Here is a 57,671-nt window from a genome sequence, read left to right as displayed (position 1 = left end):
CGCGCCCGCTGCCCGCTCAAAAAAAAAACAAAAAAAGTAAAAAGGAAAACGAATTCAGTGAATGAATTCGTTTTTGATTTAAATCTAAAATTAAGAAGTGATGTCGTCCAACTGGTTTTGTTTGACGGCATTTTTAATTTCCCGGGCAATGCGTCGTCCGGTGGATAAGTTTTCTTCCACCAAATCCGAGTACGGAGAACCGGAAACATAAAGGTTTGTTCCGGCAACGATTCTGGCCGAAATTTCGAACACTTTAATTTGCAGGTCGTCGGTGAACACCGTTTCCAAACAGAAGGAACCAATCATGCCGCCGAACAGGTCAATCGACTCTTCAACGACGCGGGCGCCGAGCTCAAAAATGAGCGGCAGAAGCGACTCGCGGGCAACCAGGGGTGCGTTTCCGGTCACGACGTAAGTCGGAATGATGCCGGCTTCGAGAAGCTCTTTGGGAGATCCCAGACGGAAAATTTCGTCGGCGTTGGACTCGACGCGGCGGTCCATGCTGAGCATTTCCAAACTGCCTTTGCTGAGTTTGTAGCCGGTTTCTTTGATCGGAGAATAGAAGTAGTGCAAATAGTAGCGGGTTCCGACGATGAATCTTTGGATCGTGAACGTTTTGGTCGTGTCGATGTGTTCCATGAAATCTTCGTAGGTTTTGGCGATGAAGAATCCTTTGCCGCCGTGAGCGCCGTCGTATTTGACCATGACGGGGCCGTCGATGTCGCGCGGGTCTTCGATGACGTCAGGCATGTGAATGCCGGCGCCGATGAGCCATTCTCTTTCTTTTTTGCGGACGGATTCCCATTCGAGAACGAGCCGGTTGCCGAACGTTGGCAAATCCATTTCCTCAAAAATCTCGGGACCCATGTAGGCCACGAAAGATCCGTGCGGGATAATGATGGTGTTTTTGGCCTTCAGCGCGTCGATGTGGTCGAGAAGGTCGGTGTATTTGTTGAGAACCAAAAATTCGTCGGGTTTTCCGAGCGGGAAAGCGTCGTAATATTTCGGCGGTTCCCGGAGGCAAATACCGAGGGTTTTGAAGCCTTCCTTTCGAGCGCCGTCGAAAATTTGAAGGCTTGAGTGTGAACAAATCGTTGCAATGGTGATGTTTTCAAGGTCGTATGACTTCACAACATCCGAAATGTGCTCTTTTGTAATAACCATAAAAATGTGTCCTTGAACTTTTGAATCTAAAAGAAGTTATCATATTTAAGGCTATTTTTTAAAAGAAGAAGCAAGGTCAAATTCAGTCCTTTTTTTGATGGTTCAAACCATTTTCAAATTGTTTTCAAATTGTTTTCAAATTGTTTTCAAATTGTTTTCAAATTGTTTTCAAACAGTAATTTAAATGAAGTTATCTGAATCGCATATTTGAATACTCTTGTTAGAATATAGACTGCAAAGATTATATATGTTCATCCACATTTCAGAAAAGGACCGCAGACTACGCATTTCAAAAAATGTGTCTTTGTGGTTCACAGCAATAAATTTCCACAGATTGTTGTTTTTGTTATTTTTGTAAAACGCCACATTAGAAATTGAATTATTTCACATAAATCTATCACACACAAAGATTTTGGAGAATCTAAATGGATATCATGGATATTAAAAAATATGCGGCAGAGCTTATCGGCACAGCCGTTTTAGTTCTTTTCGGTTGCGGCAGCGCCGCAATCTTTGGATCGCAGTTGGGCATCCTCGGCATTGCGATGGCTTTTGGTCTTTCCATCGTCGCGATGGCTTACGTCATCGGCGGAATTTCCGGCTGCCACATCAACCCGGCCGTTTCAATCGCGATGTTTATTGACAAACGCTTGTCCGCCAAAGACTTCGTTCTCTACGTTGTCTTCCAAGTGATCGGCGCGCTCGTCGGCATCGCTCTTTTGGCGCTCATCATCAGCATGACCAGCCTCGGCGGCATCGAAACCACCGGTCTCGGCGCCAACGGATTTGATTCCGCGTCCCTCGTCGGTTTGAACATGACCGGCGCGCTCATCGTTGAAATCATTTTGACCTTCGTCTTCGTCTTCACCATCCTCGGCGTGACCGAAAGCGAAAAATACGGCTCCGTCGCCGGCATTGTCATCGGCCTTGTCTTGGTTTTCGTCCACATCATGGGCATTCCGCTCACCGGAACCTCCGTGAACCCGGCCAGAAGCTTGGCGCCGGCCATCTTTATGGGCGGCATTGCCCTTCAGCAAGTTTGGGTCTTCATCGTCGCACCGCTCGTCGGCGGCGCTCTTGCGGCTCTTGTCTACCGCTTCTTTAAAGTGGCGGACGACGCGAAGAAGTCCAAGAAAGCTTAATTTTGGACATAATTTATATTGAGACGGATCTGCTTTTGCAGTTCTGTTTCGATTCTTTTTCTTTTTTGTATTTTTGGACGGGCGGCGACGCGCGCGTTATGGCAATCACTTTCCGTTGATTTTCAAAAAACGGACGGCGTTTAAGGAGAACTTTTTATATCTTCGGTTTTGTTTTACTGTCCATGTTGTACGCGTTTGAACTTTCCGGAGAACACCAAAGTTTGCCGGCGGCGGAAGTTTTGGGTACTTTAGCGTCCCGAAATTTGAATTATGCCGTTTTTGCCGAATACAAGCAATGTTTGGTCGTCGACATTTCCTCGGAAACGCTGTCAAACGATGATATTCTTTTGATTCTCAAAGACGACGTCTCCCGCGTTTTGGCGATGTCGCACACGATTTCCCGAGTCATCGATATTGTTGACGTGTCGGAAGAATCTGTTTTATCGATGGCGGAAAACTTTCCGTTGGATGATTTAAAACCCGGACAAACTTTTGTCGTCCGCGCCAAAAGAATGGGCGACGGCACGCTTCTCAAATCCGTGGACATCGAAGGCCGAATCGGCGGCCGCATTTTCCGCCGCGGATTTCGGGCGGACCTCAAAAATCCGGACGTCACATTTCGCCTGACGCTGACCGACAAAGCCGTTTTCGGGGTTTTGGTTGCCGCCGTCGACCGCGGCTCGTATGAGCACCGGTCGCCTCAGCGAAAACCGTTCTTTTATCCCGGCGTTTTGATGCCGCGGGTGGCCCGCGCGCTTGTCAACATGGCCGGCGTCAAAGAAGACGCGGTGGTCGTCGACCCGTTTTGCGGAACGGCCGGCATTTTATTGGAAGCCGGTTTGCTCGGCGCAAAAGTCTTCGGCGTCGACGCTCAGGAAAAAATCATTGAAGGCGCCGATTTGAATATGTCCGGTTATTCCATTGCCGGAGAACTGCTGTCCAAAGAAGAGCGGGAAAGAAATCAAAATGAAACGGACCGCCCGAACGGACGGATGGATTACGAATTGCTGGCCGGAGACGCTTGCCGGCTGCCGTTTAAAAATGAAGTTGCCGACGCAATCATTACGGACCCGCCATACGGACGCTCAGCAGCGATTAAAGCGGAATCGCTGGAACTCTTATACGAAAAGTCATTTTTGGAAACGTACCGGATTTTGAAAAGAAACAGAAAAGCGGTTGTCGTTTCCGAAATAGAGGTGGAGGCGTTTGCCAAAAACGCCGGGTTTGACATTCAAAAAGTATACAAGCAGCGTGTTCACCGGAGTTTGACGCGCACCATTACGGTTCTTGAAAAAAAGTAATTTTTAATAATAAAAACAAAAAATAAAATAAAACAAAACAAAAAATAAAACAAAACAAAAAATAAAAAAACGAAAAGAAAAACAATTAAAATATGAATTGATTTTTAAAAACAATCCACTGTTTCGTTTTTATTCCGGTTTTTTCTCGTGAATGATGAATTGTTCCATGACGGTCGAAATAACTTTGTGGCGCTCGGCTTCTTTTGTGTAATGTTCGTTGACGTGCCGGACCGCATAGCCGTCCATTATCCATTCCGGTTCCGGATCGTACCAAATGTCCATGAAAACCAAACCGACTGCCGGAGCGGGTTCAATTCCTTCTTCATAGTTGTCCGCATCCAGCATCTGCTCAATCCAGTCCACCGGACGAAGGCCGCTGCCGACCAGCGTCAGCGCGGTGACGATTTTTCGGATCATGTTCCACAAATACGCGTTGGCTTCAATATCGACCCGGATGATTCCGGTACCGACCCGAATATCTAATTTTTCAATCCGGCGAACCGTCGACCGGGGATTCTTTTTGTCTTTTTTCGCAAAATTGGCGAAGTCGTGTTCGCCCAAAATGAGTTTGGCCGCTTCACGCATCTTAGAAATGTCGTAGTCGCCGCTCAAAATGTAACGGTATTTCCGGCGCACGGCGTGCCGCCGCGGATCAAAATCGTCGGGAACTTCCGCGTACGCCCACGCCCAAACGTCGCGCGGGAGTTTGGAATTAATAACGCGGGGAATGGCAAGCCCGGGATTGACCGTATAAAAAGAAACGATTTGAGAAAAAGCGTGAACGCCGGTGTCGGTTCGCCCGGCGGAGGAAAGGTCCGCAGATTCGACATCTTCAATCGCGCCGGCTTCTTTGAGCGCTTTTAAGAGTTCCCCTTCCACCGTCCTCAATTCCGGCTGGATTTGGGAGCCAAAAAACGCCGTGCCTTCATAGCCGATTTTTAAAGCGATTTTCATAATCTCACACCGATTTAATAAATTAGAAACATAAAACTGAAAAGTTTAAAAATATAAAAAGTTTTCACTTTTGATTTTCTTTGAACAAAATAAAAATAAAAAAGATAAGGAAAGTAAAAAAACGGAAAAGATGAAAAGAAAAAATAAAAAGAAAATAGAAAAACCAAAAATAGAAAAACCAAAAATTAAAACAAAATTGCTTCAACCGTTTGATTATTTCTGTTTTTGAACGTGATCATTTGTGTTTTTGTTTTTGGAGACGGAAACGTATTCCACGACCCAAATGACGACGCAGACGAAAAGCGCGCCCAGAATGAACCAGAACGCTTGGTAGCCGACCGAATCATAAATCCAATTGGCGGCGGCGGCCAAACTTTCATGAATTCCGCCGGGAGCGGCGTTCACGCCGGCGTCGGCGGCAACGGTTGCGTTGTAAGCGGCGTCGCTGACATAAGTGTACGTGCTTTCATTGAGAAGATAATTCGGGTCCGCGTAACTGACCGGAACCTCGGTATACGGCGCATACAGATTGCGGACATCGGAAATGACCGACAAATCAATATCGTTCGCATACGGCGCAATGTTGGTGTCGTAAATTTGACCGACGTCCGCCATGACGGCTTCCGGCATGGCCGATGGTGCCGGAACGGGCGCGTCGCCGGCGACCGTTGCGTTGGCCGGTGTTGTATTGGCAGACTGAACGATGTAATCTCCGGCAGCCGAATTTGTGTTATAATCATAATAACGCCCGGACTCGACCATTATTTTAGCGTCCGACGCCATGCTGGTGTTTTCGACAACGCTGCGGTGCGACCGGAAAAGATAACTGAGACCGAATCCTGCAAAAACAGCACAGGTAAACGCGAACGCATATTTTTGAAGCATGGTGATAATGGAGATGCGGCTGATTTTTTCGGGCGCGAAGACGATCACTTTTTCGGGCGCCTCGTAAATTTTAACTTGCCGGCCCTTCTCGCTGTATTTTATTTTTTTGACGTTCACGAGATTGTTTTCAACCAAAATATCGACGTTGTACTTGATGGTCGTCAGCGGCAGGCCTAATTTCTCGGAAAGCTGGCTGGAAGACATGCTTTCCTTTTTGAGAGCGTCCAAGATTTTCATAGACGTTTCGTTGGACAAGATTTGACGGATTTTTTTAGAATCGTCGTTCACCGGAATAATAATTAAATTGTCGGCGTCAAACTCTTCAAAAGATTCGTCGTCGGACGTATCCGTAACGATCGGTTCTTTTGATTTCGGTTTTTGAATCCCGTTGCTTTCTTCGACTGAGTTCATACGCTTCATCCTTTTTTATTCGATTTGATCGAATATTATTTTTTGGACCGGAAATGCTCCCGGCGATAAATATTTAGAAAATCTGTTTTATATGACGATTCTATGATTCATAAGCAATTCATTTGAATATTCCGATAACTTCAAGTTCATTCGCAGTTAACATTTTGATGAAAAACAACATCAGAATCAGTGATTGTTTGTTTGAGTCCGTGGTTTCCCGAGTCAGTCAAATAAATTGGCTTGATTCCTGTATATATAAACCGCTCAATATTTAGTATATTTCGGTCTTTGATTCAGACAAATTAATATGAAAAAAGATTGTTTGAATGACTGATTACTTTCACCGTAAGTTTTAGTTTTTTAAACTTGAACGTCTAAATCAGATCCGATTTTCATTTTCAATTTTGTTGGTGACCCGATGACCGTTTATTCCCACACGCGCTTGGCCCTTTATGAAAAATGTCCGCTGGCCTACAAATACCGCTACATTGACAAGATCAAGCCGGCCGAAGCCTTCACGAGCATTGAAATGTTCATGGGGTCCCGGGTGCACGATACGCTGGAATACGTGTACAAGCAGCGCAAAAAATCGCCGATGGAAAAGATTACGCTGTCCGAAATGCTCAGTTACTACGATTTTGTCTGGAAAAAGAACTGGGCGGACGACGTGAAGGTCATCAAAGAAAACATGACGGCCAATGATTATTTGGATCAAGGAAAATTAATTTTGTCGGAATATTATCAGACCTACCAACCGTTTGACCGCGACGAAACGCTGTCGGTGGAAGAACGAATCGACATTTCGATTGAAGGATTCAAACTGATGGGCTTCATCGACCGTTTGTCCGTCAACAAAGAAAGCGGGCACGTCGAAATTCATGATTACAAAACGTCGAGTCATTTGCCGGACGTGACCGATCTTCAAAACGACCGGCAGCTGGCGCTTTACCAAATCGGTATTCAAAAGAAATACAATTTTTATGACAAAGAATTTGATATTATTTACCATTATTTAAGATTCCGAAAAGAAATCCGGCTTCAAAAGTCGGAAGACGAATTGGAAAACTTGAAAAAGAATATTGTGACCCTCATCCAAACGATTGAGCTGGCGTCCTGGGAAAACGATTTTCCGGCCTGCGTTGGGAGTGCTTGCCGCTGGTGCGAATTTTCACCGGTTTGTCCGGCTTTTAACAAATGAAAAAAATCTTTTTGTTTTTGAGCGGCGGCGCGCGCGTTATGGCGATCGTTTTTGACGATTCATCCAAAAGCAAGGGGCGGTTTCTTTTTTATTTCATATTTTATCTCATTTTTTATCTTTCAAGCAAACCACCCCGCTTAAACAGACGCTTTGCGTCTGTTTAAGCGGATACCGCATACAATTGGGATTGGAATAGCTGACAGCAGATGCAAATTGGAACAAGTGAAACGTGTATTGTCAGGAAACAGAAGATGGAAAACGGTACCAATAAACCCCTGTATTGTTCAAAACAGTTGATACAAAACGGTTCCAAGAAAAACCTGTATTGTTGGAAACAGATGACACTGATTTCAAAATAAAAACAGCCGACTCAATCTGAAATGAATACTTGTTTCTTAAAATATCTTCCGATAAACGTGGCAGTAAGGCGTCCCGTTCTTTTTGGAATAATACTGTTGATGATAATCTTCCGCTTTCCAAAACGGTTCCGCCGGCAAGATTTCGGTGGCGACATCGTATCCGAGATTCGTCAGAATCTGAACATATTTTTCCGCCATTTGTTTTTGTGAATCGTCCGTGTAATAGATCCGGGACAAATACTGAGACCCGATGTCGGGACCTTGTCCGTTTTTTTGCGTAAAATCATGTGTTTCAAAGAACAAGCGGACCAGATCTTCATAAGAGACGAGATTTTCATCATAAACGACTTCACCCGCTTCCACATGTCCGGTTTTTCCGGTGCAGACCAACGGATAAGACGGTGACGAAACACAGCCGCCGGTATAGCCGACTGTCGTGGAAACGATGCCCGGCTTTTTTTGAAAATGATATTCAGTTCCCCAGAAACATCCGGAAGCGAAGTAAGCGGTTTTAAGGGTTTGAGATGATGAAGATGAAAATGAAAATGACATTTGAATCACAAATTAAAGAATTGAATCAAATTATATAAAAATATTCTAATAAATATAACTGACCTTAATAGGAATAATTATTAATAAAGGCAAGTCTTATAGATATGTTTGTTCACATCATTTTAAAAAACGAAAAAACCAATAACGAAACATAACGAAAACAAAAACAATAAGAACGAGGAAAAACAATTTGAATAAATTGTTTTTTCACGGTTTTTGTCTCATTGACATTATTTTACATCATCTATAATTGATTTACACCAAGAGGGGAAGATTATGGACAAATCAGTATTTCGAACACTCACTTACGGCATGTATGTCTTAGCAACCCGAAACGGCGACAATTATTCCGGGTGCATCGTCAACACCGTTTTTCAATTGACGTCAGAACCGCCGATCATCGGCGTCAGCGTCAGCAAAGACAATTACACGCATGACCTCATCATGAAAGAAAAAACGTTCACGGCATCGATCATTTCCGAAAACACGCCGGTTGCCGTCATCAACACGTTCGGCTTCCGTTCCGGACGCAAAATCAACAAGTTTGAGAATTTCCAATACAAAATGCTGCCGTCGAATTTGCCGTACGTCACCGAAAAAACATGCGGCTGGCTGGAGTGCGAGGTCATGGAAACCGTTGAACTTCCGACACATACTGTTTTCATTTCAAAGGTATTGGATTCCGGCGTTTTGGACCGGGAAACGCCGATGACTTACGCATACTACCATCATGTGATCAAAGGAAACGCTCCCAAAAACGCTCCGACGCACCTCACAGAAGATGTCCCCGACCCGACGAAACCAGCGGACGAAAACGACGCAGGAGACAAAACAAACGCAACGGCCGGCGCCGCCAAAGAAAAGAGAATGGCTTACGTTTGCAGCGTTTGCGGACATATTTACGACGGCGACATTCCGTTTGAACAGCTGCCGGAAGACTGGATGTGTCCGACTTGCGGCGAAGGAAAGGAAAATTTCATCCTAAAAGAAATTTAATTTTTAAAAATTTTTAAAAGAAAATTAAATATATTTAGAATATAAACAAGGTTTCAGTAAGAAAAATAAAAGGAGATTGTGAAAAATATGGCGATTCAATACGTTTGCACAGTTTGCGGCTACATTTACGATGAAGAGACACCGTTTGAAGACTTGCCGGACGACTGGTGCTGCCCGATTTGCGGCGAAGGAAAAGAAATGTTTGAAGCGGAAGAAGTCTGATTGACTTCTTTTGATTCTTTTTTTATTATTTTGCTCATTTTATTGACTGTTTTGTTTCTGCTTTTTAAATTTTGTTTTTATTTTGTTTTTATTTTGTTTTTATTTCAGTTTATTCTATTTTTTCTATTTTCATATTATCTAAAACAGATTCTATCTAATTCATTAGTATCTTTTTTACTCTATAAAATTAAATAGAAAGACGTAAATAACATCAGGTTTTACAGAGTAAATACTGCATCCAAAATAGTTTAGATCCGGAGGATGACCTGATGTTTGAAAGATTTTTGTCGGCAACACTATTGAATTTCTATTATCTGGGGAATTTTCTGATTTCCATGACGATGGGAACGATTTGTGTTTTATTTCTGCTGGCGGCAACGGCTCTGATCATGCGGGTTTCAACGGAACTCGGCCTTGAAAACGATTATTGGTCGATCGTCTTGAAAAACATCGCCGGATTTTCATCCGTGGCTTTACTGATCTTTTTCACGGGAATCGGCATTGCTTTTGTCCTCAAAGACTTTCGCAAAGACTTGAAAAAAGAAACGATCTATTGAAATAAAAATTTGAAAAAAGGAGGAGAAGAGATGAAAAATGATATTTCCGCAACAAGCGTCTTTAAACAAATGGCAGTCAGCATGGTTGTTTTGACCGGATACTTCATGACGCTGTTTTTGATCGGATACATGGCAACGTTGTGCTTATCTTGGCCGCTGGTTCATTTGTTTGAATCGACCGATCCCATCAAAATCATCACATGGACCGGATTGGCCGTCATATCAACGCTGGCTTTAACGGACATGACCATGGTTTTTTCCAAAAAAGTGTCTCTGGGAATTGTTGTGATGTACATTCCATACATTTTGTTTTTGCTGGCGAAATCCGCTGCCAATCAAACGTCAAAATCCGCCATCGTTTCCGCCAAAGAAATTGCGAGATCCGTCGTTTATAATGACGCCCGTTCAAAATATGACATCCGTTCAAGCACGGATGCAATCACCGGTTTGTTTCTGAACCGGCGTCATGAAATGTGAACAGGTTTCAAAGTAAACAATAAATTCATATCGGATGAAAGGAATGGAATTTGAAATCATTCCGATCTTCCCCTATTTTTTCATAATTTTATGAACCATATTCTTTATATACGAAAAAAGACTTTTCACCTCGCCAATCCAAATTTTATTCTTATTTATCCCGATTCCGTTTTTCGGAATCACAGCGGCTCTTGAAAATTCGAGAGACAACAGTCTGCACTTTTGATTTGAATCATCATGATGGCGGCGTTGTCCAAAGGCAAACCGAATTTTAAAGCCAACCGATTCTTAAATCGATTATAATAATTTTGACAATTCATTATAACGTTTTTAACAATCTTTGCTTTATTCATTCATCCTTTATTGAGTCGTGTCTCAAAAATGAAAAATTAAGAAATAAATTAAAAATTAAAATAAATTAAAATAAAGTTTAATCTCACAATCGGAGGAACCAATTATGGCAAGAAAACAACAAAAGAAAGTGGACAGCTGGAAAGAGAAGAAATGGTACAACATCGTCGCCCCGGAATTCTTAAACAGAACCGTCGTCGGACAAACCGTTGCTTCCGACCCGGCTTTGATGATTGACAGAATCATCGAAACCACCGTCGGCGAAATGACCAACGACATGTCCAAAAACAACATGAAAATGAGATTCAGAGTCGTCCGCGTCAACGGCGATGTCGCTGAAACCGCCTTTTTGGGCCACATGCTCACCAACGACTACCTCCGCTCCATCGTGAAGCGCCAAACGTCCAAGATCGACGCGATGCTGACCGTCAGAACCGCAGACGGATACATCGTTTCCATCAAACCGACCTGCTTCACCGTCAAGAGAGCCAGAACCAGCCAGATCAAAGCCATCCGCAACTTGATGACCAGAATCGTGGTTCGCCGCGCCGTCAAATCCAACTTCGAAGACTTGATCCAAGAAATCGTCACCGGAAAGATGTCCTCCGCGATCTACAAGCAAACCAAAAACATCTACCCGCTCAGACGTGTCGAAGTCCGCAAGACCGAAGTCATCAAAACACCGAGCCAGAGAAGAGTTCCGCAACAAGCAACCGTTGTTGAAGAAGTCATCGTCGTCGAAGAAGTCGATGCGGCCGGCAACGAGACAATCGAAGTCGTTGAAATTGAAGAAGTTATTGAAAACTAACTTCTCATTTCTGATTCAACAAAATGAAAAATTGAGAAATCAATTTTTCAACAATTTTCCTTTTTTCAAGTTATCTGTTTCAGTTTGCATTTTCTGTTTTTTAAATTTCAGTTGCACCTACAGGTGACTGTTTTCAGATTGCATCTGCAGGTGACTGTTTTTTAGATTGCAGTTTGTATCTGTTGTTTCCAAAAATACAGGTCTTTCTTGGTACCGTTTTACATCAGCGTTTCTAAAAATACAGTTGTTTTCTTGGTACCGTTTTGCATCTACTGTTTCTAACAATACACATGTTTCCTAATCCGTTTTGCATCAACTGTTTCTAACAATACACATGTTTCCTAATCCGTTTTGCATCAACTGTTTCTAACAATACACATATTTCCTAATCCGATTTGCACCAGCCGCTTCTAATAATATACATGATTCTTGTTCCGGTTTGTAACAATTTTTTGTGCTGTGCTGCATCTGATTGCATACGGTACCCGCTTAAACAGACGCTTTGCGTCTGTTTAAGCGGGACGGTTTTCTTGGGAGTAAATTGGGAAAAAGCAACCCCAAATTAAAAGAAAAACAAACAAAAAACTGCCAACAGGTTTTGAAATACAAAAGAAAAAGTATCGCCATAACGCGCGCGCATGCCGCTCGCCAAAAAAGATGAAATTGCAAAGGTTTATAGTCAAACTTAGACTTTTCACATCATGGAATCTTTTAAACAAAAAGCGGTCGTTTTTGACTGTGCGGGAACGCTGGTCGAAATGTACCGCGTCACCAAAGAAATGGAATCGGGAACGGTGCTTTCCGAAGCCGACAATTTACAGCTCGTTTCCAAAACGGAACGTTGCGGACTGGTGATTTTAGACGCGCCGGTCGATCTCATCAAAGACCAAGACCCGGAATTGCTGCTGTCCGACTTTTTACGGACGGAACAAATCCCGTTCGGCGTCGCCTACGCCACCAAAGGTTTTGAAACCGGCGACATTTCCCGAATCCTTTTGTCGGACGAAACGCAAATCGCCCATTTCCATGAAACAAACCAAAAAGCCGTCGACTTTTTTGACGACATCATTTACGAAGTTTCCGGATTCGTCGCCGACGCCCGCGTCGATAAAATTTCCTACGTGATGAGCACGGGCGGAAAATTGTTCGACAACGCGCGCCACGTCATGGACGCGCTTCGGAACGAATACGACATCTTTATCGCGTCGGGCGACAATTTCGATAATCTGTACCGCGTGTCCGAAAAGCTGGGCATTCCGGACGAAAACGTCTTTGGACTGCGCAACGACCAACGCAAACTCGAAATTATTCTGGACCTCGAAAACCATTATCCGTTTGTCGCCATGGTCGGCGACGGCCTCAACGATATGTTGGCGCTGGAAGCCGCCGACTGCGGCATACTCATCAGCCGGCACAATTACCACACGCCGGACGAACTGAAAGAATCGGCTGATTTCGTCGTCGATGATTTGGGACAATGCGTCGATATTCTCAAAGATTTCTGAAATGCAGACCAATTAAAAATATTAAAAGTATTAAAAATAAAAAACGAAATAAATCTAAAAACCATTAAATAGGAATAATTCCTATTTAGTGAAAACTCTTTTTCTCATATTATTATTAAAAAATGAAGATATAAATAGAGGCAATTTAATATAAATCGGCAAGATGATATTGTCGTAGATATTTCAGTCACAGATTATTAATAGAATCTCATAAAATAGAAATCACATTTCATTACATTACATATGAATGATGAAGCCACCCCAAATTAAGATAAAATCGACATCGATTCAATGAAAATGATTACGGAGGAAAATTTTAATGTCAGCATTTATTGAGGTCAAAAATCTGTCCGTGGATTTTGACGGCAAATTTGTCCTCAAAAACGTTAATTTAACGGTTGAAGAAGGCGAAGTCATCGGCATCCTCGGAAAAAGCGGCGCCGGAAAAACAATTTTAATGCACGTCTTAAGAGGAACGGAACACGTCGGACACATCACCGGCGAAGTATTATACCACATTTCCAAATGCGACGGCTGTCACCGCGTTGAATTTTCAAGCATGGCCGGACAAACTTGCAGCTGCGGATGCGGCGAAAAATTAAAACCTTACACCGTTGACTTTGTCGCGTCCGGACTTTACGACGAAGAAAGAAAAGACGTGACGAAACGCATTTCCATTATGATTCAGCGCACGTTCGCCCTTTACGGCGACGACAGCGTTCTCACCAACATTTTAAACGCGCTCACAGAAGTCGGTTACCAGGGAACGGACACAATTAAAAAAGCGGCCGACCTTCTCGAAGAAGTCAACATGTCCCACCGGATGCTTCACATCGCCCGCGAACTCTCCGGCGGCGAAAAGCAGCGCGTCGTTCTCGCCCGCCAGCTCGTGAAAGAGCCGCTCATTCTGCTCGCCGACGAACCGACCGGAACACTGGACCCGATGAATGCGGAACTCGTGCACCAAGTGATCATGAACGCCGTCGAAACCCGAAAAATGTCCATGATTATCACATCCCACTGGCCGGATGTGATTTTAGAACTCGCCCACAAAGCCGTGCTGCTCGACAACGGCGAAGTCGTCGACATCGGCGACCCGAAAGAAATCGTCAGCCGGTTCATGCGCAGCCACGCCGAAATCGACGTCAAAAAACCGGACAGCTTCGGCGAACCCATCATTAAAGTCGAACACCTGACCAAAAAATTCGTGTCGGTCGACCGCGGCGTCGTCCGTGCCGTCGACGACATCTCTTTTGACGTCTACGAAAAAGAAATTTTCGGCCTCATCGGTCTTTCCGGCGCCGGAAAAACATCCACGTCCAAAATGCTCATCGGCGTTTTACCGCCGACCTCCGGCGCAATCAACGTCCGCATCGGCGAAGAATGGGTCGACATGACCATTCCCGGCGTGAATCAAAAAGGCCGCGCCTCCAAATATATGGGCATCCTCTATCAGGAATACAGCTTGTACCCGCACAGCTGCATCATTGAAAATTTAACCGAATCCATCAGCTTGGACCTCCCGTACGAACTCGGCGTCCGAAAAGCGATTCAAGCGCTCAAAGTCGCCGGATTTACGGAAACAGCCGCCAAAAGCATTCTGGAAAAACATGCGTCCGAACTCAGCGAAGGCGAACGCCACCGCGTCGCGATGGCGCAAGTGTTGATGAAAGAGCCGTTGATTGTGATTATGGACGAGCCGACCGGCACCATGGACCCGCTGACCCGGGCGTCCGTGACCAATTCCATTTTAAACGCCCGCGAAAAGCTGGGTGAAACGTTTATTATCGTGTCCCACGACATGGATTTCGTTCAAGAAGTTTGCGACCGCGTCGCCTTCATGAAGGACGGAAAAATTGTCGCCACGGGCGAGCCCAAAGACATCGTCGCGCATCTGATGGGTGAAAAAGACGCCGTGAAAAAGTGCAAACCCGGCGAAAAAGACAAAGACGACGCCGACAAAAACAAAAAAGGAAAAGGACCAGGCAAAGCTGAATTGGATGAATTCGCCGAAAAGGACGAATCAAAAGGCGACGTTAATACGGACAGCGGATACTGCGTCTGACAACATCAATCGAATCATCACGAATCATCGTAATCGTCATCGTAAAATCATCTTTGAGGGAGATTTGAAATTATGGCAGAAATAAATGTTGAAATTGACGGCGCCGCAAAAACGGTCAAAGCCGGCGCAACACTCGCCGACGCCGTGCCGCATTTCGGCCACCCTTATGCGCCCGGCGCGTCGGTTTGCATTGTCAAAAAGACAGCCAAAGAAGACGCAGCGCCGACCAAAGAATTCACGATTAAAACGTCCAAAGGCGTTTTGATCATTGAGCTCAAGGATCCGGCATCTGTTTCGGCGAAAATATGGCTGGAAAAATACAAAGATTTGAAGCATCCGGTTCTTCTGGAGAATCAAAATGCCGTTTCATTCGGCCCGTTTGACTGCGATTACGACGTATCCAAAGGGATCAAACGCTACCGGAAATACGATGTGTTCCTCGGCGCCGGCGGATTTGATCCGTCCCAAACCACACTGATTATTTGTAAAAAAGAACATTACGCCGAATACGGAACGCCTTCCGACGGCGTCTTTGCGACACTGATCGCCGGCCGGACCAATTTGGAAAAGCTGCAGCGCGGCGACGTCATCGAATCGGTGGAACCTTACGTCAAAGAAGAATCCGCCCTTCAAGGCTTCTGCACATCCGATTTATCCACAAAATTGGAAGACGGCGACCGTTTGATTACGTTTGCCGAAATTGAACTGTCCCCGCATTCCCCGAGCGGCGCCGAAACGTTTTACGCGCTCACAAAAGACGGAACGTTCCAAATCAACTCAACCGCTTTTGCTTTCCGCTCCGACGACACACTCAAAGGCGAACCGTGCGACTACGAAAACTTCGAACCGCGCAAAATCGGCGCCGTGTCGCTGCGGACCGCCGGCACCGGACGCGGACGCATTTACATTTCCACCGCCAACCGGGCGTCCAGCCTCCTGCACTCCGTGATCGGCCATGTGATTTACGGGATGGAACTGCCTTATTTTACGGCACCGGGCGACAAATTCTCCGTGGAAACGTCTCCGCCATACATTATGCTTCTCGGACACACGATTGAAGAGTCCAAAGCGTTGCTTGATTCCATCGACGTGAAATTTACCCATGACGGATACGACGGTCCCGACAATGTGATTGTTCAGCAAACACCGGGAACATCATTGGAAGTGCTTCAGCAGGGCGAAGTCAAAGTCACCGCCGTTGCGCGGTCCAAATTGATTGAAGTGGAATTTTATTACGACCTGGCGCCCAAAACCATTGAGTTTTTCAGGCACGCGATCGAACTGAAAACAAAACCGATCGGCGCGCTGCCGTCGTCAATGATTTACGACGACACTTACATTTTCAAAGCCGAAAAACAGGCGGAAAAATACAAAGAAATCATGCCGGAAAACGTACCCACCGACATGGTGAAAGCCTGCGACTTGGGCATTACCAACCAATCCGCCAAAAGAATGGGTTATGTCGGCGTCCGCTTGGTCGATGAAACCATGTTCGGCCCGACCGGCGAAAAATTCGGCGCGACCAACATCATCGGAAAAGTGCTCAACCCCGAGAATTTGAAAAATTTGCAAGAGGGCGACCGCATTTACATCAAAGAAGTTTATGGCGAAAGCGCCAAACGCCTGCTCCTCGGCCTGAAAGACGACGATGAAGCGGACATGGAAGAACCGGGCGCAGACGGACCGGAATCAATACAACCGGAGGAAAAGAAATGACGAGCCAAACGGAAAATCCGGCAGCAACCGATGCGCCGGAAACGGAAAACGAATCCAAATCCAACGAAATTACCAAAATTATCGCCGTCAGTTCCGACAAAGTTCTGCCCGCCGACGCCGCCCAAGCGGCTTACGCCGCCGGTTATCCGGTGTCTCTCAAAGAAACCTGTTACGGGCTCGTGATCACGGGCAAAGAGGAGAATGTGAACGCCGTCGTGAAAGCGGTTCAAGCTTTGGATTACAACCATATTTTCGTCAAAGACCGCGGCTTCCCGGCCGGCGACAAGCGGCGCTGCCGCGCGACTCGAAACGGTGGACAACGTCCCGGATTCTATACGCTGCACGCCGAAATTTCACGCATGGGCGAAGTCGGCGAAGCGCTTGACGATTACGACGAAGGCGTCCAAAAGGCGCCGGCGAACTGGCCGAAAAAACCGTCGTCCTTTAAGATGGAAGATTTCATCAACGAGACATTGAATGAAGATGATTCAAGTAAAAAAGAATAACACATACAGGAGTTAAATTATGGGATGGATAAAAAATCCACCGAATAGATTAGAAGATGATAGGCCAAATACAAAATTAAACCTATTATTCAATAGGGGGAATATATATGTAATGGATAACCACCTCGCTGCTGCCTATGTGTGGCTTCAAAAGTTAGACGCTTCCAAAGATTATAACTATTTTCACATTGACCAGCATTATGATTTGGGAGGACCATTTCCAAAAGATCTATTGGGAAATTATCCTAAATTAATATCAGATAATCAAAAAATGGATCTAGACTCATTTATAGATCTAAAATTTGAGGGTAATCCACTGCATAGATGCCAATTATTCCAATGGGATAATTACATTTCATTGGTTTATCAAGTATTTCCCCAGTGGTTTAAAAGACGTATTTTTTCATGTCATGGTTATAGAGATAGACATTTAGCTTCATATGCATATCCTTAGTATTTGGAGAAACGTTCAAACCCTAGTTTAGACCTTAACCAGGAGCGCTTTAGCATTGATACTTTATCCGTAACAGAACTATGTCAATTCATAGAAGACTTAGAATTTAATTCAACTAGAGATAAAAACCGTTGGATTGTTAACATTGATATTGATTATTTTTTTATAAAAGATGAAGAGAGCGAACAACAAAAAATAATTCAATTTATCAATGATGAGTTTATCGAAATGCTTTGCGATAAACTAATAGAAAATATGGAATTTATTGAAATGATTACAATCGCTTTAAGTCCATCCTGTTGTGGAGGTTGGACCCCATCTGTAAGAATTGCCAAACTAATGTGTATGAAATTTGGCTTTGAATTTCCTCTATCAGAAGACACTTATGAACGTTAATTAAAATTAAAAAAGTAATATTTTCAATATGAGGTGGATGTTTTGGCAAAAATTTTCGTCTATCCGACAAACAGTTTTATTTTAGCGGATCTGGTCACCCGTTCCGGTCACGAGCCGTTGGTTATCATGAACCAAGTTCGTGAAAAAGTGACAAAACTCAGTGTGGATTCCCCGCCGCTCAACATTACGGCGGAAGACCCGAAAGCCGGTCTGAAATACGCGGCGATTGAAGTGCCGGCCGGCGTTCGCGGACGCATGGCGCTTCTCGGACCGCTCGCAGAAAAATCCGAAGCGGCGATTATCGTTGAAGGCGCACCGGCGGATTTCGGCTGCTCCGGCTGCAACCGGACAAACGAACTGTCCAAATACCAGGTGCGGACGCTTCTGGACCGCAAAGCGATTCTGGAAATCAAATATCCGCAAAATGAAGAGCAAATGCATGAATTTGTGTACACCGTAATGGATTTCTTGAAAACGATTCCCAAAGACAGCGTCAACGCCCAAGGCGGTGAATAAAATGAGCGACAAGAGCAAAATTGCACCGCTGAAGATGGCAAATGCCGGCGAAGAAAAATTATGTTTGGATTCGGAACCGCCGAAAAACTTCGAAAAAGGACCGGAGACCGTTGCGCCGAAAAAGGAAAAGAAGGAGGCAAAAGTGAAGATTGCGCTCGTTTCCTGCGGCACCGAATACGGCGGCGTTCAGCCGGCTTTTGAAGCGGCGGCGGCGAAAGTGAATGCGGAATTCATTTATCCGGAAATTGAAATAGAAAGCCTTGACACGATCGGAAAGGATTTCGGTATTGACGCGGCCAGCGGCGATCTGCGACTCATGATGGCGCGCGCGCAAGCGGTCGTTCGCGGCGAAACCATGGCGGACGGCGTTTTTATTACAACCTGTTTCCGGTGCGCGGAAGCGGCCATCGTCAGAAACGAGGTTCGACGCTACATTCACAAGTATTCCGACATTCCGGTGATCAGTTATTCGTTTACGGAACAGACGGACGCTGCGACGCTTTACACCCGTTTTGAAGCGCTGACGACGATTGCCAAGCGCCGCCACTTGCTGGCTCGCGAAACGCAGCACGGCATTACGGCCGGCATTGATTCCGGATCGACGACCACGAAAGCGGTTGTGATGAAGGACAACCAGATCGTCGGGTTCGGCTGGGTGCCGACCAACGAAGTGATTGCCAGCGCGGAAGCGGCTTATTCGGCGGCATTGGAAATGGCCGGCATCAAACGCGAAGATGTTCAGGCGCTCGGGACCACCGGTTACGGCCGATACTTGGTCGGCGAAGGCTTTAACGCGGATTTAGTTCAGGAAGAAATCACGGTGAACTCGAAGGGCGCCGTTTATTTGGCAGACTGTCAGAAAGGTCCGGCAACCGTCATTGATATCGGCGGCATGGACAACAAAGCCATTTCCGTGGAAGACGGTATTCCCGGCATGTTCACGATGGGCGGCATTTGCGCCGGCGCTTCGGGGCGTTTCTTTGAAACGGTGGCCAAGCGTTTGAATGTCGACATTACGGAACTGGGCGACTTGGCGATGCAAGGCGACCAGAAGAAAGTCAACATGAACAGTTACTGTATCGTTTTCGGAACGCAGTCGTTAGTCAATTCGCTGGCAAAGGGTTCGCTGCCCAAAGACGTCGCTGCAGCGGCTTGCCGCAGTGTGGTCGAACAGATTTTCCAGCAGCAATTGCAGGAAGTAGACGTGAGAGAGCCGGTCATTTTGGTCGGCGGTTCGTCTTTGATTAAGGGCGTCCCGCGGGAGCTGGGCGACCTTCTCAATGTGAAAGTTGTGGTTCCGAAAAATTCGCAATATATCGGCGCGGTTGGCGCTGCACTTTTGTCATCCGGATTTGTGGAGGATTGAGCGCATGGCCGTTATGGAACCGCTGGAGTATTTTGTCGTGGATTCGGAAGTGCCGAGCGAAGCGCTTGTGTACCACGACATTATCGCCGACGTGATGTCGGATTTGCGTCTCGCGTCCGCAATCGGCCGGATCCGGGTGGAAGTCGTTCCGAAAAAAGCGCTTTTTATTATGGCGATTCTTTTGCGCGACGTCGAAATTCCGATACGGGTTTCGGATATGTCCAAGGTGGAGACGGCTTACGAAGGCGGAAAAGGTTTTGTGAGCCTGTCGATTGAGCGGGAAAAATATATGCCGGAGCTGACACAGTTTTTATGGAACACGTACACGCCGGCCAATGTGAACCAGGCGGACCGCTGGACGATTTTGGTTTCAACGGACGATCCGGTGGCGGAAGTGAGCAAGATTCAAAATGAAATCATTGCGAATCCGTCCCAGAGTTTACATTCCAATTTGATTGAATTTGCGATTCGGGCCGTTCCGGAAGGATTCCGTGTTCGCTACCACACGTTTGAGAACAATGAGTTTTTGTTTGTCGCGTCGGAAGACATTTTGGAAAAGGAATGGCTGGCGCGCGGCGAACAAATGGTGGAAGAACTGAAAACCGTCAAGGTCGGTTCGGAAGCGGCGGAAAGCGGACAGGTGGCCAAGCAGCCGGGTTCCCGGGAATCGAGACTGACGGAAGGAAAAGAGAAACGTGAACGCGTGAACAGAGAGGAGGAAGCGTCATGACGGTTTTTGAGCCTTATGTGTTTAACGGCGGCGTTTACAAGCACGGTCTTGTGATCGAATTATTGGAAGACGTCGGCGGTTATTTGGTGTCCAAGATGGTTTCCGTTGCGGAAGTCACGATGGACATGATGGTGCCGCGCGAGGACGTGCCTCTGCTTGAGGAACTCGCGAAAAAGCTGCTCGGATCACTGACAAAATCACCACTGACCGGCGTTGAGATTGCCGTTGTGTCGCCGACCTTGGCGTCTCACCACTTGCCGCACTCCGCGTGCGACATTGCAGAATATTTACGCCACCCGGGCGCGAAAACGACGATGATCGGTTTGGCCCGCGGCATGGGAAAGCGCGTGTCCTTGAATGACGATTATGAACGGCGCCTGATCAACGAGCATGACATTTCCGTTTTTTGTCTCGGCTCGTTTAAGGATTGTATTATGTACCACAAGCCCCGCCTTTTTGAAGGCATTGAGATTCCGATTGTCGCCACCGGCGGTCCGACGGACATTAATGTGGAAGACATTGACGGCGCAGACGTTTATGTCGGGCGCCTCGGGCGCTTGTCTCACCGCTTGCGCGGCGCGGATGAAATTGATTCCTTGGACGTTTTGAATGAAAAAGTGTCGGAACTTGCCGATAAAATGCGCGACGAGATTGCACGCGATCCGCCGGCCGTGCTTCCGGCGCGGGCGATGAAAGAAATTGAAAACCAGGTTCCTGAAATCGGACTCAGTTTGGCGCCGGCGCCGTTGTCGCTGAAATTGTCCGGCATTCGTGTGAAGCTGCCGTACGATTTGTTCCACGAGAAAGTGGAAAATGTGGAATTCGACGAAGGGCCGAAGCTTTGCGATATTGCCGACATTACAAAATCAAAGTTGAACGACTACATTTTGGTTCAAATTAAACCGAGATCGGAAGTTGGGTTTGAGATTTGATTGTCTCAAATCTTCTTTTTTCTTTTTTGGGCGGCGCTGCGTGCGCGCGCGTTATGGTGATGGTTCTTCTTTTGGATTTCAAAACCTTGGGGTTGATTTTTTCAACGTTCGTTGTTGACGGATTCGATTTTTATTTAATTTTATAGTTTCAGGTCCGCTTTTTTTGTAATCCCAAGAAAATCATCACGCTTAAACAGACGCAAAGCGTCTGTTTAAGCGGATACCGCGTACATTTTGGATTGGAATAGTTGGCAGTAGATTCAAATTGGAACAAGTAAACATGTGTATTGTTGGAAAACAAAAGATGCAAAACGGGAGCAAGAAAAAACTGTATTGTTAGAAACACAAAGGTGCAAAACGGGAACAAGAAAAACCTGTATTGTTAGAAACGCAAAGGTGCAAAACCGGAACAGGAAAAACCTGTATTGTTAGAAACACAAAGATGCAAAACGGGAACAGGAAAAACCTGTATTGTTAGAAACGCAAAGGTGCAAAACCGGAACAGGAAAAACCTGTATTGTTAGAAACGCAAAGGTGCAAAACGGGAACAAGAAAAAACCAAACTTAGAGCGATCAGGGGCCATTCGAGAAGCGACTTTACGGATTCAGACTCCCACCGCCCATGGAAAATTTCGAGCGCAGCGAGGAATTTTCTTTTAGAAAAAGCGTTATATACTCCTTCTTCTGTTTAAACGTAATCAATTACACAGATTATTATTGAGAGTTCCATTTTTTTGAAATTCGATTAAAATCTATTCTATTTATCACGTTAATCCCGTTTTTGAGAGGAATATTACATGAAAGAACAAGTTGAAGTGAAGGAATTAAAAGAAGGCAGATACGTTATCATTGACGACGAAGCCTGCATTATCAAAAGCATCGCCAAATCCAAACCCGGAAAGCACGGCGCCGCCAAAGCAAGAATTGACGCCATCGGCATCTTTGACAACCAGAAACGCTCCACCGTGAGTTCAGTTTCGACCAAAGTTTACGTCCCGATCGTCGAGAGAAAAAGCGCTCAAGTCTTGTCCATCTCCGGCAACATGGCGCAAATCATGGACCTCGCCGACTTCACCACCTTTGAAATTCCGATTCCGGAAGAATATATGGGAAAAGTCAAGGAAGGCGAAGAAATTCAGTACTTGTCCGCTCTTGAAAAGATGAAAATCGATATGAGAGTTTAATTTTTTGAATTTGGGTTCAGATTTAAACCTGAATCATCTTTTCTAATTATTTGATTTAAAAAAGAAAAAGGCGCTTTGGCGCCTTTTTTTATCGAGGAGATAACAGTTGAATTTAATTTATGTGGTTTGGAGGTTTATCAGCAATTAAATTTTTCACAAAATATATATCCAAATTTATTAAAATTTTTAGAAAGACCCCTCATTTATTATAATAGTACATTCATTCTACTTTTTATTGTTAAATTTATTTTAGAGGGTGGTGTGTCAGATTGGATAAAAACTCAAAATTGATAGCGATTGTTTTACTTTGTGCTTTTGTACTTGTTCTTTTGGCCGGAATTTATCTGGAATTTCACGGATGGACGGTAACTGAAAAAGAAAGGGTATGTGACGCCAATGAACAGGAAAAGATGATGTTATATACATGGTCCGAAGGATCACAAGTTTTTGACAGACAGGCCCACTCCGACAATACGATTTCATTTTACGGAGCTTTTCCTGTTTTTGAACAAGATCCGATTTATGTCAATGAACCTGATGTTGCATTTAGGTCAATGATTCTGGAAGATGCTGCTGATTGGTGGACATCTATTCAAAATGTGACAAAAGCATTGAAAGAAGACCCCGACCTTGCCGTTCTTCTTGAAAAGAACAATGGATATGTTTTCAATCATACGAGTTATATTCGTGGTTTTATCACCATTCGCGTGAATCCGGAAACGACAACGGAAGATTTGGGAAAGATGGTTCAAATCATTGAAACACATGCTCAAGAGGAAGGGCTTTCAAATGTGCCAATTGTTTTTGTTCAAAAAACAGGGACGCCGCTTATTACAGACGAAAAGATTTGTTTTACCAACGAATATGAAAAACATTACACGCTAAGCAGTTATTTTGGATTTGATACAAATAAATCTCAAGAGATTCCGACTTATTACACAAATGCAACGTATGTGATCAACGTTTCTGATCCCAAAGAACTTGCCGGCAGTGCTGATTATGTTTTTGTCGGCAAAGTCGATAAAATCGCTGGCACGGAATATAAGTTTCCGGTTATGATTGAGGTTGAAGAAAATGGTAAAATAAAAGAAGTTGAAGTCGGAGACCCGTATACAAACTACTACATCACCGTTGTTGAAAATATTAAGGGAGAATTGGTTCAAAATCAATCCATTCCTGTTTTAAAAGAAGGCGGAATTACCAAGGATAGAAAATATTACATCTTACCGGAAGACGATTTCTTACCGGAAGAAGGTAAAATTTACATCTTTTACGCCTATGCCCAACCGGATGGTTCGCTTTTAATTACCGGTCCGAATTCCAATGTTGAAATCAAAACAGACTCCGTTAAATCTGAAAATATTGAAAAAACATCGGAATATCAAGAAACCTTAAAAGCATTTGAAAATCAAAAAATCCAAGAACGAGAACGATTTGTTTCAACTTACGACGTTCGTGAAAATTAATGGATTGGGGGAAGTAATGCTTCCCTTTTCTTTTTTTATTCCAGAAGGGGTAAAATGAGCGGTCTCTCCAATCAAAATTCCAATCAAAATGAAAAATTGAACAACATCCTGTTTGTTCTTATTTTAGGATTGAGCATCATTACCGGTGTGTTATTTACATTAGAATCAACATTCTACAGTGGAATCGTTTACTTTCTTCTCATATTAACAATAATCCCAACCGGAATCATTTACGGATTCATTTCAAAAAACCCAAAAAAATCTTTTGCGCTTGGATTTTTGACCGTTCTTTTATGTTTAGGAATAGCAACATGGCGACCGGATATAATCACACAAATAATAATTTTGACGGCCTCTTTATGTCTGGGGATTTTGAACGGTTTGGCCGGATATTTTATGGCAAAAAATGATTCTGATTCAAAGAAAAATACATTTTACAAATCTCTTTCACTCATGTTTTTTTTGGCAAATCTCTTGACATTTATTTTGATAAATTTGGACTAAGATAAAATGACAGGAATATTTAACCAAAGTGAAAAAACAAACAATTTCGCCTTGATCGGAACGATTCTTTTATCAGTGATTTTGTTTTTTTTGATGGGACTTGACAATATGGCTTATTCCTATTTTGGTCTTCCAAACTTGATCGGACGCGCATGCGGCGCATTTTTAGTTTCTCTTTTTGTCTTTAGTCCGGCCTTATATGGACTGTTTTCTCAAAATTTTAAAAAATCGGTATTATTGACAACAGTCCTGTTTGTTGTGATATTCATCCTTTTTATTTCAGGCGGATGGGACAATCCGGCAAATTATCTGTTGCTCCTTCCAGTGCACGTTTTCATTTCCTTATTTGGGCTGTTTTCATTTCAAATCGGAATGATTTGGCTGGGTTCAACGGATTATTTAAAGACAGATAACTCCAAGAAAAAAATTCGCCCATATATCTTTATGAGCGGATTTTTTGGATTCTTTATTTTACTTCTGGCATTCATCACTCATTATTTTTAAATTTCATTTCCTTTTTTCTCAAAAACAAAAAACATATTACTGATCCCGCCAATGGTTGTCTCGCCAATCGATTTGGCGCCAAACGACTTGTAATAGGCGTGATCATTTTTTGTCACGGTGCTTTCAAAGTAAATCATATTGTCTTGCGTGTACGTGTCAATCACTTGGGTGAGCAAAGCCCGGCCGGCTCCTTTTTCGACAGACGAAAGCATGTAAAGATAGCAATGCGGTTCATGGATATGATTGGCGTCAAGGATGTCGGCGGCCTTCAGCGTTCTTTGCACGTCCGACGGACCGACTTTGAAAATCAGGCCGATGAAATCCAAAAGCATGCCGTTTTTAATCACGCTGCCGAGAGAGACCGGTTCGATGTCCGGCATGCCGAGCGCACAGACAGCAACTATTTTTCCGGATTCGTTTTTACAAACAATAATGTCGCCGAGGCGCATGTAATATTCGATTGTCGTTTGAATAAAAGCATAAACCTTTTTTTCATTTTGGCGGAAAAAATAGTCGCCGACAAGCGGATTTTTCATAAAAGATTCCGTCATGACCTGAAAAATTTCGTTTTTCGTTTCAACTGTAAAATTCTCTTCTTGATAGATGGTGTAGTTGGACATAATTCGTTTCCTGAGTCAGGGATTTTTTTCATTTAATATATTATATCGAATATATATTTGTTTCCAAATCGGAAAAGCCCTTGAATTCAGAATTTAAATGTTTCGATTTTGTCAAAATCCGAATTATTATATACTGTTAAGTAATTTCACCTGTTACCCGAAAAAGAGGTGATCGCATGTCTTCTTATGTTTCAAAAATCTCAAAAACATTCAACTTGGAAAATATGTTTCGGCGATTCAAGCTTTGGAGAACACCCAAAATCGATTTGATTTTGGAACAGTTGGAACAAACCGGATTGTATCATGCAAGAGACGCTGTTGAAATACGAAACCGATTCAAAAAAACGCCGAAGGTCTGTGATGTTTTGCTTTACGTTACGTCTGAGTTGGAAAGAATGCACGGATCTGAACGCAACGGAAAAATCATTTTGTGTTACAGCGACGAGTTCGACTGTATCTACATTACATTTCCGGTCAAAAAATATCGTTCAGCCATGGATGACGAAATTTTTGAACTGGAACTTCGGACAGAGAAAAAGTTCGGCCCGATTTCGGATTATGTTTTTGTGATGAGGTGAAAGAATGGGACTGACGGAGGAGTATTTAGATATTTCCAAATAGTTGAATCAGAAAGCATGCCAAGCGGAATGCACATGTTCTGAATCAGCCTGCCGGTGCGCAATCAGCCGAGCTTATTATGCCGCGTTTCATTTTGCAAAAAAGTATGCGCAAACAAATATGGGTCACCGGTTTTCTAAAAGTAAAAATGTTCACATTGAAGTCGCAAACATCTATAAGAAATCAGAAGATGAAGAATTCCATAAAATAGGAGATGCTTTGCATTTTTTAAAACTTATGAGAAACGAAAGCGATTATGAAGAACCGTTAAACTTCAAACTTCCCATATTTGAACAAACAAATAATGCCATCAAAGAAGCTGAACACATCATTGAAGAATTAAACCAAAAAAACAAATCAAAATGAATTGAAAATAATTTTCAATTCATCCAACTCATTTCCAACACATTTCCAACTCAAAACGGCAAAAAACTCATCACAGAAATGCCGGAAATAAAAATCCCGATCAAAAATCCCGCCATGGCTCCCGTGTTCAAAAACGGAAGCCCGGCCTGCGGGTTTCCTTTCGACACAAGATACATAAGCGCCGCATACCCGACGAATGTGCCGGCCATTGTTAAAAGCGCGGGCGTTGAAATGATTCCCGTGTGCGGAATAAAATAATTCGCGGAAACGACGAGAAGCGTCGGAATGACGGCGTCGCCGAGACCCATGAAAAGGGCGCCGCGTTCTTTCTTTTCGTCTTCGATTTCTTCTTTGTTTTCAGCGTTATTTTCCGCAGCTGCTTCATTCTCTTCTTTTTTCTCACCGTCTTTGCTGTCCTTCTGAATGTCTTTGTCCGAAAAATCGTCTTTGATGTAAGAATAACCCAAATATTTCGGAACGACAAAGAGAATCGGGAGCTTCATGTCCATCATGCCGCCGGCAAGCGTCAACATGTGTTTGGTTTTGTAAACGGAAATGAAATCATAGATTAAAAGCGCCAGAAGGAGGACAAAAATCGGCAGAATCGAGAGAGAAACGCCGATGATCGCGCAGGCGCCGATTGAAATAATCACGCCGGCAATGTCAATCACATACCATTCCGGATATTTGTACAAAACGACGGCCAACGCCAAAGCGAGGAGGGCGGAAAGGAGCGACAACAATCCGGTCAGGACGGTCATTTCCGCAATGATGGAACTGATGACATAAAAAAACGTAATCGCAATCGACAGGTAAACAACGCCGCGAATGAATCCGGTTTTGTTTTTCTTGACGGCGTAAACGACAATCGCGGAAAACACCAGCAAAATCACAATGTAATAAACAGCGTTGCCGACGCTTTCGGGGTTTTCAAAAACCGGCTGTTCCGTGATGTATTCGTGGGACGACAGCCAAAGAGAACCGAGCTGAACGGCTAAAATCAAAAGCCCCATGAAAATCATCGGCATGACGTCTTTGATTATAGAAAAGACGGAAGATTGTTTTTTGTCCAAATGAAATCCTCAACCTTGTGAATTGAAATCGTTTTTAAAATAAATTGTAATAAATAAAATAAATTGCAAATTGTTATGCCATTAAAATGACTCAAAATGAATGAAATAAAATCGAAAAATCAGAATCGAATTATTGAATACATGAAATAACATGTGAGTCAATATTTATATAGTTTCGCGGGATTTATTCATTATTTTATGTTATCCTATAATATTATTGAATTCAACTCATGGATTCGTTTTTAAATTTCACACAATTCAATATCAACATCAAACCCGATGGAGAAAACACCATGGAAACAAGAGATATCATTGCCTTTGTTTTAATCGAGGTTGCCACACTCGTTATGGCTTACGCCTGGTTCCAAAGATTCGTCTACAACCCGTTCAACTGGGTCATCATGTTATGCCTTCTCATCGTCGTCGGCATTCTGTCGCTGATGATTTTGTCAATCAACAACCGCTTCAAAGAACTGGAAGCCCGCATGGAAGCGCGGGACAAATCCATCCGCGTCAGCATCATGACCGTCGAAGCCGATCTTGAGAACAACATCAACCGTCTGAACGACAACGTCGAACGCGCGGTTTCCGAAATCAGCAAAAAGAGATTTGTTTAAAAGAAAATTTCGTCGCAAAAAATTCCGTCGCTTCGCTAGGAATTTTTCAAAGGGCGGTGGGAGTCTGTTTTCGTAAGTTCGCTTCGCGAACGGCTCCCTTCGGTCGCTTCAAATTTGTATTTTTTGGAACCGTTTTGCACCTTCTGTTTTCCAAAAATACACATTATTCTTGGTACCGATTTGCACCTTCTGTTTTCCAAAAATACACTCTTTTCTTGGTACCGTTTTGCATCATCAGTTTCCAAAAATACACATTTTTCTTGGTACCGATTTGCACCTTCTGTTTTCCAAAAATACACTCTTTTCTTGGTACCGTTTTGCACCTACAGTTTCCAAAAATACACTTGTTTCTGAGTACCGTTTTGAACATTCGGTTCCCAAAAATACAGTCGTTACTTTGCTCAGTTTGTAACAACGATCACAGCACTCGTTTCAACAGGCGCAATGCGCCTGTTGAAACGGAACGGTTTTCATGATTCAAAAATAAAAACGGAATCATCGATTTGAATAATTCAAAAAAATAAATGGAATCACATGTTTGCTTGATTCAAAAAAATGAGCCATTCTTTTCGATTGACGCCAAATGAAAAACCATCGCGATAACGCGCGCGGTGTCGCTCGCCAAAAAAACAAAACAAAAAAAAGAAAAAGAAAAACGCTTTAAGAAGCGTCTTTCGTCATATTGACAATATTTGCGATTTCCGCTTTCAAATCTTCCGGGATGCCTTCGATGCCGGCGCTCAAAAATCCGCGGACAATCAAACCGACCGCTTCGTTTTCTTCAAGACCGCGCGACATCAAATATTCCACTTGATCACGTGCAATCCGGCCGATGGCGGCTTCGTGCGTCATTTCAACGTCCATCGCGTTGGCTTCAAGCGCCGGAATGGCGCGCTGAGATCCTTTTTCGTTCAAAACCAAACCGTTGCATTCCAAGTGGCCGTAAACGCCGGTCGCGTTGCCGATGATGTCGCCGCGGGAAATCATTTCGCCGCCCAACGTAATCGTTCTGGAAATAATTTCGGTCTTGGTTCTCGGCGCGTCCAAAAAGACGCGGCTGCCCATGTCGAGAACGGAATTCGGATGCGCGACGGCAATCGTGTTGAAAAACGCTTTCGCGCCTTCGCCGACCAAACGGGCCGTCGGGTTCGTTTGAATTGAACGGGCCGGTTTCAGACAAACGTAATTGTTGATCAGCTGACCGTCTTCTTCAATCCGGATGCCCGTGCGCGGGCGGACTTCAACCTCTTCTTCCCAGTTGTGAATCATCGAAAACGTCAGCTTGGCACCTTTTTTGATGTACATTTCAGAAACGCCGATGTGCAGCGCGCGCTTAATGTCCTCGTGTGTCACACAGCCCGTAATCACTTCCAGCTCGGCGTCCTCTTCCACAATGATGATGTTGTGAACCGTCTGCATGGACTTTTCCGAACCGATCATCAAACAAGACTGCACCGGCGACGTCACTTTTTTGCCCGGCAAAACCCGGATAAAGTAACCGTCGGAGTCTTCCAAATAACTGGTCGCCGTGTATTTGTCGGTTTCCGGATCCACCAATTTCCAGGAATATTCTTCCAGCCAATCATACTTTTTGAAAGCTTCAGACAGCGGCATCAATTCCAAACCGTCGGCCGTTGTGTCGTGATGCGAAACCTTGTTGTTGTACATCAAAAAGCTGCCGCTTTTGTTTTTGCCGTCCGCCGTAATCCCGACGTTTGCCAGCGATTTTTTGACCACGTCGTCCAAATCCGTCAGCTTGTCGACGCGAATCGAATCGTCCGGGATTTGAAACGTTTTCATGTCCACAAAAGGACCATACATGGCTTCCTTGTTCAAAGAACCGCGAACAACAGTCTCTTCTTTGCTGTCCGCTTCATTCTTTTGTTTTTTTATTGAAGATTTGTCAGCTTGCATCTGATACACTCCTCATATCCTTTGGATTTAATTTCATTCAACAAACGGTTCGGGTTGCCGGAACACATCACGGTTCCGTTGCACAAAATAAACGCTTTGTCCGCGTCGACATAATTGAGAATTTCACCGGTGTGGGTAATAATCAGCGACGAACTCCGCTTCGCGGATTTTTTCGCATGGCAGTCGCCGCCGCACAACATATTTTGAATGGTGTTGCCGACCTGCGCCATGTTCACCGGATCGACGCCCGATTCCGGTTCGTCCAGCAAATAAAAGTCCGGCTTTTGAACGCTGAGCTGCAAAAGCTCCGACCGCTTGATTTCGCCGCCGGAAAAGCCGACGTTGATGTCGCGCCCCAAAAACCGCTTCATGTCAATGGATTCGGCCATTTGGTCCAAATTCAACGTCTTGCTGCCGGTTTCAATTTCCAGAAGCTCCCGGAGTTTGACGCCGACAATATTCGGCGGGCGCTGAGACATAATCCCGAGACCCAATTTGGCGCGCTCGTTCACCGGCGCGTCCGTGATATCTTTTCCTTTGAAATAGATTTTTCCGGCCGTCACTTTGTAATTGGAAAATCCCATAATCGTGCTGAGAAGCGCGGATTTTCCGGCGCCGTTGGGACCGAATAAAATGGTTGTGTCCCCTTTTTCCACCGCCAAATTTACATTTTTGAGCAGGGGACGCTCGGCCACTTCCACATACAGACCTTCAATTTGAAGCATTTTTAAACTCCTGTATTTGAATTTTGTCAATCTTTATCAAAAAACAAGACGCAAAAACACGGCGTTACGCCGTAAAATGATTGCGTCTTTTAATGAATCATTTGTAAATAATAGAAACCGAATTGAATTAATCATATTTGAATGTGATTAAAATGGATTCATTCAAACTGATCCAGAACAGTATCCGAAATATACTTCGTTTACAGATAACGGTATATTTTAGATACTATGACGATGTCCTATAAAATGATTTCCGTCAATTTTTAAAAATAAATATATTTTTGAATATATAAATATATTGTTCCAAAAATAAACCAAGTACAGTAATGTCTTTTCAAACTTTAATTGACAACTCTGATTCTCCAATTTCAGAAATTCGGCGTAAAGAAGTATTGGTACATTCCCGGATTTTGAAACAGGAAATAAATAAAGACGAAAATAAATTGCAGACAAAGAAGCGCAAAGATGACCAAGAAGGCATAATCTTTCTTTTTCATTTTCAATTCGTTCATGTACGTCCGTTCGTTTCCGGTATAACCCCGATTTTCCATGGCAAACGACACGTCGCTTGAAAACAAAATGATCGACGAAACCAAGCCGACGGCTAAAATCTTCGTATACCTGAGCGGATGTCTTTTGATTTCAAAACCGCGCGAGATAGCCGACGTCGTGATTTGCCGCCCCGTGACGATGAGAAGCGGAATAAAGCGGACGGTCAGCAAAACCATCACCGCCAAATCATGGGAGGTGAACCCGATTCTTTTGGGCAGAACCGGCCGGAACAATTTGTCGACGCCTTGAATCAAGTCGGATTGTTTGGTCGTCGCCGTCACCAGTGCGGCAAACAGAATCAACAGCAAGAATTTCAAAGCCGTTCCGATACCGGTCACAAAGCTGTAGACGCTCGGGGAAATGAAATGATAGTCGTTGGCCGAATCCGCTTTCACGGAAACAACAAACGGCGTCGTCGGATCGTTGTATAAAACTTGGTCCGGCGGCAATACGGTAACCGGCTGAATGTCCAAAAAGACACGGTTGGCCGCAAACGGATCGTTGGTAAATAAAAAGTGAAGCAAAAAGACGAGAACAATAAAGAAAAGCATCGGACGGACAGATAAAAAGAGTTTCCGGACGGAAACGCGCGAAATAAACGCGCAAATCAAAAACAAAACGGCAATCATAATCAAGCCGACAAAAAGGCGTTCGCTGAAGATGATCAAACTGATGACCATCAGCGCGATAATTTTCGTCCGCGGATCTAATTTGTGGAAAAAGGATTTGCCGCTTTCGTAGGATAAATATTTTTTATACATCATTTAAGGTCGAATCCGTTTTTGATTTTTATTCGGTTGACTGTTCTGTTCCGTTCCGCATTCACTCATTTTTTGCTTTCAAGCAGCTTTTTAATTTCTTCCGCCACTTCTTCCGGAGAAGAAACCAGTTCGGAAACATCGTATCCGTCATCTTTCAGCAATTTCATGAGACCGATTAAATCCGGCAGCGGATACTTGTCGGAACGGACATATTCGTCGGTTTTGCCGTCAAACGTCACTTTTCCCTGATCCAAAACGATAATCCGGTCCGCTTTCAAAACGTCTTTGGGCTCGTGGCTGATGTAAATAACCGTTTTCTTTTGGTTTTTCAGCTCTTCCATGATGTTCAAAACACGTTCGGTCGCTTTATGATCCAGCATGGATGTGATTTCGTCAAAAACCACACAGTCGGTTTCCATCGCCAAAATACCGGCGATTGCTGCCGCTTGCGCTTCTCCGCCGCTGAGCGACGACGGGTCCTGAGCGGATAAATTCATGAGATGTACTGCGGACAACGCATCAGACACGCGTTTTTTTATTTCGTCGCGTGCAACGCCCATGTTTTCAGGCCCGAACGCCACGTCTTCCTCAACAGAATTACCGACGAATTGCGTGTACGGATTTTGGAAAACGATGCCGACTTTTTTATGAACCGCTGCCGAATTCCGCCGTTTGCGCGTATCCAGTCCGTCAACCAATAGTTTTCCGGATGTCGGTTTTAAGAGGCCGTTTAAATGAAGCGCAAATGTTGATTTTCCGGAACCGTTCAGCCCGGCAATGATTGTAAAATCGCCTTTGTAAATTTTAAGATTGATCCGATCCAAAACGACTGTCCCATCCGGATATTTGAAGGATAAATCAATGGCTTCAATCGCAATTTCTTTGCCGGACGCCGGCAAAGATTCCGGTGCGGTTTCCAATTCAGATTCTGATTCGAATTTCAATTCAGATTCCGCCATCAGAGATCACCTTCATTTGAATTGACACGTTGCTGTTCCAGTTTTTTGTTAATGGCCGTTGCCGCCAAAACAGTTGCCGCCGCTTTGATGGCGCCCCCGACGACGAACGGTAAAAATCCGGAGAGGAAAGCCAGCGGCATCGGCATGTGCGCGGCAAAAGACATGTAAACGGAACCGCAAATCAAATTGATCAGGCAGCCCAAAAAAACAATTAAGAAAGCAGGTAAGGGTTTTTTGCTGGATTTTTCATACATCCAGCCGATCATATAAGCAACAAAAACAAAAGAGAAAATGTAACCGCCGGTCGGTCCGAACAAAACGCCGAAACCGCCCTGGCCGTTGCTGAATACCGGAAAACCGATTAATCCGACGAGAACGTAAACAAAAACACTGATTGTTCCCCATTTTTTACCGATAACAAGCGGCGCGAGGAAAATGAAAAAAGTCTGAAGCGTAATCGGAACCATGGAAAGCGGCGTGATCGGAATCGAAATATAAGCGCCAACGGCCATCAAAGCCGCAAAAAGCGCAGCTAAAACCATTTTTGTAATCTTAAGATGAACATCTTCCGTCGAGTTTTCCATTTCTTCACCCATGAGAACCGTTTTTAACTTTCGTTTTAATTTTAAGATATTATTTATAAATTTGTTTTTTAATCATTTTTTTAATCATTTTTTTATTATTTCGTTTTAAAAAAGCGGTTTATTGTTAACCTATTTCATTGTATAGGTGTACAATAAAAGTTCTTCCTATTTATTTGTATTGTCCGTTTATTTATTCCGTTTCGCACCGGCCGGCGAATTTTTTCCGGCCGTTATTAAAATCCTTTAAGAGGAAATATATTTTAATATCTGGAAGTTCTTTTTGAAATGATTCGCCGGGGCGTGTGGCCTAGTCCGGATATGGCAGCAGCCTCCTAAGCTGCAGGCCGGGGGTTCGAATCCTCCCACGCCCGCTGATCATAATCTATTATTATCTTTTATTATTTTGTGAAATGATTCTTTTGAATTTTATGAAATAAAATGTGGAAACGAACAGGTGGATGAAATGATTCGAAAAGCCAAAATGAGCGACGTTTACGAGATCAAAGCGCTCATCAATTCATATGCAACGGAAGGGTGTATGCTTCCGCGGTCCCTGGACAGCTTGTACACGACCATCCGCGACTTCATGGTTTTTGAAGAAAACGGACATATCATCGGTTGCTGCGGGATTCATCCGGATTGGGAGGATTTGGGCGAAGTGGTTTCCTTTGCCGTCGTCCGCGGACGGACCCGTCAAGGCATCGGAACGGAACTCTTAGACGCCTGCATCGAAGACGCCAAAACCGTCGGCATGAACCGTCTTTTCGTTCTGACCAGCAGCCCCTTGTTTTTTGAACGGAAAGGATTTACGCAAATCAAAAAAGACGAGCTGCCCTGGAAAATCTGGGCGGACTGCGTCAACTGTTCCAAATATCCGGATTGCGACTCCGCATCCCTGATCATGGAAATTTAACATGAATATCAAACATAACATCATCACAATATCATCAACTTAACATCATCAACATAATATCATCAAAAATAAAAATCGGAGACACAGAATGGCCGACACGCTCAATGTGATTAACAAAAAACCGGCGAACGCCGATGGAAAAGAAATAGAAGACAAACTCGGCGAGAATCTCGCCCTTGTCAAGAATATTTTTGTGGTCATGAGCGGAAAAGGCGGCGTCGGAAAAAGCACGGTTGCGGCGGCTTTAGCAGCCGGCCTGGCGCTGCGCGGCAACCATGTCGGTTTGGCGGACTGCGACTTCCACGGTCCGAGCATTCCAACGGTTTTCGGAATCACAGGCGCGGAATTAAATGTCGTCAACAACAAAATGATCCCGGTCCGCCCCGCGGAAAACGTCAACCTCGGCATCATCTCCATCGGCCTTCTGCTGCCGGACGACGACATGCCGGTCATCTGGCGCGGACCCGCGAAAAACAGCGCGATTCACCAATTTTTCGAAGACGTCGACTGGGGCAATTTGGATTATCTGATTATTGATTTGCCGCCCGGAACCGGCGACGAACCGCTCGGCATCGTTCAGCTGATTAAGAATCTGTCCGGCGCCGTCGTCGTCACGATTCCGCAAGATGTGGCTTTGGCCAGCGTCCGCAAATCGCTTACCTTCCTTCAAAAAGTGAATGTCGAGCCGATCGGCATCGTCAGCAACATGGACGGCATCGTTTGCCCGCATTGCGATGAGACAATTACTTTATTCAGCACCGGCGGCATCACAAAAGCGGCCGCGGATTTCAACACCAATGTTTTGGCACAGCTGCCGCTTGACCCTGAATTTTCAAAAGCGCAGGAAGACGGCAAAATGCTGGAATGGATGACGAAAGAATCCGTTTGGAAAACGAATTTTGAAAAAGTCTTGGACGCTGTTGAAAAAAAGGCGAAGAAAAATTGAATCAGAAATCCGGTCACTCATAATGAATAAAATAAACAGTTGAGCGGCAGAAATCTTTTCAAATAAATAATAAATAAATAAATAAATAAATAATAGATTGACTGAAAACTTATCCGATAAATAATGGATTGACGGATAATGCCTCAGCCGGCATTCCGTTGCCATAATTTATCATATTTAATTTCAAACCGACGGCAACCCATAAATAGAAGGCTGAACGATAGGGACTAAATCAATCTGATTTAAATGATTTTTTTGCATTTTATACATATTTTTTAAGTCAATCGCAAGCGAAATTGTTTTAAAACAAAATTCGTTTACTCTTTTCTTTCAGGACCAAAGTGGTGAGGCCTGCCTCTGAAAATGATTCGGCCGGCTCTTTGGAGCCGGCCGATTAAAAAACAGGAATGAATATGAAAACGAATCAGGATTTGAGGGCTTTATTCAACCCAACCGGGTTTAATACGATTGGATTTTTGTTAAATTTGGCATCAGAGGTGGAAATTTGCCGGAATACGTAACGGAAAAAGAAGAGATTTTACGCCGTTTGGGAACCGACCCGGAAACGGGATTAAACGCCGAACAGGTCAAACAAAGCGCGGCGGCTCACGGAACCAACACGCTGACGCGGGCGAAACCGGAATCTTGGTTTTCAAGGATTTGGCATTCGGCGACCGAGCCGATGATTTTAATGTTGATTGCGGCCGGCGCGATTGCGCTTGGCGTGAACATCTACCGCGCTCTGACGACGGGCGAATCCGATTTTTTGGAATGCATCGGCATCTTTGCTGCGATTTTTCTCTCGGTCGTCATCACCGTCGTGATGGAAGGCCGCAGCGCCAAAGCATTTGAAGCGTTAAATAAAATCAACGAAAACATCATGGTCAAAGTCTTGCGGGACAATCATCCCGTTTTACTGAACCAGAAAGAAATCGTCGTCGGCGATATTTTGCTGCTGGCGACCGGCGATAAAATTCCGGCGGACGGACGGCTGATTGAAAGTTCCGGCCTGACCGCAGACGAATCGGCGCTGACCGGCGAAAGCATGCCGGTGAATAAAGACGCGGAAGCGATTCTGACGGATGAAAAAACCCCGGTGGCCGAACGAATCAACATGCTGTATGCCGGCACGTACATCACCAGCGGTTTTTGTAAAATGGTTGTGACCGCCGTGGGCGACAAAACCGAATTTGGAAAAATCGCCGGCGAGCTTTCCGGAACCGAGACCGGCACAACGCCGCTTCAGGAAAAATTGGGCCGTCTCGGCAAAGTGATTACAATATTCGGTGTGGCGGCGGCAGCAATTGTCTTCGTGGTGCAAATCATTTCATTTTCGCGTCACGGCGGTCTTAATTTTGAAGAAGTCATGAACGCGTTTGTCACCAGCATCGTTTTGATCGTGGCGGCCGTTCCGGAAGGTTTGCCGACCATCGTGGCCGTTTCCCTCTCCATCAACATCATCAATTTATCCAAACAAAACGCGCTCGTGAAAAAAATGATCGCTTGCGAAACGGTTGGCTGCGTCAACGTCATCTGTTCCGATAAAACCGGCACCTTGACGGAAAACCGCATGACGGTCGTCAACGACATCACCAACGCGCGGATTCTGCAAAACATTTGCGTCAACAGCACGGCCGACATTGGTTCAAATGGTTCGTTCATCGGCAACCCGACCGAATGCGCCATGTTGATCGCCGCTGAAAAAGCCGGCGAAAATTACAAAGAGTCGCGGTGCGGCGCGGATTGCGCACATGTCTTCCCGTTTTCATCGGAAGAAAAAGACATGGTCACGATTGTGAACGAGCCGGAAGGCGTCGTCGCTTATGCGAAAGGCAGCCCCGAAAAAATAATCCAAATCAGCAACCTCACGGCGCCGGAACGTGAAAAAATCGAAGCGGAAATTTTAGCGTATCAACAAAAAGCTTGCCGCGTCATCGCTTTTGCGCACCGAGTTTTTTCTGAAGAACCCGATTTTGACAGAACAACTGTTGAAAGCAACATGACGTTTGACGGATTTGCCGCCATTTCCGATCCGCTGCGCGCGGACGTTTATGCGGCTGTCGAAGATTGCCGCCGCGCCGGCGTTGATTTAAAAATCCTAACAGGTGACAACCTGATTACTGCGACCGCGATTGCCAACGAACTTCACGTCTTGGACGACCGGCACACCGCTGTCGAAGCCCGGGATTTGGAAACGCTGTCCGACGACGAACTCACCCGCCGCCTGGAAACGGTCAGCGTGATTGCCCGCAGCACGCCCACCATCAAAATGCGTGTGGTGAAATTGCTCAAAGAAGCCGGCAACGTTGTGGCCGTTACCGGCGACGGCATTAACGACGCGCCCGCGCTCAAAAACGCGGATGTCGGCATCGCCATGGGCATTTCCGGAACCGAAGTCTCCAAAGAAGCCAGCGACATCGTTCTCCTTGACGATTCATTCTCCACCATCGTCCGCGCCATCGAATGGGGCCGCGGCATTTATGAAAACTTCAAGCACTTTATCACGTTTCAGCTCACGGTCAACGTGTCGTCCGTCATCGTGGTGCTTGTTTCCATTTTAATCGGCTTGAAAGCGCCGTTTACAGCCTTGCAGCTCTTATGGATCAACATCATCATGGACGGCCCGCCGGCGCTCACGCTCGGTTTGGAGCCGGTTCACGACGACTTGATGAAACAAAAACCGGTGAAACGCAGCGCCAACATCATTTCCAAACAGATGATGATCATGATCGGCCTCACCGGTTTGTATATTTCAGCGGTCTTTTTGTGGCAGTACACCACCAATTTCCTGGAGGCGACGCCCGCACAAATGCCGACCGTTCTCTTTACGCTGTTCGCCCTGTTCCAGCTGTTTAACGCATTCAACTGCCGCGAATTAAACGGCGGAACCATCTTTAAGAACCTGACGAAAAACAAACTGATGCTGATTGTGATTTCCATCACATTCGTCTTGCAGATTCTGATCATTCAGTTTGCGGGCGCATTCTTCGGAACCATCCCGCTGCCGCTCGACATGTGGATTAAAATATTCGCAACGGCCGCCAGCGTGATTGTGTTGTCGGAAATCGTCAAATTGATTTACAGAACATTCCGGCGGAAGTAATTCCCCGGACTCTTTTCTTTTTTTGGCGGGCGGCGGCGCGCGCGTTATGGCGATGATTTTTCTTTTGGCAACAACGAAAAATGATGGTGAATTTTTTTTTCGGTGCCTTTTTTATTCTTATTTTTTTATTTTTTAAATATTATTTTTAGTTCCCCTGCTTCGTTTTTCTATTATATGACAGATATAATTTTTATTTCTCAAATATTTTATATATCTTCGAACGGATTATTCTTTAATCGGGTTTTCATAAAGCCTGGAATAATTTGACTGAATTTGGTTTTTAGTTTGAATCAATTCAGGAATTGATTTTAATTTATCAATTCAAAATTTCAATTCAAGGAAGGATCGTCTATGAATTATTCAAAAATGACAAAAATTGTGATTTTATCTCTCTTGACTTTGGTGCTGCTGGTCGGCGCCGCAAGCGCGCAAGAGTGGGTCGTCACCTCTTCCGGCGACACGACCAACAACACAAACATCACTGACCAAGGCAATTTGACGCTTCGCCAAGCCGTTGAAAAATCGGTTTCCGGCGACAGCATTACTTTTGCGGGCAACGTCTCGGCCGTGAACATGATTTACGGCGAACTCAAAATCAACAAAGATTTAACAATTTACGGTAACAACGACCGTGTGATTATCGGCCGCAGCAACAGTTCGGCCACCCAGGAAATGGGCGTTTTTAACATCTCCGGCGGCAACGTGGCTTTCAGAAACATCAACATTGAAAACGGATCCACGACAACCGGAAACGGCGGCGCTCTGCTGATTACCGGAAACGCCAACGTGACGCTGGACTCTTGTTCCATCCAAAGAAACCGGGCGGCCAACGGCGGCGCCATTTACTTGGACGGCGGCACCGTCACCATGACATCCACCACCGTTTACAGAAACTCGGCCATCACCGACGGCGGCGCTTTCGTGATTAAAAACGGAACCCTCACCATGGCCGGCGGCTACGTGGACACGCACACTTCCAAAAACAACACCATCCAACTCATGAAAGGCCGGTTTGACGCCTCTAACGTCAATTTCGCCAACAACAGCGTGAGCGACGTCGGAACCACCGTGAACGGATCGTCCGGCACCGCCATGACGTACAAATACTGTACGTTCACCAACAACACCGGCCTGTCTTCCGGCAGCATTTACACAGTCGGCAGCCTGACCGCTGAAAACTGTATCTTCGACACGCTCAAATCCAACGGATCCGGCGGCGCCGTTTCTCTCGGAACGGGCGCTGACGCAACACTCCGTTACTCCATCTTCTCCAACAACAAAGCCGGCGACGACGGCGGCGCCGTTCACATCGGCAACGGTTCCACCGCAACGCTCGACACCTGCACATTTAACAACAACAGCGCCGGTTACGGCGGCGCCATTTTCAACGTCGGAACCGCCACCATCACAAGCTGTACCGCCACCAACAACACCGCCAAACTCTACGGCGGCGCCGTTGCGGCTTGGAACGACGGGGTCACCAACATGACCAAAACCGTTTTGACCAACAACACCGCCAACGGAAACGGCACCAACCAATCCGCCGGCGGCGGCCTTAACGTTTCCCGCGGACAAGCAGCCATCGGCAACAACGTGATTGTCGGCAACAAAGACCCGAGAAGCGTGGACTTCGGCGAAGAAAACGCCACCGTTCAAAGCCTTGGCAACAACTTGGTCGGCGTCTACAAAGGCTCCGGCAAATATCCGATTTCAAGCACGGACGCAGCCGGAATTACGGCCGACGCCGTCTTCGACACGTCTTCCGGATACCCGAGCCTGTCCAAAGACACCGGATACCGCGCCGGTGTGAACCAATCCACCGTCTACACCGTGGTATTGAATTCCAGCTCAAGCAACCCGGCCATCAGCGTTCTCGGTTCAAGCACACCCGCACCCCAGCCGCAAAACGACAGCAACCAAACCAACCAGTCCAACCAAAGCAATCAATCCAACGAAACAAACCAAACACCGTCCGACAACGGCGGCGGCATGTCCTGGATTTGGTACATTTTGATCGCTATTGTTGTGATCGTTGTTTTGGCAGTTGTGGTTTACGCGTTGATTAAATACAACAACAAGAGACAATATAAGTTCTAATTCGATCAAAAAAAGCAGCGCGCTGGTTTGCTTTCGGGCGGGCGGCGACGCAGCAAAAAAACGGCAACGGTTTTTCATTCAACGGAATGAAAAACCATCTTTTTTTAATTTGATTTTTTTGTTTTTTTCATTCTGTTTTTTGATTTGGTTTTTCGTTCTTCTTCCGTTTGTATTTCCGTTTCCGTAAAGGATAAGATTTATATTAAATGGACAAAATTGTACATAATAGAACTCAAAATAACATTGAAAATTTCAAAAATTATAAAAATCAATTCATAAGGAACCGAAATGCTGAATATCACGACTTTTTTAGACGCGAACGCCTGCCGTTTGTCAAAACCTGTTTTTCATTGTCCGGACCGTGATTTGTATTACACGTCTGGGGAAATTTTGTCGATTGTTTCCGGAATCGGTGAAAAACTGATTCAAGCCGGCGTTCAAAAAGGCGACCGTATTTTAATCTTTTTAAATAATTCCCCGGAATATCTCTTTTCCTACTTGGCCGGATGGCGCATCGGCGCCGTCGTCGTTCCGACCAACCGCATTTACACGAAATTTGAAATCGCCTACATGATTGAAAATTCGGGCGCCAAAATGGTCATTACAGACGCTTCCGGCGCAATCTTTTTGGAAGAAATGCAATGCGAATCAAAATCAAATTCTAACGACTTTCAATTTGATCTCCAAAACGTATCGGTTTACGTTCCGGACCCGGCGGAGATTGAAAAAATGAGAAAACATCCGGTTCTGCCGCCGGCCTGCGTCACCTGCGACGATTTATGCCAAATTCAATATACATCCGGCACCACCGGCAAACAAAAAGGCGCGATGCTGACCCATGGCAACTGGCTGGCCGCCATTTCCAACGAATGCGACGTCATGGCTTTTTCGGAAACAGACGTCTACTTGGGAATCTATCCGATGGGACACGTCGGCGTCAGCTGGGGCATTTCGGCGCTCCGGGCCGGCGCGCTTTACATCATGATGGAGCGTTACGAGCTGGAAAAGTATCTGAATCTCATTGAAAAGCATCAGGTAACAGCGCTTTCCGGAATGCCGCCGGTCATTCATTCTTTAGCCGGCTGCCCGCCCGGAACCGAAGACCGCATCCGAACCGTCCGGGAAATTATTTCCGGCGGCGGACCGCTGCACCATGAAATTTGGAAAAAATTCCATCACCGCTACGGCATTCCGGTTGTGAACGCCTACGGTTTGTCGGAAACAATCGTCATCGGAACGGGAACCGCCATTCGACCGCCGGACTACGCTTTTGCGGACAAGTTCCAAAGCGTCGGCCATCCGGTTTGTTTTTCGGAAGTCAAAATCGTTGACGAATTGGATTGTTCCAAAACGCTGACACAAGGAGAAGTCGGCGAAATCGCATTGCGTGGCCCGGCCGTTGCCAAAGGTTATTTTGGTTATCCGGAAGAAACGAAACGCGTTTTTTTACCGGACGGCTGGTTCTTAACAGGCGACGTCGGCTATTTGGACAAAGATTTCCGGCTCTGCCTAACGGATCGGAAAAAAGACATGATCGTGATGTCCGGCTGGAAAATTTATCCGACGGAAGCGGAAGAAGTTTTATACCGCTGTCCGGCAGTCAAAGAAATCGCCGTTTTCGGCGTATCTCATCCGCACCGCGGCGAAGTTCCGGCGGCGGCGGTCGTTTGGGCGGACGCCGGCAAAACAGAGAATACGGATGAGCTGTTGGCGTTTGCCAAAGAGCATTTGGCCGGCTACAAAATTCCCCGAAAAGTGGTGACAGTTTCGGATTTGCCGCGCGTCGGCGGCTGGAAATTGCTTCGGCGCGAGCTTCGAGAGAAGTATAACGGAAAAATTGAGTTTGAGAATTTGTAACTTGAATTATAATAGATTCAAATTTGATTTCAGATTCATATCAAATCAGACATGGTTGAATGATTGAAAAAGTTAGAATTTCTTTTTCAACCGTTCGTAAAAGGCGGCGTCTTCGCCCGACGCCGTCAAAAATAATTTTTCAACAATCAGTTCCGGCGTGCTTTTTGCAATGTGATTTTTGACCGGGCTGCGGTTCACGATGAGGTTCAGATTTTCATCCAAACCATCGGCTTCGATGCCGTCGATTTGAACCGGAACGCTGCAGTTTTTCGCAATCGGTTCCGCCAAGTGGGAAACGAAAAGCGACAACGTGTTTTGATCTTCCGAAAACGCTTCTAAAAGGCCGGCAATGATCTTGGCGGACGCGCCGGGCTCCGTAATGGCTTCCAATTCGTCGGCGAAAATAGCTTTTCGCCGGGGCGCAACATCCACATTTTTGGACTCGGCGTCGTTTGTTTTTCGTTTATTTTTCCGAAGCACGCTTGAGAAATTGCGCAGCGTCGTTTCAAACGCGCCGGCGTCTAACGTTCCTTTGGATTTGCCGAAATAATAAAATTCATCCAGCGCCGACATTTCAAAGGATTCGGCCGGCACCGGAAAACCCATGTGCGCCAAAATCAGGCATTGACCCAAAAGTTCAAGGAGAGACGTTTTGCCGCCGGAATTGACGCCGCTCAAAATCGTGACCGATTCGGACGCATACGAAACCGGAACAACATTTGAGAAGCCGTACTTTTGAGACAAAAATAAATTCCGGGCGTTTGTCATCAAAAAGAAAGCGGATTTTGCATTCTGTTTTGTATTTGGGTTTGTTTTTGTTTCTGTTTTCGTTTCTGTTTCCGCTTCTGCTTTTGTGTCCGTTTTGGCAAACGTCATGTTGTGCGCGGACGCAAATCCGGCGGCGGAATACCAAACATCAAATTCAAGGACAGCGGAAATGATGGATTCGCAAATTTCTTTTTGACCGGCCAGCTCTTTGGACAATTTCTTCTTGTGCGCGGCAGTGCGCTCCGCCATTTCAGCGGAAATGTGTTTTTTGAACCGGATTACCGCGTCTTGATCGATCGAAATCGGACAGCGGATTTCATCGCCGAAAAGATCATAAATTAAAATTTCCTCGTCCTTTTTGAGGGAGAGAGATGATGAAATTTCAGATAGGGACGCCGATGTGTATTCTCGGTAATTTTTGGAAATCTTTTCGCTCACAATTTCCCTTAAATCGACGCCGGACATGACTTTCATCATTTGAGCGCCGTCGAGCGTCAAGGTGGTTGCCGCCAATGTTTCTTCGATCCGTTTTGAAAGAGCGATGGATTCTCTTAAAAAGATTTCATCGCTGTTTTTAGAAATAAAATTCAAGCGGTCGGATTCGGCGTCCGCGCCGGCGGCAAAGTTGCCGGACGCGTCAATTTTGGACATCAGCGTCCGGAGATGAAGCGCATCCTCGGCGGAAAGCCCGCAAAATGTTCCGGAATCGGATCCGGCGGCTAAAATCTCCGTCAGCTTTAAGCCGGCGGTCAATGTTTTCTGATTTTGAATAAAAAAATCAAGGGAAATTTCAGGTGCCAGCTGCTCAATCGTTGTGTTGTCCACGTCCCTGAAATAATCGTAGCTGTCCGGCAGATCAAATTCCGGAAATTCAAACAAAATAACAGACGTGTAGGCGGCGAAATAGTCGGCGCATTCCTGCGGGTCCGTGACCCAATAAACGCCGATTTGCCGGCCGAATTTTTCCTTGGCGATCAAATATGTTTTTTCGGAAAACGCCAAAACGGCTTTGTCTTTAATCTTGGAAGCCGCTGTCGCTTTAATCGGCGCGGTGTGGGACAAAAGTCCCGCAATCGTTTCTTTTTCATCGCCGGTCAGCGACTCGATCAAATGAAGGTGCGTTCGGATTTTATCGGAAACGGCGTTCGCCAGATCCATTCTTTGGGACGGGTACGGAATCAAACGGTCCATATAATCCGATGCGAACGACGTATGACAGTATTTTTTCAATATTTTCAAAATGCCCAAATATAACGATTCGGCCTCTTTCGTTTTCAAAAAATCGCCGGCGCAAACGCCGGATTGCTCCCTTGACGCGTTTAAAACCAAAGAGGTTGCCGCTTTTTTGGTCAGGCCCTCCACCTTGCAAAGTTCCGCGACGTCGCCGTTTAAAAGAGCGAGAACCGCTTTGTCCTCGCTGCCGAAGTGTGCCGTCAATCTTTTTTCAAGAACGGTGCCGATGCCGGCAATATCGCGCAGATAAATTTCCGAATCCGCCGGACTGTTATCTTCTGCGAAACGGCTGTCGTCCGCCGTCCGAGCGTCCGCCAGCTTTGAATGCGCTGTTTGAGAAACAAAGGTCATTTGTTTCGATTCCGTGATCATACTCGGTTAAACGGAAAAAAAGAATATAAAGGTCTTATAAGCGGGGTGAAAGTATAGAGATATTTCAAGAGACGGACATTTTTAACGGGTCATTTCCAAATCAATTAAATTTCATTTGAAATCAAATTTAATTGATTTGAATCAGATATATCAAGTAACTTTTATAATTTATCAAAACTTCCATTTTAAAAAATGGATTACGGTAAAATGAATTATCAATTAAAATTGATTTATTCACAACTTTATTTTTTGAATATATTTATAAGTCTATAACGCATTTTGGGTTTATCGTGTTGTCGACGGACTTTAACATTCTGATCTTGAGGGACAGGCCGTTTCCGTTGACGCCCATAAACAATATTCGAATGAATAAATCAAAAAAAGGAGTTTGAAAATGTCAATTGTTACAGATGCCAAAGCCGGCAAAATTACGGAAGAGATGAAAATCGTTGCCGCAAAAGAGGAGCTTGACCCCGAATACATCCGCCGCGGAATTGCCGCCGGAAGAATCGTCATCCCGCTCAGCCCGTACCGCAAAGTGAAATACGGCGGAATCGGACAAGGATGCCGGACCAAGATCAACGCCTCCATCGGCGCCTCCTCAGACATCGTTGACATGGAAATGGAAGTTGCCAAAGCCAAAGCCGCTGAAAAAGCAGGCGCTGACACTTTAATGGAACTCGGAACCGGCGGAGACTTCCTCGGCATGAGAAAAGCCGTCTGTGACGCGATCTCCCTCCCGGTCGGATCCGTTCCGCTCTACCAAGCCTTCATCCAAGCCGCTGAAAAATACGGCTCCATCGTCCACATGACCGAAGACGAACTCTTCAACGCCACCGAAGAACAGGCCAAACTCGGTACCTGTTTCATGGCGATTCACACCGGTATCAACAATGTGACGCTTGACCGCTTGAAAAAGCACGGCCGCTACGGCGGACTCTGCTCCCGCGGCGGCGCTTTCATGAGCACCTGGATGCTCCACAACGAAAAAGAAAACCCGCTTTACAGCCAATTCGATTACCTCTGTGAAATCTTGAGCGAACACGAAGTCACCCTCTCCACCGGAAACGGCATGCGTGCCGGCGCCGTTCACGACGCGACCGACCGCGCCCAGGTTCAGGAACTCATCATCAACTCCGAATGCGCCGAAATCGCGCACGACAAATACGACCTCCAAGTCATTGTCGAAGGTCCGGGACACGTTCCGCTCGACCAAATCAAAACCAACGTTCAATTGATGAAAGTCATGAGCAACTACAAGCCGTTTTACATGCTCGGCCCGTTGGTCACCGACATCGCTCCGGGATACGACCACATCACCACCGCCATCGGTGCTGCTGTTTCCGCTTCCTACGGCTGCGACTTCCTCTGCTACGTGACGCCCGCCGAACACCTCGCCCTTCCGAACTTGGAAGACGTCGTGACCGGTGTGAAGACCTCCAAGATTGCCGCCCACATCGGCGACATGATCCGTCTCGGCAAAAGAGACGAGGACTTGGCCATGGCCCGCGCCAGAAGAGACCTTGACTGGGAAAAGATGTACAGCTTGGCCATCGACGGCGAACACGCCAGAGCGGTCCGCAACAGCCGCGCCCCGGGCGACGAAGACGCCTGTACCATGTGCGGCGACTTCTGCGCTTTGAAAATTGTCAACCAACACTACGACCTCGCCAAATAAGCCGGTCCTGTGAAAAAACCGAATTCGACGGCAAGTTATTGTTCAGCCGAATTCGGATATTTAAAAACGGATTTACCTCAGAAAAACGAAATCTCCAAAACCCAAACCTAAAAACGATCCCCAAACCCGTGAGGAACTCTTAAAATGCTCCCGGACAAACGTCCGGGCTCATTTTATGACAAGACCCTGATTTTTAATTATTTTTGACTCATTTATTTTTTACTTTTTTAATTTATTATTTTAATTTAATTTTTTTTGTTTTAACTTTTTGAATCACGATGATTCGGATCAAAAGCGATAATGTTGAATTTATTCTCATAGAAAAATCCATGTATCCGAAAACGAGTCCCTGCACGAATGTGAATGATTTCCTCGTTTGATTTTGAATGGTGGACGTTGCTGGGCGCGGCACGCTAGTGGTTCAAAAACAGATCGGTTGGACACATTTCGGAAAAACATTTTGAAATAAAACCATCCAGTTCTTTTCTTTGGCCTTCTTGAAGATCACAAAAACAAGTGTGCACCGACCTGGGATTGCATTTTCCGAAATCTGAAAATGTCAGCATCACGTTGTCCTTTTTCTTTCCAAGCGCGATCATATTCGGCGGATATTTTTCCGAAGGCGCCGCATTGACCATTCGCTCCGAAAAACCGGCATTTCCGCAATGCTTTTTCTTCATATTCCCTCTTTACTCATTTTGTGAATTTTCGTATTCTTTGGCATAATATTTTTTCATCTCGTCAATTGAAATGATATTTTCCGAAGATTCATAAATGCCGAGACCGTTTCTGGCTTTGATCCAAGGCTCTTCTTCATGCGTTAAAATTTCAAGCTGCACGCCGGAAAGATCGCCGTATGTCAGCCAAATCATTTCCATGAACTCTTCCTTGTCGCCGAAATCAACTTCCCCGTTCGGATGAATCGGCTGCCAGCCGGTTCCTTTGTATTGATTATAAAGAACAGTGTTGACCGGCCCGTGAACCCAGGCTTGAAATTCGTCGCGGGTGCAAAGCGGCGCGTCAAACAATGTGTAATGCCAAGCGACGGCGTAATAGCAGAGTTTTTGGAGTTTTTTGTGCGGCGCCGGATTCTTGTTTAAAAACCATGCGGCAACGTCTTTGATATCCAAAATTTGAGCAAGGATTTCCATTTTGAGTCTCCTTTATATTGATTTTAACAATAAAGAGTCAAAACAGGGAACATATTTATGTTTTTTTAAAGAATTTAAAAAATAATAGAAATGTATTTTATAAAAATAAATAATTGAAAACGACCCCACACTTTTGAACATCAAGAAAAAGGGTCGCCATAACGCGCGCGGCGCCGCCGCTGCAAAAAAGAAAAATGAAATAAAAAAAGAAAAAAAGAAACATGAAAGCGAAAAGCTTTCAGTTTTCAAAAATCAGAATTGGTCGTATTCCTGTTCGTTTTGCTTCCGGTTGGCTTTGATCGCTTTCAGCGTTTTGCGGTGAAGCGTTGCCGTGATATCGGAAACGAGTCCCGCCAAAATGACCAGAACAGTCATCAAAACAAAACACGCGGACGCCGTTGCAAATGTCCAGTTGTCGAAATAATACGCGCAGCCGGCAGAGGCAATTGCCAAAATGGCTAAGGGAATCGCCCAAACGCCGAAGAAGAAAATCGGGTTGTAGAACCGGGAATATTTGTAAACGGCGGTGCTGATGCGGTAACCGTCTTTGATCGGGCTGAGTTTGGACGGCGCTTCGACGGCACGCGGATAATACGTCACGGGCACTTCAATCAGGCGCTGTTCTTTCATCAAGCACTCGACGGTGAGTTCGGTTTCGATGACGAAATTGTGCTTTTTGAGGTCCAATTCCCGGATGGAGTCGCGGGTGAATGCCCGGTAGCCGGTTAAAATATCATGCAGATTGGAACGAAAAGCTCTTCTGAAAATCCAGTTCATCACCTGATTTCCGAACAGATTCACGCGCTTGAAGGCGTCTTTTGTCCGTCCGGCAATCCGGTCGCCGGCAACGTGGTCGGCTTTGCCTTCCAAAACGGGATTGAGCAGGCGGTAAATTTCGGAGGCGAGCTCTGTGCCGTCGCCGTCAATCATCACGATGTATTTTTCGTTGATCATGGAAAACGCTTGAATCATCGCTTGACCTTTGCCTTTTCCGCTCTGAATCACAACGCGGGCGCCGGCCTCTTGGGCGACTTCCCGGGTTTTGTCTTTGCTGTTTCCGTCCACAACCAAAATGTTGTTGAACCCTTCCTTTTTAAAATCTTCAATGACGCCTTTGATGGCGTATTCTTCATTTAAAACCGGAATAAAAATACAAACGTCGTTTTTATCGAAAATTAAATTATTATTTTCATCATTGTTTTCAGACGACATAAAAATCACTTAAATTGGAAGTTGACAATAAATTACCAAAATGACCAGAATAACCGAAATTAAATTTTATAATAATAACTCAAATTAATGAGATAATATATAATAATATTTTCAATAATAAATACATGCGGCAATTCTGAAAATTAATGGACTGTTCCCGAAAGCCGATCATATGACGGTGCTATGATCAGATTCGCATCAAAGGAAATCGAATTTTCTCAAAATGATTTGAGAAAATTGCAATGATTTCATCCTTTATACAGTTTGGGATTTACAAGAGGCCCATGTTGTCGAGCTGCTCGCGGACGACTTCAACGCCGCGTTCGCAGTCGTTGGGTGTTTTGCCGCCGGTGACGACAAGTTTTCCGGAGCTGAAAATCAAAACGACGACTTTCGGGTCGTTGATTCTGTAAACGAGTCCCGGGAATTGTTCCGGCTCGTATTCGATGTTTTCAAGACCGAGACCGATGGCGATTGCGTTTAAGTTTAAAACAGTTTTTAAGTCGGCGGACGCGACGATGTTTTGGACGGAAATTTCCGGCTTGGCGAGCGTTTCGATGCCGATGCCGTTCAATTTTTTGGCCATGTTGCCGATCACGGTGTGGACGTCTTCCACATTTTTGGCGCCGGTGCAGACGACTTTTCCAGAGGTAAAGACCAGGAACGCCGCTTTCGGGTCGGAAACACGGTAAACGAGACCCGGGAATTTTTGTTTGTTGTACTCGGCCGTTTGGAATTTTTCAACGATTAAATTCAAATCAAATTCGTTGGCAAGTTTCGTCGAGGCGACGACGTTTTCAATTTTAATGTTCGATTCGCTCATATGGATACAACCATTATAATTACAACAATGATTCAAAAAATGATGTAATTTTAACTAATTGACTTAGATAATCTAAAAAATAAAAACACACGATTTTTGTGAATTGATATTTTAAGTTAGATGAAGTGTAAATGTTTCATCACCTATATAAAGGGCATATATAAATTTTATATACCCTTTTTAAAGCCGAAACTGAACCCTTTTAAAGGAGAAACGCTTTCTGTCGTCCATGGAAATTGACGATTCGTTTGCTTCTCCGGAAGAAATCATGGACGCGCTGTCCGAAGAAGGTTTTACGTTTAAAATCGGTTTTGACGACGACGACTCGGAGCCGGACGATGCGGAGGACCGGACGAACGGCAATCTGTCAGACGCTGTTTTTTCGACAGATTTGGAGCCTGATGAAATTCGAAGGTTGGAGTCGGTGTTGGAAGACGTCGATGAAGAAGAAGCGGAAGATTTTGATGAGTGCGGCGGCGGTGCCGATGAAACCCCGGTACCGGGCTTTGCTCAAAATGAAATCATCTATTTTGATTTGTTCAAATCCAAACGGTACGTCAAAACACTTATTTTTCAAAAAGAAGAAAGTTGCGGAAAATCCGTTTATTATTTGGTCGGCGACTGCGAAGCCCCGATGTGTTTCGGAAAATAAATAAAACCGGAGGGTAGTTTACATCGCCGCCGCCAAAAATGATTGCCATAACGCGCGCGGCGCCGCCGGTAAACAGAAAAACATGACAATTATTTTCCGGCCATCAAAAACGCTTTTTCTTTCGCTTTTTCAAAATCGGTCTCATCGTCCGACTTCAGCAAATCCCAAATCTCGTTGGAATCCATAATTGTCCACAGAATCTCTTGCCGCTCTTTTTGTTCCGAAACGACGGATTTTAAATATTCCCGAATCTCATTTTGAATTTCAATCATTTTTTCAAAATCGGCGCCGATGGCTTTTTCAATTTGAAGGCGCGCGTATTTCGTCACGGCCGGGCTTTCGCCGCCGGATGAAATCGCAATTTGAAGACCATTTCTTTCAATCAAAGACGGAATAATCACTTCGCCGGAGCCGCCGGTTTCGTTGATCAGGCTGCCGTAGATATGGGCGTAATGCACGATTCTCTTATTTTGTTCCGCGTTGTTCATCGCCGGAATGACCAAAAAAACGCCTTTGACGAGCTGACCCAAATCCAAATCGGACGCGTTGAAAATATTCATGTGAATGAGCCGGATATTGCCGGCTTTGGCTTCTTCTTCCAAGCGGGGCGTAAATTGTTTGCTGACAACGACCGTTTGGGCGCGGTTCATAAACCGAAGCGCTTTTCGTTCGCCGACGGCGCCGCCGCCGAAAATCATCACAATTTTGTTTGAAAAATCAATAAAAAGAGGCAGATACGGGTTTTCCGACGTTGGCGCCGGCGCGTCGTCAAAATTATTTTCCGTGTCGTCCTCAATCATTTTCATATCCGGACACCTGTCTTTTTAAATTCCTTCTCGCTGAAAACAAGCTTGTAATCCGCAATGCCGGTCGCGTTTGAAATCTTCGCGGCGACCGCTTCGCAATCGGCTGCGCTTTTTCCGTGAATCATCGTGTACATATTGTACGGCCATTCCGTGGACCACGGACGTTCGTAACAATGGCTGACTTCGTCAAAAGACGCCATCAACCGGCCGGTTTCATCAATCCGGTCCTCCGGAACATCCCAAACGCACATGGCGTTGGCGGTAAAACCAATCACCAAATGACCGACGGACGCGCCGAACCGGCGGATTTTACGGTCCGTCAAGAGCCGCTGAATACGCGCCACGACTTCTTCTTCCGAAATACCTAACGCAGTGGCGTATTCCAAATACGGGGAATGAATAAAAGAAATGCCGTCCTGCATCAACCGAATGAGTTTTTCATCGGTTTCATCCAAACCCGGCAGATGAGGCGGATTGTTTTTTAAGTCGGAGGGACCGACACCGGTTGATTCTTTTTTACTGGGCATGGTTTTCCTCCGTTATAATTTGAATTTGACTTGAATTTTAAACTGCTGAATCGTCGGTAAATTCAGAACCGGACATCCCAGTTTATTTTGAATTTCCGACAAAACCTCGTCCAAACGCTCTTGCGTCGCGGCGGAAACGGTAAACCAGATGTTATATTCTTCATTTCTCAGATAATTGTGGGAAACTTCCGGATAAGCGCTGATGACTGCCGCAGCCGTTTCCACGTCCTTTGCCGGCACTTTGACCGCCGCCAGCGTATTGGAACCGCCGACCGCGCGCGTATTAATGACAGGCCCGATTTTTCGGATCGCTTTCTCCTGCTTCAACCGTTTGAGTTTGGCAATCACGACATCTTCCGTCGTTCCGATTTGTTCGGCGATGGTTTCAAACGGGTGGACCGTGAGCGGAAAATCGAGTTGGATCAGATTAATAATTTGTTTGTCCAAGTCATCCAGCTCAATCGGAGAAATCGATGACATCTGCTGCGGCTGCGTCGCTGTCTGCTGCGATTGCATACCTGTCTATGTCGGACATTCTTTCTTCAGTTCACCGGTCGCCATTTTTCGTCTCTCACCATTTTTGTCAATCGTTTTTTCTTTGAAAATTTATTCATTTTCATTTAATAATCTTATATAAAATGATTTGTTTATTAAAAATATTAATAGGAATTTTTACTATTAATAATATTGTTCTCATTTTTCAATTGTTTTATTCATTTTTTGTTCGGAATTTCGGCGGCACATAAGAACACAGCGGTTCTTCTTCCATGTAATTACCGGTTTCATGATACGCACGGGCGCGGCATCCGCCGCAAACAGTTTTATATCCGCAGGCGCCGCATTTGCCCAAATATTTGGAATAATCCCGCAAATCGTTAAACACCTTCGCATTCGCCCAGATTTCTTTAAACGGCGTTTCCCGAACGTTGCCCGCCGACACCGGCAGATAACCGCACGGATTGACTTCGCCAACGCTGGAAATAAATCCGAAGGAAATGCCGCCGAGACAGCCTTTGGTCATGGCGTCGAGCCCGTGAGTCTTGGGCGTGACTTCAATGCCTTCCTCCTTGGCTTTTTGCCTCAAAATTCTGAAATAATGCGGCGCGCACGTCGGGCGAATCTGAAGGTCCGTCTTTTTGTGAATGCCGTAAAGCCATTCGAGTGCCGTTTCGTATTCTTCCGGCGTGATTTCAAATTCCGTCAGTTCCGCGCCCCGCCCGGTCGGCACCAAAAAGAAAAAGTGGTGCGCCGCCGCGCCGATTTCTTTCGTAAACGCATGAACGTCCTCAAGCTCGTCGACGTTGAACCGGGAAACCGTGGTATTGATTTGAAACTCCACACCCGCTTTTTTCAAATTCTCAATGCCGCGCATGGAATCGACAAAGCAGCCCGGAATGCAGCGGAATATGTCATGCGTCCGCTCCCGTCCATCGAGACTGATGCTGACCCGCTGAATGCCGGCGTCGTGAATCTTTTGGGCGATTTCTTCCGTAATCATCGTGCCGTTGGTGGCGAGCGTCATCCGGAATCCAAGATCGGTTCCGTAACGCGCGATTTCAAAAATGTCGGACCGCATGAGGGGTTCGCCGCCGCTGAGAATAATAATCGGCGTTCCCGTTTCCCGAATGTCGTCCAGCAATTTTTTGGCTTCCGCCGTCGTCAATTCCCCTTTGGCGGAATGAATCGTCGATGAGCCCCGGCAGTGTTTGCAAGCGAGATTGCAAGCCGCCGTTGTTTCCCAAGCTAAAATCCGGGGCGGGCGCACGCCGGCGTCATTGCCGGCGGTTTGCGGGATGTGTCCCGGATGTCCGACATTCTTTTCCGGTGTTTTGTTTTCCTGTTTATTTTCCGTTTTCTGTTCCATTTTTTGACCTGAATGAATTTTATAAATTGTTAACTGTTGATTTTTATTACTTTTATTTTGATATTTATAAATCTTATTCAATTCCTTTGATAATTTCCGATCTGCATCTACAGTTCTCTATTTTTAAATTTCAGTTTGTACCTACAGTTGACTGTTTTTAGGTTCCGATCTGCATCTGCAGTTAACTATTTTCAGATTCCGATTGCACCTACAGTTCACTATTTTTAGGTTCCGATTGCATCTGCAGTTCACTATTTTCAGATTCCGATTGCACCTACAGTTCACTGTTTTTAAATTCCGGTTTGTACCTGCAGTTGACTGTATCAGATTGCAGATGGCGTCGCCATCTGCAATCATTCTGTTTTATTTCCGAACATTTTCTTCAAGTGAAGTTCTGTGAGCAAGATCAGCATGCCCATGGAAACCAGCAGCAAGACCGTTTCAATTAACGTCATTCGGATGATGTTTTCTTCCGTGTGGTCCCACAAGAACCACAACAGAAGAGAAATGCCCAGCAAAATCAACGACATGTCGATGAGCATTTTTGAAGAATAGCGGTTTCCTTCCCGCCAGGCTTCCGGACTTTTTTTCGACCTTGGTGTCCGGTATCCGATATGATAATTCACTTTTTTCGGCGGATATTTGTACAGCCAAACGCCCACAATCAACGTAATGAACGGCGCCGACATTAAAATCAATAAACCCACGACATCCGAAGTGATCATAAAATTCTTCTCTCACACTCATTTTCAACAATTTTTAAACAACTTTTAATTCGATTATATTTAATTCAATTATTTATATTTCAATTATTTTTAATTCAATTATTTTCGTATTCTATTATCGATTGTTCCTATTTTTTATTTTTTCAGCATTCTGTTGCGCATCAGATGATCCAAAATAACAATCGCTGCCATCGCTTCCGCCACCGGCACCAGCCGTGGCGCAATCACCGGATCGTGGCGTCCTTTGATTTCGATTGTCGTGTTTTTTCCGGATTTCAAATCGACCGTTTCCTGCGGACAAGCGATCGACGGCGTCGGTTTAACGGCGGCGCGGAACCGAATTTCCATACCCGTGGAAATGCCGCCCAAAATACCGCCGGCATGATTGGTTTTGGTGACAATGTCTTTGCCGTCGTACATAAATTTGTCATTAAACTGAGCGGCGGTCGCGTTTGCAGCGGTAAATCCGTCGCCGATTTCAAACCCTTTGACGGCGCCGATGCTCATAACCGCTTTGGCAAGGTCGGCGTCCAGTTTGTCAAAAACAGGCTCGCCCAAGCCCGCCGGAACGCCCGAAATCCGTCCTTCGACGATGCCGCCCAATGAATCTTTATTTTCCCGTGCGTCCAGAACTGCTTTTTCCATAGCTGCCGCAGCGATTGGATCAGCGCAGCGAACCGGATTTTTCTCAATCCGTTCCTTTATTTCGCCGACGGACAGGTTTCCCAACAAGTCGACGTCCGCTTTTTCCGGTCCGATTTGGACGACGTGGCAAACCAGATCGATCCCGTACGCCGCCAAAATGTTCTTGGCAACGGCGCCGGCCGCGACGCGTCCGGCCGTTTCCCGTCCGGAACTCCGGCCGCCGCCGCGGTGGTCTCGGATGCCGTATTTGCAGAAATAGCCGTAATCCGCGTGTCCGGGGCGCGGCGTGTCCCGAATGTTGTCGTAAGCCGACGAGTCATGATCCGCATTTCGAATCATCAAGAGAATCGGCGTTCCCGTTGTTTTTCCTTCAAAAACGCCGGACATAATTTTAACGGCATCCGATTCCTGACGCGCCGTCGACATGGCGCTTTGTCCCGGTTTTCTGCGGTCCAATTCCGTTTGAATATCCGCCTCCGTGAGGTGGATTCCCGGAAGAACGCCGTCGATTACGACGCCGACCGCGGCGCCGTGAGATTCGCCCCACGTTGTGATTCTAAATGCTTCGCCAAAACTGTTGCCTGCCATATTATCGCCGGATTTGAAAGTCAATCAATTATATATTTTAAAGATATTTTTTTGTCAAAATCTATTTTTCTATCCTTTCCTTTTTTATTCTATAAAATCTATATGTGCCTTTCTTAGAACTTTATGAATCTTATGATTATGAATTTCATGAACCATTTCGCTTTTCACTGATTTCATCGTTTAATTCACGAATACGGGTCTTAAAATATGGATATTCTTCAAAAATATATGCTTGAGTGCGACCTCTGCGGGGCTTGCGTCGACGTTTGTCCGAGCTACAACGATTTGGGAATCATCACCGATTTATACGATTACTTGGAGGAATCGGCCGGACCGGAGCTTCTCCCGAGGAATGAACACGACATCCGAATGTGTTACACCTGCAACATTTGTACCGTTTCGTGCCCCAAAGACCTCGGCATTCGGAAATTGATTGCGGCCGCCCGTGAGAAAAAGACGAAACAATTCGGAAAATCGGAAGAACAAGGACTGGCGGACCCGTTCGCCCCCAACAATATGTATCACAAAATCGGCGATTGGGAACCGCCGGTGACGTTTAAAAACGAAGGCAAGAAAAGCGACGTCATTTATTTCCCCGGCTGTGCGGCGTCCTGCATGAATAAAGTGGTCGGCAAATCCACGGTCAAAGTCATGGACGCGTGCGGCGTCGATTATTCCGTCATGAGCGGCGTTGACTTTTGCTGCGGTTCGGTGTCTTTTGGCGCCGGCAACCCGTCCCCGCTTCAAAAAATCGGACAAAAAAACATTGATGAAATCAACCGCAGGGGCGCGAAAGTTTTGGTGACGACCTGTCCCGGCTGCTACCGCGCTTTTAAAATCATTTATCCGATGCTGTTCGGCGAATTGGAATTCGATGTTTTACAGACGTCGGAATATCTCATGCAGCTGGTTCAGAAGAACAAACTCGTTTTCAAGCGGGACATGAAAGAATATTTGACTCAAAAAGGATTGATTGCCGATTCCGGCCGCGACGGCGATTTGGTTCTTTATTATCAAGATCCGTGCCATCTGACCCGCGCCGTCGGCATGCATGAAGCGCCGCGCTTGGTTTTGGAAGCGGTTCCGAACGTGTCTTTGTCCAACCCGACGCCGGAAAATTCGGCGTGCTGCGGATTTGGCGGCGGCGTCAGGACGGTTTTTCCGGAAAAATCGTTGGAACAAGCCGCTCAGATTCACGAAATGGCCAAAGCGGCCGGAAGCGACGCCATCATTACCAATTGCGGCGGCTGCATGAAAAATATTATCGAGGGCGGAATGAACGCGAACGGACTTCCGGTCTTTGACTTGGCGGAATTCATTTCACTTGCGTGCGGCAACCCGGCGACCGAGCGGGACGACGAGAAATTGGTCAGGCTGTCCAATAAAGCGTTGATTCATTGTTTGTCGCGTTATGATTTTGACCCGTACGGCGACAAATAATTAAATTTTTTAATTGTTTTTATTTTTATTATTTATTTTATTATTGGGTCACGATAAGAACAACCAAATAAATTGGTGTTCAAATCATGATCATGCAGATGAAAAACAAATACATTTACCGTTCTAAAATTTCAGAATCCAAATTTCGGCAAATTGTGAAGCTTTTTGCCTTAGATCTGGATGCAACCCAAATATCCCAAATTGTTGGTTTAAGTCGGGTTACCATCAACCGATATTTGATGGCAATCCGCGAGCGGATTG

Annotated in this window: 56 protein-coding genes, 1 tRNA gene and 2 pseudogenes; 36 read left to right on the top strand and 23 right to left on the bottom strand. The window is 45.4% G+C overall.

Going from position 1 to position 57,671, the window contains the following annotated elements:
• Positions 1 to 90: 90 nt before the first annotated feature.
• The gene (locus MsAg5_RS00775) at positions 91 to 1,164 is read right to left on the bottom strand and encodes a formate--phosphoribosylaminoimidazolecarboxamide ligase (RefSeq protein WP_338098705.1); all 1,074 of its coding nucleotides are present in this window, start codon (positions 1,162 to 1,164) and stop codon (positions 91 to 93) included.
• 425 nt (positions 1,165 to 1,589) lie between these two features.
• Between MsAg5_RS00775 and MsAg5_RS00770 the strand changes: the two genes are divergently transcribed.
• Together MsAg5_RS00770 and MsAg5_RS00765 are read left to right on the top strand one after the other, a co-directional pair.
• The gene (locus MsAg5_RS00770; RefSeq protein WP_338098704.1) at positions 1,590 to 2,306 is read left to right on the top strand and encodes an MIP family channel protein; all 717 of its coding nucleotides are present in this window, start codon (positions 1,590 to 1,592) and stop codon (positions 2,304 to 2,306) included.
• A 182-nt stretch (positions 2,307 to 2,488) separates the two neighbouring features.
• Complete coding sequence (locus tag MsAg5_RS00765) at positions 2,489 to 3,607, top strand: THUMP domain-containing protein (protein ID WP_338098703.1); 1,119 nt, start codon at positions 2,489 to 2,491, stop codon at positions 3,605 to 3,607.
• 129 nt (positions 3,608 to 3,736) lie between these two features.
• Here MsAg5_RS00765 and truA read toward each other — a convergent pair whose 3' ends face one another.
• On the bottom strand, positions 3,737 to 4,561 hold the full coding sequence (gene truA / locus MsAg5_RS00760) for a tRNA pseudouridine(38-40) synthase TruA (protein ID WP_338098702.1): 825 nt from the start codon (positions 4,559 to 4,561) through the stop codon (positions 3,737 to 3,739).
• A 70-nt stretch (positions 4,562 to 4,631) separates the two neighbouring features.
• Between truA and MsAg5_RS00755 the strand changes: the two genes are divergently transcribed.
• Positions 4,632 to 4,790: a hypothetical protein gene (locus tag MsAg5_RS00755; protein ID WP_338098701.1), complete on the top strand. Its 159-nt coding sequence runs from the start codon at positions 4,632 to 4,634 to the stop codon at positions 4,788 to 4,790.
• Here MsAg5_RS00755 and MsAg5_RS00750 read toward each other — a convergent pair.
• On the bottom strand, positions 4,775 to 5,857 hold the full coding sequence (locus tag MsAg5_RS00750; protein ID WP_338098700.1) for an ArsR/SmtB family transcription factor: 1,083 nt from the start codon (positions 5,855 to 5,857) through the stop codon (positions 4,775 to 4,777). The genes MsAg5_RS00755 and MsAg5_RS00750 overlap by 16 nt on opposite strands.
• Before the next feature lie 418 nt (positions 5,858 to 6,275).
• On the opposite strand from MsAg5_RS00750, the gene MsAg5_RS00745 reads away from it, so the two are divergent.
• Positions 6,276 to 7,055 (top strand): RecB family exonuclease, encoded by a 780-nt coding sequence (locus MsAg5_RS00745; protein WP_338098699.1) that lies wholly within the window; start codon positions 6,276 to 6,278, stop codon positions 7,053 to 7,055.
• Positions 7,056 to 7,450: 395 nt separating this feature from the next.
• On the opposite strand, the gene msrA is transcribed toward MsAg5_RS00745, so the two are convergent.
• Entirely contained in the window at positions 7,451 to 7,966 is a 516-nt protein-coding gene (gene msrA / locus MsAg5_RS00740) for a peptide-methionine (S)-S-oxide reductase MsrA (protein ID WP_338098796.1), read from the bottom strand.
• Between the two features lie 276 nt (positions 7,967 to 8,242).
• On the opposite strand from msrA, the gene MsAg5_RS00735 reads away from it, so the two are divergent.
• The 19 genes from MsAg5_RS00735 (at position 8,243) to MsAg5_RS00645 (ending at position 25,221) form a co-directional block, all read left to right on the top strand.
• Positions 8,243 to 8,962, top strand: coding sequence for a flavin reductase (locus MsAg5_RS00735; protein WP_338098698.1), 720 nt, complete (start codon positions 8,243 to 8,245; stop codon positions 8,960 to 8,962).
• Between the two features lie 87 nt (positions 8,963 to 9,049).
• Entirely contained in the window at positions 9,050 to 9,184 is a 135-nt protein-coding gene (locus MsAg5_RS00730; RefSeq protein ID WP_338098697.1) for a rubredoxin, read from the top strand.
• 269 nt (positions 9,185 to 9,453) lie between these two features.
• Complete coding sequence (locus MsAg5_RS00725; protein WP_338098696.1) at positions 9,454 to 9,741, top strand: hypothetical protein; 288 nt, start codon at positions 9,454 to 9,456, stop codon at positions 9,739 to 9,741.
• Between the two features lie 30 nt (positions 9,742 to 9,771).
• On the top strand, positions 9,772 to 10,218 hold the full coding sequence (locus MsAg5_RS00720; protein ID WP_338098695.1) for a hypothetical protein: 447 nt from the start codon (positions 9,772 to 9,774) through the stop codon (positions 10,216 to 10,218).
• Positions 10,219 to 10,675: 457 nt separating this feature from the next.
• Positions 10,676 to 11,377 carry a 30S ribosomal protein S3ae gene (locus MsAg5_RS00715; RefSeq protein WP_338098694.1) on the top strand — a complete coding sequence of 234 codons (702 nt, stop codon included), beginning with the start codon at positions 10,676 to 10,678 and terminating at the stop codon, positions 11,375 to 11,377.
• Between the two features lie 701 nt (positions 11,378 to 12,078).
• On the top strand, positions 12,079 to 12,882 hold the full coding sequence (locus MsAg5_RS00710) for an HAD family hydrolase (protein WP_338098693.1): 804 nt from the start codon (positions 12,079 to 12,081) through the stop codon (positions 12,880 to 12,882).
• A 319-nt stretch (positions 12,883 to 13,201) separates the two neighbouring features.
• Positions 13,202 to 14,947, top strand: coding sequence for a methyl coenzyme M reductase system, component A2 (atwA, locus tag MsAg5_RS00705; RefSeq protein ID WP_338098692.1), 1,746 nt, complete (start codon positions 13,202 to 13,204; stop codon positions 14,945 to 14,947).
• A 72-nt stretch (positions 14,948 to 15,019) separates the two neighbouring features.
• The gene (gene mmp3 / locus MsAg5_RS00700; protein WP_338098691.1) at positions 15,020 to 16,663 is read left to right on the top strand and encodes a methyl-coenzyme M reductase-associated protein Mmp3; all 1,644 of its coding nucleotides are present in this window, start codon (positions 15,020 to 15,022) and stop codon (positions 16,661 to 16,663) included.
• Entirely contained in the window at positions 16,660 to 17,169 is a 510-nt protein-coding gene (locus MsAg5_RS00695) for a methanogenesis marker 6 protein (RefSeq protein ID WP_338098690.1), read from the top strand. The genes mmp3 and MsAg5_RS00695 overlap by 4 nt, the downstream gene beginning before the upstream one ends.
• Positions 17,170 to 17,188: 19 nt before the next feature.
• Positions 17,189 to 17,623 (top strand): UPF0489 family protein, encoded by a 435-nt coding sequence (locus tag MsAg5_RS00690; RefSeq protein ID WP_338098689.1) that lies wholly within the window; start codon positions 17,189 to 17,191, stop codon positions 17,621 to 17,623.
• A 3-nt stretch (positions 17,624 to 17,626) separates the two neighbouring features.
• Entirely contained in the window at positions 17,627 to 18,019 is a 393-nt protein-coding gene (locus MsAg5_RS00685) for a hypothetical protein (RefSeq protein ID WP_338098688.1), read from the top strand.
• Between the two features lie 42 nt (positions 18,020 to 18,061).
• On the top strand, positions 18,062 to 18,535 hold the full coding sequence (locus MsAg5_RS00680) for a methanogenesis marker 5 protein (RefSeq protein WP_338098687.1): 474 nt from the start codon (positions 18,062 to 18,064) through the stop codon (positions 18,533 to 18,535).
• 1 nt (position 18,536) lies between these two features.
• On the top strand, positions 18,537 to 19,901 hold the full coding sequence (locus MsAg5_RS00675) for a methanogenesis marker 15 protein (protein ID WP_338098686.1): 1,365 nt from the start codon (positions 18,537 to 18,539) through the stop codon (positions 19,899 to 19,901).
• A 4-nt stretch (positions 19,902 to 19,905) separates the two neighbouring features.
• On the top strand, positions 19,906 to 20,631 hold the full coding sequence (locus MsAg5_RS00670) for a methanogenesis marker 17 protein (protein ID WP_338098685.1): 726 nt from the start codon (positions 19,906 to 19,908) through the stop codon (positions 20,629 to 20,631).
• Complete coding sequence (locus MsAg5_RS00665) at positions 20,628 to 21,563, top strand: methanogenesis marker 7 protein (RefSeq protein WP_338098684.1); 936 nt, start codon at positions 20,628 to 20,630, stop codon at positions 21,561 to 21,563. The genes MsAg5_RS00670 and MsAg5_RS00665 overlap by 4 nt, the downstream gene beginning before the upstream one ends.
• A 797-nt stretch (positions 21,564 to 22,360) precedes the next feature.
• A complete protein-coding gene (locus tag MsAg5_RS00660; RefSeq protein ID WP_338098683.1) occupies positions 22,361 to 22,747 on the top strand; it encodes a translation initiation factor IF-5A in 387 nt (128 codons plus the stop codon).
• A 410-nt stretch (positions 22,748 to 23,157) separates the two neighbouring features.
• Positions 23,158 to 24,213: a hypothetical protein gene (locus MsAg5_RS00655; RefSeq protein ID WP_338098682.1), complete on the top strand. Its 1,056-nt coding sequence runs from the start codon at positions 23,158 to 23,160 to the stop codon at positions 24,211 to 24,213.
• A gap of 54 nt (positions 24,214 to 24,267) precedes the next feature.
• The gene (locus MsAg5_RS00650; RefSeq protein ID WP_338098681.1) at positions 24,268 to 24,717 is read left to right on the top strand and encodes a hypothetical protein; all 450 of its coding nucleotides are present in this window, start codon (positions 24,268 to 24,270) and stop codon (positions 24,715 to 24,717) included.
• Between the two features lie 6 nt (positions 24,718 to 24,723).
• Positions 24,724 to 25,221, top strand: a complete 498-nt coding sequence (locus tag MsAg5_RS00645) for a hypothetical protein (protein WP_338098680.1) — start codon at positions 24,724 to 24,726, stop codon at positions 25,219 to 25,221.
• On the opposite strand, the gene MsAg5_RS00640 is transcribed toward MsAg5_RS00645, so the two are convergent.
• Positions 25,218 to 25,841 (bottom strand): hypothetical protein, encoded by a 624-nt coding sequence (locus tag MsAg5_RS00640; RefSeq protein ID WP_338098679.1) that lies wholly within the window; start codon positions 25,839 to 25,841, stop codon positions 25,218 to 25,220. The two genes, MsAg5_RS00645 and MsAg5_RS00640, sit on opposite strands and share 4 nt — an antisense overlap.
• A 215-nt stretch (positions 25,842 to 26,056) precedes the next feature.
• Here MsAg5_RS00640 and MsAg5_RS00635 point away from each other — a divergent pair, with 215 nt between their 5' ends.
• Both MsAg5_RS00635 and MsAg5_RS00630 read left to right on the top strand, forming a co-directional pair.
• Complete coding sequence (locus MsAg5_RS00635; RefSeq protein ID WP_338098678.1) at positions 26,057 to 26,419, top strand: hypothetical protein; 363 nt, start codon at positions 26,057 to 26,059, stop codon at positions 26,417 to 26,419.
• A 43-nt stretch (positions 26,420 to 26,462) separates the two neighbouring features.
• On the top strand, positions 26,463 to 26,825 hold the full coding sequence (locus MsAg5_RS00630) for a HEPN domain-containing protein (protein WP_338098677.1): 363 nt from the start codon (positions 26,463 to 26,465) through the stop codon (positions 26,823 to 26,825).
• Positions 26,826 to 26,875: 50 nt separating this feature from the next.
• Here MsAg5_RS00630 and MsAg5_RS00625 read toward each other — a convergent pair whose 3' ends face one another.
• Positions 26,876 to 27,898 carry a presenilin family intramembrane aspartyl protease PSH gene (locus tag MsAg5_RS00625; protein WP_338098676.1) on the bottom strand — a complete coding sequence of 341 codons (1,023 nt, stop codon included), beginning with the start codon at positions 27,896 to 27,898 and terminating at the stop codon, positions 26,876 to 26,878.
• A gap of 293 nt (positions 27,899 to 28,191) precedes the next feature.
• On the opposite strand from MsAg5_RS00625, the gene MsAg5_RS00620 reads away from it, so the two are divergent.
• Positions 28,192 to 28,515, top strand: coding sequence for a hypothetical protein (locus MsAg5_RS00620; RefSeq protein ID WP_338098675.1), 324 nt, complete (start codon positions 28,192 to 28,194; stop codon positions 28,513 to 28,515).
• Between the two features lie 660 nt (positions 28,516 to 29,175).
• Here MsAg5_RS00620 and MsAg5_RS00615 read toward each other — a convergent pair.
• The 5 genes from MsAg5_RS00615 to MsAg5_RS00595 form a co-directional block, all read right to left on the bottom strand.
• Positions 29,176 to 30,429 carry a SufB/SufD family protein gene (locus MsAg5_RS00615; protein ID WP_338098674.1) on the bottom strand — a complete coding sequence of 418 codons (1,254 nt, stop codon included), beginning with the start codon at positions 30,427 to 30,429 and terminating at the stop codon, positions 29,176 to 29,178.
• Complete coding sequence (locus MsAg5_RS00610; RefSeq protein WP_338098673.1) at positions 30,405 to 31,154, bottom strand: ABC transporter ATP-binding protein; 750 nt, start codon at positions 31,152 to 31,154, stop codon at positions 30,405 to 30,407. The genes MsAg5_RS00615 and MsAg5_RS00610 overlap by 25 nt, the downstream gene beginning before the upstream one ends.
• Positions 31,155 to 31,522: 368 nt before the next feature.
• Positions 31,523 to 32,470: an energy-coupling factor transporter transmembrane component T family protein gene (locus tag MsAg5_RS00605; protein WP_338098672.1), complete on the bottom strand. Its 948-nt coding sequence runs from the start codon at positions 32,468 to 32,470 to the stop codon at positions 31,523 to 31,525.
• A gap of 62 nt (positions 32,471 to 32,532) precedes the next feature.
• Complete coding sequence (locus MsAg5_RS00600; RefSeq protein ID WP_338098671.1) at positions 32,533 to 33,426, bottom strand: ATP-binding cassette domain-containing protein; 894 nt, start codon at positions 33,424 to 33,426, stop codon at positions 32,533 to 32,535.
• On the bottom strand, positions 33,426 to 34,022 hold the full coding sequence (locus MsAg5_RS00595) for a biotin transporter BioY (RefSeq protein WP_338098670.1): 597 nt from the start codon (positions 34,020 to 34,022) through the stop codon (positions 33,426 to 33,428). The genes MsAg5_RS00600 and MsAg5_RS00595 overlap by 1 nt, the downstream gene beginning before the upstream one ends.
• 284 nt (positions 34,023 to 34,306) lie before the next feature.
• Here MsAg5_RS00595 and MsAg5_RS00590 point away from each other — a divergent pair.
• The 6 genes from MsAg5_RS00590 (at position 34,307) to MsAg5_RS00565 (ending at position 42,926) form a co-directional block, all read left to right on the top strand.
• Positions 34,307 to 34,381 (top strand) — tRNA-Arg (locus MsAg5_RS00590).
• Between the two features lie 92 nt (positions 34,382 to 34,473).
• Positions 34,474 to 34,923 (top strand): N-acetyltransferase, encoded by a 450-nt coding sequence (locus MsAg5_RS00585; protein WP_338098669.1) that lies wholly within the window; start codon positions 34,474 to 34,476, stop codon positions 34,921 to 34,923.
• An 88-nt stretch (positions 34,924 to 35,011) separates the two neighbouring features.
• Positions 35,012 to 35,869 carry an Mrp/NBP35 family ATP-binding protein gene (locus MsAg5_RS00580; protein WP_338098668.1) on the top strand — a complete coding sequence of 286 codons (858 nt, stop codon included), beginning with the start codon at positions 35,012 to 35,014 and terminating at the stop codon, positions 35,867 to 35,869.
• Positions 35,870 to 36,374: 505 nt separating this feature from the next.
• Entirely contained in the window at positions 36,375 to 38,972 is a 2,598-nt protein-coding gene (locus MsAg5_RS00575; protein WP_338098667.1) for a calcium-translocating P-type ATPase, PMCA-type, read from the top strand.
• Positions 38,973 to 39,323: 351 nt separating this feature from the next.
• Positions 39,324 to 41,069 carry a hypothetical protein gene (locus MsAg5_RS00570; RefSeq protein ID WP_338098666.1) on the top strand — a complete coding sequence of 582 codons (1,746 nt, stop codon included), beginning with the start codon at positions 39,324 to 39,326 and terminating at the stop codon, positions 41,067 to 41,069.
• Positions 41,070 to 41,357: 288 nt separating this feature from the next.
• Positions 41,358 to 42,926, top strand: coding sequence for a class I adenylate-forming enzyme family protein (locus tag MsAg5_RS00565; protein WP_338098665.1), 1,569 nt, complete (start codon positions 41,358 to 41,360; stop codon positions 42,924 to 42,926).
• Between the two features lie 72 nt (positions 42,927 to 42,998).
• Here the strand turns inward: MsAg5_RS00565 and MsAg5_RS00560 are convergent, their stop codons facing one another.
• Entirely contained in the window at positions 42,999 to 45,299 is a 2,301-nt protein-coding gene (locus MsAg5_RS00560) for a P-loop NTPase family protein (protein ID WP_338098664.1), read from the bottom strand.
• A gap of 394 nt (positions 45,300 to 45,693) precedes the next feature.
• On the opposite strand from MsAg5_RS00560, the gene thiC reads away from it, so the two are divergent.
• A complete protein-coding gene (gene thiC / locus MsAg5_RS00555; protein ID WP_338098663.1) occupies positions 45,694 to 46,977 on the top strand; it encodes a phosphomethylpyrimidine synthase ThiC in 1,284 nt (427 codons plus the stop codon).
• A gap of 260 nt (positions 46,978 to 47,237) precedes the next feature.
• On the opposite strand, the pseudogene MsAg5_RS09365 reads toward thiC, so the two are convergent.
• The 5 genes and pseudogenes from MsAg5_RS09365 to MsAg5_RS00535 all read right to left on the bottom strand — a co-directional run.
• Positions 47,238 to 47,357, bottom strand: a pseudogene (locus MsAg5_RS09365) (hypothetical protein); the annotation flags it as partial.
• A gap of 33 nt (positions 47,358 to 47,390) precedes the next feature.
• Positions 47,391 to 47,657 carry a hypothetical protein gene (locus tag MsAg5_RS00550; RefSeq protein ID WP_338098662.1) on the bottom strand — a complete coding sequence of 89 codons (267 nt, stop codon included), beginning with the start codon at positions 47,655 to 47,657 and terminating at the stop codon, positions 47,391 to 47,393.
• A gap of 9 nt (positions 47,658 to 47,666) precedes the next feature.
• The gene (locus MsAg5_RS00545; RefSeq protein WP_338098661.1) at positions 47,667 to 48,128 is read right to left on the bottom strand and encodes a Panacea domain-containing protein; all 462 of its coding nucleotides are present in this window, start codon (positions 48,126 to 48,128) and stop codon (positions 47,667 to 47,669) included.
• Between the two features lie 252 nt (positions 48,129 to 48,380).
• Complete coding sequence (aglJ, locus tag MsAg5_RS00540) at positions 48,381 to 49,340, bottom strand: S-layer glycoprotein N-glycosyltransferase AglJ (RefSeq protein ID WP_338098660.1); 960 nt, start codon at positions 49,338 to 49,340, stop codon at positions 48,381 to 48,383.
• 271 nt (positions 49,341 to 49,611) lie between these two features.
• A complete protein-coding gene (locus MsAg5_RS00535) occupies positions 49,612 to 50,163 on the bottom strand; it encodes a TATA-box-binding protein (protein WP_338098659.1) in 552 nt (183 codons plus the stop codon).
• A gap of 229 nt (positions 50,164 to 50,392) precedes the next feature.
• Here MsAg5_RS00535 and MsAg5_RS00530 point away from each other — a divergent pair, with 229 nt between their 5' ends.
• Complete coding sequence (locus tag MsAg5_RS00530; protein ID WP_338098658.1) at positions 50,393 to 50,815, top strand: hypothetical protein; 423 nt, start codon at positions 50,393 to 50,395, stop codon at positions 50,813 to 50,815.
• An 89-nt stretch (positions 50,816 to 50,904) separates the two neighbouring features.
• On the opposite strand, the gene MsAg5_RS00525 is transcribed toward MsAg5_RS00530, so the two are convergent.
• From MsAg5_RS00525 to aroC, 6 genes are all read right to left on the bottom strand, one after another.
• Positions 50,905 to 51,621, bottom strand: coding sequence for a precorrin-2 dehydrogenase/sirohydrochlorin ferrochelatase family protein (locus MsAg5_RS00525; protein ID WP_338098657.1), 717 nt, complete (start codon positions 51,619 to 51,621; stop codon positions 50,905 to 50,907).
• Complete coding sequence (gene ahbB, locus MsAg5_RS00520) at positions 51,618 to 52,148, bottom strand: siroheme decarboxylase subunit beta (RefSeq protein WP_338098656.1); 531 nt, start codon at positions 52,146 to 52,148, stop codon at positions 51,618 to 51,620. Before ahbB ends, MsAg5_RS00525 begins: the two co-directional genes overlap by 4 nt.
• A 12-nt stretch (positions 52,149 to 52,160) precedes the next feature.
• Complete coding sequence (gene ahbA, locus MsAg5_RS00515; RefSeq protein WP_338098655.1) at positions 52,161 to 52,664, bottom strand: siroheme decarboxylase subunit alpha; 504 nt, start codon at positions 52,662 to 52,664, stop codon at positions 52,161 to 52,163.
• A gap of 193 nt (positions 52,665 to 52,857) precedes the next feature.
• Positions 52,858 to 54,012, bottom strand: a complete 1,155-nt coding sequence (ahbD, locus tag MsAg5_RS00510; RefSeq protein ID WP_338098654.1) for a heme b synthase — start codon at positions 54,010 to 54,012, stop codon at positions 52,858 to 52,860.
• A 353-nt stretch (positions 54,013 to 54,365) separates the two neighbouring features.
• Positions 54,366 to 54,737, bottom strand: a complete 372-nt coding sequence (locus MsAg5_RS00505) for an SdpI family protein (protein ID WP_338098653.1) — start codon at positions 54,735 to 54,737, stop codon at positions 54,366 to 54,368.
• A 135-nt stretch (positions 54,738 to 54,872) separates the two neighbouring features.
• On the bottom strand, positions 54,873 to 55,970 hold the full coding sequence (gene aroC / locus MsAg5_RS00500; protein WP_338098652.1) for a chorismate synthase: 1,098 nt from the start codon (positions 55,968 to 55,970) through the stop codon (positions 54,873 to 54,875).
• A 207-nt stretch (positions 55,971 to 56,177) separates the two neighbouring features.
• Here aroC and MsAg5_RS00495 point away from each other — a divergent pair, with 207 nt between their 5' ends.
• Both MsAg5_RS00495 and MsAg5_RS00490 read left to right on the top strand, forming a co-directional pair.
• Complete coding sequence (locus tag MsAg5_RS00495) at positions 56,178 to 57,410, top strand: (Fe-S)-binding protein (RefSeq protein WP_338098651.1); 1,233 nt, start codon at positions 56,178 to 56,180, stop codon at positions 57,408 to 57,410.
• Between the two features lie 92 nt (positions 57,411 to 57,502).
• Positions 57,503 to 57,671 (top strand): annotated as a pseudogene (locus MsAg5_RS00490) (IS1595 family transposase); the annotation flags it as partial.

Source organism: Methanolapillus africanus, assembly GCF_032714475.1.
Classification (GTDB): Archaea; Halobacteriota; Methanosarcinia; order Methanosarcinales; family Methanosarcinaceae; genus Methanolapillus; species Methanolapillus africanus.
This window is presented reverse-complemented; position numbering and strand designations above follow the sequence as displayed.

Coding starts and splice junctions, on each gene's coding strand:
- truA (WP_338098702.1), bottom strand. CDS start 4,561: ATGAAAATCGCTTTAAAAATCGGCTATGAAGGCACGGCGTTTTTTGGC.
- MsAg5_RS00530 (WP_338098658.1), top strand. CDS start 50,393: ATGGAAATTGACGATTCGTTTGCTTCTCCGGAAGAAATCATGGACGCG.
- MsAg5_RS00675 (WP_338098686.1), top strand. CDS start 18,537: ATGAGCGACAAGAGCAAAATTGCACCGCTGAAGATGGCAAATGCCGGC.
- MsAg5_RS00545 (WP_338098661.1), bottom strand. CDS start 48,128: ATGGAAATCCTTGCTCAAATTTTGGATATCAAAGACGTTGCCGCATGG.
- MsAg5_RS00725 (WP_338098696.1), top strand. CDS start 9,454: ATGTTTGAAAGATTTTTGTCGGCAACACTATTGAATTTCTATTATCTG.
- MsAg5_RS00535 (WP_338098659.1), bottom strand. CDS start 50,163: ATGAGCGAATCGAACATTAAAATTGAAAACGTCGTCGCCTCGACGAAA.
- ahbB (WP_338098656.1), bottom strand. CDS start 52,148: ATGCCCAGTAAAAAAGAATCAACCGGTGTCGGTCCCTCCGACTTAAAA.
- mmp3 (WP_338098691.1), top strand. CDS start 15,020: ATGGCAGAAATAAATGTTGAAATTGACGGCGCCGCAAAAACGGTCAAA.
- MsAg5_RS00640 (WP_338098679.1), bottom strand. CDS start 25,841: ATGTCCAACTACACCATCTATCAAGAAGAGAATTTTACAGTTGAAACG.
- MsAg5_RS00495 (WP_338098651.1), top strand. CDS start 56,178: ATGGATATTCTTCAAAAATATATGCTTGAGTGCGACCTCTGCGGGGCT.
- MsAg5_RS00750 (WP_338098700.1), bottom strand. CDS start 5,857: ATGAACTCAGTCGAAGAAAGCAACGGGATTCAAAAACCGAAATCAAAA.
- MsAg5_RS00715 (WP_338098694.1), top strand. CDS start 10,676: ATGGCAAGAAAACAACAAAAGAAAGTGGACAGCTGGAAAGAGAAGAAA.
- MsAg5_RS00645 (WP_338098680.1), top strand. CDS start 24,724: ATGACAGGAATATTTAACCAAAGTGAAAAAACAAACAATTTCGCCTTG.
- MsAg5_RS00665 (WP_338098684.1), top strand. CDS start 20,628: ATGACGGTTTTTGAGCCTTATGTGTTTAACGGCGGCGTTTACAAGCAC.
- MsAg5_RS00650 (WP_338098681.1), top strand. CDS start 24,268: ATGAGCGGTCTCTCCAATCAAAATTCCAATCAAAATGAAAAATTGAAC.
- aroC (WP_338098652.1), bottom strand. CDS start 55,970: ATGGCAGGCAACAGTTTTGGCGAAGCATTTAGAATCACAACGTGGGGC.
- MsAg5_RS00610 (WP_338098673.1), bottom strand. CDS start 31,154: ATGCTTCAAATTGAAGGTCTGTATGTGGAAGTGGCCGAGCGTCCCCTG.
- MsAg5_RS00565 (WP_338098665.1), top strand. CDS start 41,358: ATGCTGAATATCACGACTTTTTTAGACGCGAACGCCTGCCGTTTGTCA.
- MsAg5_RS00615 (WP_338098674.1), bottom strand. CDS start 30,429: ATGCAAGCTGACAAATCTTCAATAAAAAAACAAAAGAATGAAGCGGAC.
- MsAg5_RS00690 (WP_338098689.1), top strand. CDS start 17,189: ATGGGATGGATAAAAAATCCACCGAATAGATTAGAAGATGATAGGCCA.
- MsAg5_RS00560 (WP_338098664.1), bottom strand. CDS start 45,299: ATGATCACGGAATCGAAACAAATGACCTTTGTTTCTCAAACAGCGCAT.
- MsAg5_RS00580 (WP_338098668.1), top strand. CDS start 35,012: ATGGCCGACACGCTCAATGTGATTAACAAAAAACCGGCGAACGCCGAT.
- MsAg5_RS00710 (WP_338098693.1), top strand. CDS start 12,079: ATGGAATCTTTTAAACAAAAAGCGGTCGTTTTTGACTGTGCGGGAACG.
- MsAg5_RS00620 (WP_338098675.1), top strand. CDS start 28,192: ATGGAAACAAGAGATATCATTGCCTTTGTTTTAATCGAGGTTGCCACA.
- MsAg5_RS00670 (WP_338098685.1), top strand. CDS start 19,906: ATGGCCGTTATGGAACCGCTGGAGTATTTTGTCGTGGATTCGGAAGTG.
- MsAg5_RS00730 (WP_338098697.1), top strand. CDS start 9,050: ATGGCGATTCAATACGTTTGCACAGTTTGCGGCTACATTTACGATGAA.
- MsAg5_RS00525 (WP_338098657.1), bottom strand. CDS start 51,621: ATGAAAATGATTGAGGACGACACGGAAAATAATTTTGACGACGCGCCG.
- MsAg5_RS00695 (WP_338098690.1), top strand. CDS start 16,660: ATGACGAGCCAAACGGAAAATCCGGCAGCAACCGATGCGCCGGAAACG.
- aglJ (WP_338098660.1), bottom strand. CDS start 49,340: ATGTCGTCTGAAAACAATGATGAAAATAATAATTTAATTTTCGATAAA.
- MsAg5_RS00570 (WP_338098666.1), top strand. CDS start 39,324: ATGAATTATTCAAAAATGACAAAAATTGTGATTTTATCTCTCTTGACT.
- MsAg5_RS00720 (WP_338098695.1), top strand. CDS start 9,772: ATGAAAAATGATATTTCCGCAACAAGCGTCTTTAAACAAATGGCAGTC.
- MsAg5_RS00660 (WP_338098683.1), top strand. CDS start 22,361: ATGAAAGAACAAGTTGAAGTGAAGGAATTAAAAGAAGGCAGATACGTT.
- msrA (WP_338098796.1), bottom strand. CDS start 7,966: ATGTCATTTTCATTTTCATCTTCATCATCTCAAACCCTTAAAACCGCT.
- MsAg5_RS00585 (WP_338098669.1), top strand. CDS start 34,474: ATGATTCGAAAAGCCAAAATGAGCGACGTTTACGAGATCAAAGCGCTC.
- MsAg5_RS00735 (WP_338098698.1), top strand. CDS start 8,243: ATGGACAAATCAGTATTTCGAACACTCACTTACGGCATGTATGTCTTA.
- MsAg5_RS00600 (WP_338098671.1), bottom strand. CDS start 33,426: ATGGCGGAATCTGAATTGAAATTCGAATCAGAATCTGAATTGGAAACC.
- MsAg5_RS00605 (WP_338098672.1), bottom strand. CDS start 32,470: ATGATGTATAAAAAATATTTATCCTACGAAAGCGGCAAATCCTTTTTC.
- thiC (WP_338098663.1), top strand. CDS start 45,694: ATGTCAATTGTTACAGATGCCAAAGCCGGCAAAATTACGGAAGAGATG.
- ahbA (WP_338098655.1), bottom strand. CDS start 52,664: ATGCAATCGCAGCAGACAGCGACGCAGCCGCAGCAGATGTCATCGATT.
- MsAg5_RS00505 (WP_338098653.1), bottom strand. CDS start 54,737: ATGATCACTTCGGATGTCGTGGGTTTATTGATTTTAATGTCGGCGCCG.
- MsAg5_RS00550 (WP_338098662.1), bottom strand. CDS start 47,657: ATGAAGAAAAAGCATTGCGGAAATGCCGGTTTTTCGGAGCGAATGGTC.
- ahbD (WP_338098654.1), bottom strand. CDS start 54,012: ATGGAACAGAAAACGGAAAATAAACAGGAAAACAAAACACCGGAAAAG.
- MsAg5_RS00775 (WP_338098705.1), bottom strand. CDS start 1,164: ATGGTTATTACAAAAGAGCACATTTCGGATGTTGTGAAGTCATACGAC.
- atwA (WP_338098692.1), top strand. CDS start 13,202: ATGTCAGCATTTATTGAGGTCAAAAATCTGTCCGTGGATTTTGACGGC.
- MsAg5_RS00770 (WP_338098704.1), top strand. CDS start 1,590: ATGGATATCATGGATATTAAAAAATATGCGGCAGAGCTTATCGGCACA.
- MsAg5_RS00745 (WP_338098699.1), top strand. CDS start 6,276: ATGACCGTTTATTCCCACACGCGCTTGGCCCTTTATGAAAAATGTCCG.
- MsAg5_RS00765 (WP_338098703.1), top strand. CDS start 2,489: ATGTTGTACGCGTTTGAACTTTCCGGAGAACACCAAAGTTTGCCGGCG.
- MsAg5_RS00655 (WP_338098682.1), top strand. CDS start 23,158: ATGATGTTATATACATGGTCCGAAGGATCACAAGTTTTTGACAGACAG.
- MsAg5_RS00595 (WP_338098670.1), bottom strand. CDS start 34,022: ATGGGTGAAGAAATGGAAAACTCGACGGAAGATGTTCATCTTAAGATT.